At 50.9% G+C, this 56,781-nt stretch carries 58 protein-coding genes, 2 tRNA genes and 1 rRNA gene (1 of these 61 only partly in view); 42 read left to right on the forward strand and 19 right to left on the reverse strand.

Annotation, left to right across the window (positions count from 1 at the left end; translation table 11 throughout):
• A 16S ribosomal RNA gene (locus tag CWE21_RS05855) occupies nt 1-112 on the reverse strand; the annotation flags it as partial.
• Between the two features lie 461 nt (nt 113-573).
• Nucleotides 574-2,184: a S8 family serine peptidase gene (locus tag CWE21_RS13545; RefSeq protein ID WP_126833524.1), complete on the reverse strand. Its 1,611-nt coding sequence runs from the start codon at nt 2,182-2,184 to the stop codon at nt 574-576.
• A 211-nt stretch (nt 2,185-2,395) separates the two neighbouring features.
• Between CWE21_RS13545 and trmA the strand changes: the two genes are divergently transcribed.
• Nucleotides 2,396-3,499 carry a tRNA (uridine(54)-C5)-methyltransferase TrmA gene (gene trmA / locus CWE21_RS05865; protein WP_126833525.1) on the forward strand — a complete coding sequence of 368 codons (1,104 nt, stop codon included), beginning with the start codon at nt 2,396-2,398 and terminating at the stop codon, nt 3,497-3,499.
• Here the strand turns inward: trmA and CWE21_RS05870 are convergent.
• The 3 genes from CWE21_RS05870 to efp form a co-directional block, all read right to left on the reverse strand.
• Nucleotides 3,496-3,882, reverse strand: coding sequence for a MerC domain-containing protein (locus tag CWE21_RS05870; protein WP_126833526.1), 387 nt, complete (start codon nt 3,880-3,882; stop codon nt 3,496-3,498). The two genes, trmA and CWE21_RS05870, sit on opposite strands and share 4 nt — an antisense overlap.
• A gap of 76 nt (nt 3,883-3,958) precedes the next feature.
• Entirely contained in the window at nt 3,959-4,924 is a 966-nt protein-coding gene (gene epmA, locus CWE21_RS05875) for an EF-P lysine aminoacylase EpmA (protein ID WP_126833527.1), read from the reverse strand.
• 13 nt (nt 4,925-4,937) lie between these two features.
• Entirely contained in the window at nt 4,938-5,507 is a 570-nt protein-coding gene (gene efp / locus CWE21_RS05880; RefSeq protein ID WP_126833528.1) for an elongation factor P, read from the reverse strand.
• A gap of 137 nt (nt 5,508-5,644) precedes the next feature.
• Between efp and epmB the strand changes: the two genes are divergently transcribed.
• Nucleotides 5,645-6,658 carry an EF-P beta-lysylation protein EpmB gene (gene epmB, locus CWE21_RS05885; RefSeq protein WP_126833529.1) on the forward strand — a complete coding sequence of 338 codons (1,014 nt, stop codon included), beginning with the start codon at nt 5,645-5,647 and terminating at the stop codon, nt 6,656-6,658.
• Nucleotides 6,659-6,662: 4 nt separating this feature from the next.
• Here the strand turns inward: epmB and CWE21_RS05890 are convergent, their stop codons facing one another.
• From CWE21_RS05890 to CWE21_RS05900, 3 genes are all read right to left on the reverse strand, one after another.
• A complete protein-coding gene (locus tag CWE21_RS05890; RefSeq protein ID WP_126833530.1) occupies nt 6,663-7,181 on the reverse strand; it encodes a DUF3016 domain-containing protein in 519 nt (172 codons plus the stop codon).
• A gap of 117 nt (nt 7,182-7,298) precedes the next feature.
• The gene (gene groL, locus CWE21_RS05895) at nt 7,299-8,933 is read right to left on the reverse strand and encodes a chaperonin GroEL (RefSeq protein ID WP_126833531.1); all 1,635 of its coding nucleotides are present in this window, start codon (nt 8,931-8,933) and stop codon (nt 7,299-7,301) included.
• Between the two features lie 37 nt (nt 8,934-8,970).
• Nucleotides 8,971-9,264: a co-chaperone GroES gene (locus CWE21_RS05900; protein ID WP_126753206.1), complete on the reverse strand. Its 294-nt coding sequence runs from the start codon at nt 9,262-9,264 to the stop codon at nt 8,971-8,973.
• Nucleotides 9,265-9,408: 144 nt separating this feature from the next.
• Between CWE21_RS05900 and cutA the strand changes: the two genes are divergently transcribed.
• The 11 genes from cutA to purD all read left to right on the forward strand — a co-directional run bounded on the left by cutA (nt 9,409) and on the right by purD (nt 20,177).
• Complete coding sequence (gene cutA / locus CWE21_RS05905) at nt 9,409-9,729, forward strand: divalent-cation tolerance protein CutA (protein WP_126833532.1); 321 nt, start codon at nt 9,409-9,411, stop codon at nt 9,727-9,729.
• Nucleotides 9,729-11,519, forward strand: coding sequence for a protein-disulfide reductase DsbD (locus tag CWE21_RS05910; protein ID WP_126833533.1), 1,791 nt, complete (start codon nt 9,729-9,731; stop codon nt 11,517-11,519). The genes cutA and CWE21_RS05910 overlap by 1 nt, the downstream gene beginning before the upstream one ends.
• A gap of 143 nt (nt 11,520-11,662) precedes the next feature.
• Nucleotides 11,663-12,136 carry a type II 3-dehydroquinate dehydratase gene (aroQ, locus tag CWE21_RS05915; RefSeq protein ID WP_126833534.1) on the forward strand — a complete coding sequence of 158 codons (474 nt, stop codon included), beginning with the start codon at nt 11,663-11,665 and terminating at the stop codon, nt 12,134-12,136.
• 27 nt (nt 12,137-12,163) lie between these two features.
• Nucleotides 12,164-12,622, forward strand: coding sequence for an acetyl-CoA carboxylase biotin carboxyl carrier protein (gene accB / locus CWE21_RS05920; protein WP_126833535.1), 459 nt, complete (start codon nt 12,164-12,166; stop codon nt 12,620-12,622).
• A gap of 23 nt (nt 12,623-12,645) precedes the next feature.
• On the forward strand, nt 12,646-13,995 hold the full coding sequence (gene accC / locus CWE21_RS05925) for an acetyl-CoA carboxylase biotin carboxylase subunit (RefSeq protein ID WP_126833536.1): 1,350 nt from the start codon (nt 12,646-12,648) through the stop codon (nt 13,993-13,995).
• Between the two features lie 5 nt (nt 13,996-14,000).
• Nucleotides 14,001-14,882: a 50S ribosomal protein L11 methyltransferase gene (gene prmA / locus CWE21_RS05930; protein ID WP_126833537.1), complete on the forward strand. Its 882-nt coding sequence runs from the start codon at nt 14,001-14,003 to the stop codon at nt 14,880-14,882.
• A gap of 124 nt (nt 14,883-15,006) precedes the next feature.
• Entirely contained in the window at nt 15,007-15,972 is a 966-nt protein-coding gene (gene dusB / locus CWE21_RS05935; protein WP_126833538.1) for a tRNA dihydrouridine synthase DusB, read from the forward strand.
• Between the two features lie 19 nt (nt 15,973-15,991).
• On the forward strand, nt 15,992-16,285 hold the full coding sequence (fis, locus tag CWE21_RS05940) for a DNA-binding transcriptional regulator Fis (RefSeq protein ID WP_126773648.1): 294 nt from the start codon (nt 15,992-15,994) through the stop codon (nt 16,283-16,285).
• An 81-nt stretch (nt 16,286-16,366) separates the two neighbouring features.
• On the forward strand, nt 16,367-17,935 hold the full coding sequence (gene purH / locus CWE21_RS05945) for a bifunctional phosphoribosylaminoimidazolecarboxamide formyltransferase/IMP cyclohydrolase (RefSeq protein WP_198675075.1): 1,569 nt from the start codon (nt 16,367-16,369) through the stop codon (nt 17,933-17,935).
• Between the two features lie 124 nt (nt 17,936-18,059).
• The gene (locus tag CWE21_RS05950; RefSeq protein WP_241970239.1) at nt 18,060-18,863 is read left to right on the forward strand and encodes a class I SAM-dependent methyltransferase; all 804 of its coding nucleotides are present in this window, start codon (nt 18,060-18,062) and stop codon (nt 18,861-18,863) included.
• Nucleotides 18,864-18,887: 24 nt separating this feature from the next.
• Nucleotides 18,888-20,177, forward strand: coding sequence for a phosphoribosylamine--glycine ligase (gene purD / locus CWE21_RS05955; RefSeq protein ID WP_126833540.1), 1,290 nt, complete (start codon nt 18,888-18,890; stop codon nt 20,175-20,177).
• Nucleotides 20,178-20,235: 58 nt separating this feature from the next.
• On the opposite strand, the gene CWE21_RS05960 is transcribed toward purD, so the two are convergent.
• The 4 genes from CWE21_RS05960 to CWE21_RS05975 all read right to left on the reverse strand — a co-directional run bounded on the left by CWE21_RS05960 (nt 20,236) and on the right by CWE21_RS05975 (nt 26,422).
• Nucleotides 20,236-20,601, reverse strand: a complete 366-nt coding sequence (locus CWE21_RS05960; protein WP_126833541.1) for a MaoP family protein — start codon at nt 20,599-20,601, stop codon at nt 20,236-20,238.
• A gap of 109 nt (nt 20,602-20,710) precedes the next feature.
• Entirely contained in the window at nt 20,711-22,894 is a 2,184-nt protein-coding gene (locus CWE21_RS05965; RefSeq protein WP_126833542.1) for a TonB-dependent receptor domain-containing protein, read from the reverse strand.
• Nucleotides 22,894-24,981, reverse strand: coding sequence for a cytochrome D1 domain-containing protein (locus CWE21_RS05970; RefSeq protein WP_126833543.1), 2,088 nt, complete (start codon nt 24,979-24,981; stop codon nt 22,894-22,896). Before CWE21_RS05970 ends, CWE21_RS05965 begins: the two co-directional genes overlap by 1 nt.
• Before the next feature lie 157 nt (nt 24,982-25,138).
• Entirely contained in the window at nt 25,139-26,422 is a 1,284-nt protein-coding gene (locus CWE21_RS05975) for an acetyl-CoA hydrolase/transferase family protein (protein ID WP_126833544.1), read from the reverse strand.
• A gap of 57 nt (nt 26,423-26,479) precedes the next feature.
• Between CWE21_RS05975 and CWE21_RS05980 the strand changes: the two genes are divergently transcribed.
• From CWE21_RS05980 to CWE21_RS06095, 24 genes are all read left to right on the forward strand, one after another.
• A complete protein-coding gene (locus CWE21_RS05980) occupies nt 26,480-26,851 on the forward strand; it encodes a DUF423 domain-containing protein (protein ID WP_126833545.1) in 372 nt (123 codons plus the stop codon).
• A 21-nt stretch (nt 26,852-26,872) separates the two neighbouring features.
• Entirely contained in the window at nt 26,873-27,250 is a 378-nt protein-coding gene (locus CWE21_RS05985) for a hypothetical protein (protein ID WP_126833546.1), read from the forward strand.
• Nucleotides 27,251-27,268: 18 nt separating this feature from the next.
• Complete coding sequence (locus CWE21_RS05990) at nt 27,269-27,673, forward strand: hypothetical protein (RefSeq protein ID WP_126833547.1); 405 nt, start codon at nt 27,269-27,271, stop codon at nt 27,671-27,673.
• Complete coding sequence (locus CWE21_RS05995) at nt 27,674-28,330, forward strand: START domain-containing protein (RefSeq protein WP_126833548.1); 657 nt, start codon at nt 27,674-27,676, stop codon at nt 28,328-28,330.
• An 88-nt stretch (nt 28,331-28,418) separates the two neighbouring features.
• The gene (locus CWE21_RS06000; protein ID WP_126833549.1) at nt 28,419-29,087 is read left to right on the forward strand and encodes a beta-ketoacyl synthase chain length factor; all 669 of its coding nucleotides are present in this window, start codon (nt 28,419-28,421) and stop codon (nt 29,085-29,087) included.
• A gap of 82 nt (nt 29,088-29,169) precedes the next feature.
• Nucleotides 29,170-29,874, forward strand: a complete 705-nt coding sequence (locus CWE21_RS06005) for a lysophospholipid acyltransferase family protein (protein ID WP_241970230.1) — start codon at nt 29,170-29,172, stop codon at nt 29,872-29,874.
• A complete protein-coding gene (locus CWE21_RS06010; protein ID WP_126833551.1) occupies nt 29,855-30,121 on the forward strand; it encodes a phosphopantetheine-binding protein in 267 nt (88 codons plus the stop codon). The genes CWE21_RS06005 and CWE21_RS06010 overlap by 20 nt, the downstream gene beginning before the upstream one ends.
• An 8-nt stretch (nt 30,122-30,129) precedes the next feature.
• Nucleotides 30,130-30,384: an acyl carrier protein gene (locus tag CWE21_RS06015; protein ID WP_126833552.1), complete on the forward strand. Its 255-nt coding sequence runs from the start codon at nt 30,130-30,132 to the stop codon at nt 30,382-30,384.
• Nucleotides 30,384-30,935, forward strand: a complete 552-nt coding sequence (locus CWE21_RS06020; RefSeq protein WP_126833553.1) for a COG4648 family protein — start codon at nt 30,384-30,386, stop codon at nt 30,933-30,935. The genes CWE21_RS06015 and CWE21_RS06020 overlap by 1 nt, the downstream gene beginning before the upstream one ends.
• Entirely contained in the window at nt 30,910-32,232 is a 1,323-nt protein-coding gene (locus tag CWE21_RS06025; protein ID WP_126833554.1) for an AMP-binding protein, read from the forward strand. The genes CWE21_RS06020 and CWE21_RS06025 overlap by 26 nt, the downstream gene beginning before the upstream one ends.
• Nucleotides 32,229-32,594: a 3-hydroxyacyl-ACP dehydratase FabZ family protein gene (locus tag CWE21_RS06030; RefSeq protein WP_126833555.1), complete on the forward strand. Its 366-nt coding sequence runs from the start codon at nt 32,229-32,231 to the stop codon at nt 32,592-32,594. Before CWE21_RS06025 ends, CWE21_RS06030 begins: the two co-directional genes overlap by 4 nt.
• Before the next feature lie 2 nt (nt 32,595-32,596).
• Nucleotides 32,597-33,340, forward strand: a complete 744-nt coding sequence (locus CWE21_RS06035) for a glycosyltransferase family 2 protein (RefSeq protein WP_198675076.1) — start codon at nt 32,597-32,599, stop codon at nt 33,338-33,340.
• Nucleotides 33,337-34,311: an LpxL/LpxP family acyltransferase gene (locus CWE21_RS06040; protein ID WP_126833557.1), complete on the forward strand. Its 975-nt coding sequence runs from the start codon at nt 33,337-33,339 to the stop codon at nt 34,309-34,311. The genes CWE21_RS06035 and CWE21_RS06040 overlap by 4 nt, the downstream gene beginning before the upstream one ends.
• Complete coding sequence (locus tag CWE21_RS06045) at nt 34,301-35,842, forward strand: HAL/PAL/TAL family ammonia-lyase (RefSeq protein WP_126833558.1); 1,542 nt, start codon at nt 34,301-34,303, stop codon at nt 35,840-35,842. Before CWE21_RS06040 ends, CWE21_RS06045 begins: the two co-directional genes overlap by 11 nt.
• A 2-nt stretch (nt 35,843-35,844) precedes the next feature.
• A complete protein-coding gene (locus CWE21_RS06050) occupies nt 35,845-36,255 on the forward strand; it encodes an acyl-CoA thioesterase (RefSeq protein ID WP_126833559.1) in 411 nt (136 codons plus the stop codon).
• Nucleotides 36,256-36,275: 20 nt separating this feature from the next.
• On the forward strand, nt 36,276-36,827 hold the full coding sequence (locus tag CWE21_RS06055) for an outer membrane lipoprotein carrier protein LolA (protein ID WP_157982736.1): 552 nt from the start codon (nt 36,276-36,278) through the stop codon (nt 36,825-36,827).
• Nucleotides 36,811-39,093 carry an MMPL family transporter gene (locus CWE21_RS06060; RefSeq protein ID WP_126833561.1) on the forward strand — a complete coding sequence of 761 codons (2,283 nt, stop codon included), beginning with the start codon at nt 36,811-36,813 and terminating at the stop codon, nt 39,091-39,093. The genes CWE21_RS06055 and CWE21_RS06060 overlap by 17 nt, the downstream gene beginning before the upstream one ends.
• Before the next feature lie 14 nt (nt 39,094-39,107).
• Complete coding sequence (locus CWE21_RS06065) at nt 39,108-40,364, forward strand: NAD(P)/FAD-dependent oxidoreductase (RefSeq protein ID WP_126833562.1); 1,257 nt, start codon at nt 39,108-39,110, stop codon at nt 40,362-40,364.
• On the forward strand, nt 40,349-40,939 hold the full coding sequence (locus CWE21_RS06070) for a DUF3261 domain-containing protein (protein ID WP_126833563.1): 591 nt from the start codon (nt 40,349-40,351) through the stop codon (nt 40,937-40,939). Before CWE21_RS06065 ends, CWE21_RS06070 begins: the two co-directional genes overlap by 16 nt.
• Before the next feature lie 3 nt (nt 40,940-40,942).
• A complete protein-coding gene (locus tag CWE21_RS06075) occupies nt 40,943-42,154 on the forward strand; it encodes a beta-ketoacyl-ACP synthase (protein WP_126833564.1) in 1,212 nt (403 codons plus the stop codon).
• Nucleotides 42,151-42,609, forward strand: a complete 459-nt coding sequence (locus tag CWE21_RS06080; RefSeq protein ID WP_126833565.1) for a hotdog family protein — start codon at nt 42,151-42,153, stop codon at nt 42,607-42,609. Before CWE21_RS06075 ends, CWE21_RS06080 begins: the two co-directional genes overlap by 4 nt.
• On the forward strand, nt 42,602-43,330 hold the full coding sequence (locus tag CWE21_RS06085) for a 3-ketoacyl-ACP reductase FabG2 (protein WP_126833566.1): 729 nt from the start codon (nt 42,602-42,604) through the stop codon (nt 43,328-43,330). Before CWE21_RS06080 ends, CWE21_RS06085 begins: the two co-directional genes overlap by 8 nt.
• Nucleotides 43,330-44,559: a beta-ketoacyl-ACP synthase gene (locus tag CWE21_RS06090; RefSeq protein WP_126833567.1), complete on the forward strand. Its 1,230-nt coding sequence runs from the start codon at nt 43,330-43,332 to the stop codon at nt 44,557-44,559. The genes CWE21_RS06085 and CWE21_RS06090 overlap by 1 nt, the downstream gene beginning before the upstream one ends.
• Nucleotides 44,560-44,608: 49 nt before the next feature.
• Entirely contained in the window at nt 44,609-45,043 is a 435-nt protein-coding gene (locus CWE21_RS06095) for an excinuclease ABC subunit A (RefSeq protein ID WP_126833568.1), read from the forward strand.
• On the opposite strand, the gene CWE21_RS06100 is transcribed toward CWE21_RS06095, so the two are convergent.
• Entirely contained in the window at nt 45,023-45,667 is a 645-nt protein-coding gene (locus CWE21_RS06100) for a 4'-phosphopantetheinyl transferase family protein (RefSeq protein WP_126833569.1), read from the reverse strand. The two genes, CWE21_RS06095 and CWE21_RS06100, sit on opposite strands and share 21 nt — an antisense overlap.
• Nucleotides 45,668-45,774: 107 nt before the next feature.
• Between CWE21_RS06100 and CWE21_RS06105 the strand changes: the two genes are divergently transcribed.
• Together CWE21_RS06105 and dgcN are read left to right on the forward strand one after the other, a co-directional pair.
• A complete protein-coding gene (locus CWE21_RS06105) occupies nt 45,775-46,662 on the forward strand; it encodes a LysR family transcriptional regulator (protein WP_126833570.1) in 888 nt (295 codons plus the stop codon).
• A gap of 90 nt (nt 46,663-46,752) precedes the next feature.
• Nucleotides 46,753-47,760: an N-acetyltransferase DgcN gene (gene dgcN, locus CWE21_RS06110; RefSeq protein WP_126833571.1), complete on the forward strand. Its 1,008-nt coding sequence runs from the start codon at nt 46,753-46,755 to the stop codon at nt 47,758-47,760.
• A 4-nt stretch (nt 47,761-47,764) separates the two neighbouring features.
• Here dgcN and CWE21_RS06115 read toward each other — a convergent pair.
• From CWE21_RS06115 to orn, 3 genes are all read right to left on the reverse strand, one after another.
• Nucleotides 47,765-47,840: transfer RNA gene (locus CWE21_RS06115), tRNA-Gly, on the reverse strand.
• Between the two features lie 27 nt (nt 47,841-47,867).
• Nucleotides 47,868-47,943, reverse strand: a tRNA-Gly gene (locus CWE21_RS06120).
• A 91-nt stretch (nt 47,944-48,034) separates the two neighbouring features.
• On the reverse strand, nt 48,035-48,589 hold the full coding sequence (gene orn / locus CWE21_RS06125) for an oligoribonuclease (protein WP_126833572.1): 555 nt from the start codon (nt 48,587-48,589) through the stop codon (nt 48,035-48,037).
• A 135-nt stretch (nt 48,590-48,724) separates the two neighbouring features.
• Here orn and rsgA point away from each other — a divergent pair, with 135 nt between their 5' ends.
• Genes rsgA through CWE21_RS06140 form a run of 3 tightly spaced genes read left to right on the forward strand, consistent with a single transcriptional unit; the run spans nt 48,725 to nt 51,399 of the window.
• Nucleotides 48,725-49,804, forward strand: a complete 1,080-nt coding sequence (gene rsgA / locus CWE21_RS06130; RefSeq protein ID WP_126833573.1) for a small ribosomal subunit biogenesis GTPase RsgA — start codon at nt 48,725-48,727, stop codon at nt 49,802-49,804.
• Nucleotides 49,805-49,836: 32 nt separating this feature from the next.
• Nucleotides 49,837-50,667 (forward strand): archaetidylserine decarboxylase, encoded by an 831-nt coding sequence (asd, locus tag CWE21_RS06135; RefSeq protein ID WP_126833744.1) that lies wholly within the window; start codon nt 49,837-49,839, stop codon nt 50,665-50,667.
• Between the two features lie 3 nt (nt 50,668-50,670).
• Nucleotides 50,671-51,399: a glycerophosphodiester phosphodiesterase gene (locus tag CWE21_RS06140; RefSeq protein WP_126833574.1), complete on the forward strand. Its 729-nt coding sequence runs from the start codon at nt 50,671-50,673 to the stop codon at nt 51,397-51,399.
• Between the two features lie 4 nt (nt 51,400-51,403).
• On the opposite strand, the gene CWE21_RS06145 is transcribed toward CWE21_RS06140, so the two are convergent.
• The 3 genes from CWE21_RS06145 to hemE all read right to left on the reverse strand — a co-directional run.
• Nucleotides 51,404-54,514: an efflux RND transporter permease subunit gene (locus CWE21_RS06145; RefSeq protein ID WP_126833575.1), complete on the reverse strand. Its 3,111-nt coding sequence runs from the start codon at nt 54,512-54,514 to the stop codon at nt 51,404-51,406.
• A gap of 2 nt (nt 54,515-54,516) precedes the next feature.
• A complete protein-coding gene (locus CWE21_RS06150) occupies nt 54,517-55,566 on the reverse strand; it encodes an efflux RND transporter periplasmic adaptor subunit (RefSeq protein ID WP_241970231.1) in 1,050 nt (349 codons plus the stop codon).
• Nucleotides 55,567-55,759: 193 nt separating this feature from the next.
• Nucleotides 55,760-56,781: the 3' portion of a uroporphyrinogen decarboxylase gene (gene hemE / locus CWE21_RS06155; protein ID WP_126833577.1), read on the reverse strand. 43 nt of this gene lie beyond the right edge of the window; the window shows 1,022 of its 1,065 coding nt (coding positions 44-1,065); the start codon falls outside the window, past its right edge; it ends in the stop codon at nt 55,760-55,762.

Consider the following 56,781-nt stretch of genomic DNA (forward strand, 5'->3'; position numbering starts at 1 on the left):
CCGTCCGCCGCTCGTCAGCAAAGAAGCAAGCTTCTCTCTGTTACCGCTCGACTTGCATGTGTTAGGCCTGCCGCCAGCGTTCAATCTGAGCCATGATCAAACTCTTCAGTTTAAAAGTTTAATCGACTCATTGAATTTCATGACTTAAGCTTTATTTTGTTAAGCACTTCGTTCAATCAGTCAGGTGTATCCCATTCGTTAAACGAAAGGAGATACTTGTTGCATCCGAAGATGCTTCTCTGCCTGAATCCGGTAAGTGCCCACACAGTTTGCTTGGCTTGATATATTGTTAAAGAACGTTTCGCTTCGTTGAGCGAGGCCGCGTATTCTACATGGCCTTAGTTTTCTGTCAAGCCTTTCGGCATAATTTTTTCTGACTGAAAACTTATGCTTTTGGCGGCTTCGTTGCCTGCCTCAAGCGTGGAGCGCATTTTAGAGATTTAACTTAGAAGGTCAAGCGCCTTTTTGCAGTTTTTGCGTGTTTTTTTGCTGACTGCTGAAATACTGCACAAAGCGCATAAAAAAAGCTCGCGCGAGGCGAGCTTTTTAACAAAACAACCTATATTTCGGTGATTATTTCTTCGGGCCGCCTTTGCCGCCACCTTTACCACCGCCATTACCACCGGTGTCACCACCTGTATCGCCACCAGTATCACCACCGGCGCCAGCACAACCATTTGCAGTTATGTAATCAACTGCCGCTTTGGTTTGCACTAAACCGTGGCCATACGCATTATCGCGACCAGCTGCACCTAAGTCTTTAGCTGTTGCTTGCAATGCCGCTCGGATCTGGTCATTCGTACAACTGGTATGTTGCGACCATACTAACGCAGCCACACCGGCAACATGAGGTGTCGCCATTGAGGTACCATCGAAGAATGCCCAGTCACTATCGATCACGCTTACTGTAGCTGAGCTACCTAGTTGCGACATCAATGCTGCTCCATCAGTATCGGAAACACCTACTGCAGGGATTGATGCGGAATATTCTCCTAAAGTGCCCAATAAAGGACCTGGCTCATTGTTATATACAATCGCAGCAGCACCCCCGCCGGCTTCGCACGCCTGTACTTTTTCAGCAAATGAAATAGCACCGCGCTCGATTAAGCATACTGCACCACTTGCGCCAGCACATGCCGAGTCGCCAATACCACAATCGACAAGTCCCCCGGTGGCCTCAGCGCGAGCCGAGCCATCCATACCGTTAGCATCGTATCCGTTGCTACCAACAGTGACCGCTACCTTTTCACCTGTACCGCGCGGCACAGACGAAAGAACTGCAACACCTGGACCCGCGAGCTCTACTTGATCTGTTTGCTGAGAAAACGCGGCAATGGTCTCGGTGCTATCTACAGCAGCAACAGAAACAACAGAGTCATAAGAAGCTGGGTAAGAGTGGCGCGTATTACCGTCGTTACCTGCAGCAGCGATGCTCAAAACACCTGCACTATTCAGTTGTGCGAAGCCACGTTCTTCTGTGCGGTTTGCACGGCTACCGCCCAAGCTCATGTTGATCACTTGTGCGCCTTCAGCTGCACATTCATCAGCAGCTGCGATTAATGAAGAAGAGTACGACCAGCCACTTGCGCTGAATACTTTAACGATATGTAGGTTCACATTGCCGTTCGGCAATACGCCGACCACACCATCACCATTTGCTAATGCTGCGATGGTTCCCGCTACGTGAGTTCCGTGGCCGTTCTCGTCGGTATACCAATTACCAGAGCCGCTATTAAAGCGTCCGGTGACGCCGTTCGTCGGCAAATCTGGGTGACCTAAATCATAACCAGAATCAATAATACAAACTTTTACTGCACCGGCGCCAGCATCGCTGACGAGGTCGGCTTGCACTTGCGTAATACCATAAGGCGTGCCCGGTTCGTACTGTGAACTCAGGAGATAACGCTTGCTATCTTCTTCCACCAACACAATATTCGGGTTATTACGTAGACCATTAAGCGCTGCGCTTGGCACTGAAACGGCCATCGCGTCGAGCTTGCTTAACTCTACATGTTTATTACCACCGGCGCGCTGCACAGCTTTTTCCACGTGTGCTTGGCTACCTGGTTTAAACTGGATGATAACGCGTTCCTTATCGTTACCGGCATGAACTACCGCACTGCTTACGGCGAGCGCTAAAGCTGCAACGGCAAAGCCGCCACGCTTGGCAAAGTGCTTAGACATGTGTGTCACCTTATTATTGTTGTTTAACTACTTTGTTGTTCATCGCTCTTTATTGTTTTTTCATCGAGCGAAGAAACAATATGAAACACTTTAGGTGGTTAATCAATGTTCATATGCAAGGATTTTGTAAAGATGACGAATAAGCAACGCGCTGGACATTTACCGGCGAGTAATTACAATTCGCAGCTCATTTAAGAATCTCGAGGTCTTCATGACACATTTAGCAGTACAACCTGAACTCTACCAACAACAGCTCGATGAAAAAGCCGCCCGTTTAGGCGCAATGCTTGAGCCGTTTTGCCAAGAGCCGCTCAGTGTGTATGCCTCACCAGCCAAGTTTTATCGGATGCGTGCCGAATTTCGTGTCTGGCATGAGGGCGATGACCTCTACTACATCATGTTTGATCCCGAGACACGTGAAAAACTGCGTATGGATGATTTCCCAGCTGGCAGTCAATTGATCAACCAATTGATGCCAGCCCTACTGGACTCCATTCGGTCTCGCCCCACTCTGCGGCAAAAGCTATTTCAAGTTGAGTTCCTGACTACCACGAGTGGTCAAGCGCTGATCAGCTTAATCTACCATCGGCAGCTTGACGAAGCCTGGCAACAAGCGGCTGAGCAATTACGCGAAACGCTTAGCCAATTTGCTGAGATTCAACTCATCGGCCGCGCGCGAAAACAAAAACTTGTGCTCGAGCAAGATTGGGTGGTTGAACAACTCTCAATTGCTGGACGCGATTATCAGTTTCAGCAAATCGAAAATAGTTTTACGCAGCCAAACGCAGCGGTGAATATTCACATGGTGGAATGGGCATTAGCGGCGACGGCTGAAACCGATCATGATTTGCTCGAACTCTATTGCGGTAACGGCAACTTCAGCTTGCCACTTGCTCGTAACTTTAACCGTGTATTGGCGACAGAAATCAGCAAAACCAGTGTCGCTTCAGCACGTTTCAACAGTGAACTAAACGGTATTGATAATGTGACCGTCGTGCGCATGTCGGCTGAAGATTTCAGCGCAGTGATGCAAGGGGAAAAGGAATCACGTCGTGCGGCGGAAGCACAATTGGAGCGGTTCAACTGTCAGACGGTCTTAGTCGATCCGCCACGTGCAGGTCTTGATGATGACACTTTGGAATTAGTGCGGCAGTATCCACGAATTATTTATATTTCGTGCAACCCAGAAACCTTGGTGCAGAACCTTGAAAAACTGAAGACCACGCATCGGGTTGTGAAGCGGGCACTCTTTGATCAATTCCCTTACACCCATCATATGGAAGCGGGTGTGGTCTTAGAACGACGGACGGATTAAGAGGTCGCTTTCGCTACCAGCACATCAGCAGCACGGGTGAGCCGCAAGTTCACCCAGTGAGCCGCAACAATCAAGCTGGCACCCAATAGAATAATGGCTGGCTCGCCCATCTCACCAAGACTATCTTTGTGCCAGTAAATCACGCCACCAGCAAACAACAGCAATAATGGATAGAAGCGTAAATGTTTACGCATGCCAATCATCAAGGCAACAAAGCCAACGATAAGACTGATACTCAAAATAGTACGTTCTAAAAGCTCTTCACCGATAAATGACAAGCCAATCAGCGACAACATAGGCAAGATCACAGGCAACAACAAGCAGTGCAACGCACACAAAGTGGTTACCCAAATTCCTGTCTTGTCCAGAGAACGCTGTGTCATATGCCCAACTGCCTATCTTGAAAACTACAATCTCGAAGTTGTTATATTATAACATCACGATTGCGATCAGCAAGTGCTACGCTCGATCAATAGCAAAAGGAAGGACTTCGGAGATATGTTGCTTCTGCAGGGCAATCATTAAGAGGCGATCGAAACCTAATGCGATTCCCGAACAATTTGGCATGCCGTACTCGAGCGCCTCAAGTAAACGTTGATCGCCCGTACGAGGCGGCTTGCCGAGCGCACTTCTGCGCTCGTTATCAGCATGAAAACGTTGCGCTTGTTGTTGCGCATCGGTGAGCTCTTGATAACCGTTAGCTAGTTCGAGTCCCCCGTAGAAAACCTCAAATCTCAGAGCCACGCGTTCATCATTGCTATCAAGTTGGGCTAGTGCGGCTTGCGATGCTGGATAGTGGGTTATCGCCCAAGGTGTCTTTGGATCGAGTTGCGGCTCGATGACAAATGCCATCGCGCCATCGAGCAGAATATCTAGCTCACTTTCGGCTAACGCCCAATCACGCAATTCACTGTGCTCCGCAAGAGCTGACTGAAGCGACTCGAATGCATCACTTGCAAGGGGATCAACACCTAACAGTTTTCCGAATAGTTGCTGGTAGGTTACCTGCTGTAGCGGCGGAGCTTGCACTGTTTTCTGTAAAAGCGCGCCAACCTCAGCAATCAAGTCCTGCATCGCAAACCCAACACGGTACCATTCAAGCATGGTGAACTCAGGGTTGTGCCGCGCACTTTGCTCGTCAGCTCGGAATACCTTGCCCAGCTGGTAAATACAGCCACTGCCTGCTGCCAACAGACGCTTCATGGCATACTCAGGTGAGGTTTGTAGATAGTAAGTGGTGCCGAATAATTCTGTTGTTAGATTGTCGAGGTGGGGATCGGTGACACCGCATTGCCCAAGCAATGGGGTGTCGACCTCTAAGACATTTCGTGCAGCAAAAAACGCACGAATTTCAGCTAACAAAGCAGCACGCGTCTTGAGCGTATCGAGGCGGGCCGATGGCTGCCAATTCAAAAAGTGCTGCATTGTCTAGATTTGCTTACTTCTGTACCCGTGAAACGTATTCGCCGGTACGCGTATCAACTTTGATAACCTCGCCGATCTGTACGAACAACGGCACGCGCACCACTGCACCAGTGATCAGCGTAGCCGGTTTACCACCGGTGCCAGCTGTATCACCTTTCAGGCCAGGATCGGTTTCTGTGATCTCCAATTCAACGAAGTTAGGCGGTGTTACCGCAATCGGGTTGCCATTCCAAAGAGTCAAAGTACACACGTCCTGCTCAACTAACCATTTCGTCGCGTCACCAACAGCTTTTTCATCTGCTGCAATTTGCTCAAAAGTATCGTTGTTCATGAAGTGCCAAAATTCACCGTCGTTGTACAAGTAAGCTAAATCGACATCGATCACGTCAGCCCCTTCAACACTGTCACCGGACTTAAAGGTCTTCTCAACCACTTTGCCACTGATCAGTTTACGGATTTTAACGCGGTTAAAAGCCTGACCTTTACCCGGTTTAACCATCTCATTCTCAACAATGGCGCAAGGCTCGCCATCTTGCATAATTTTCAAACCAGCCTTGAATTCATTTGTACTGTAGTTCGCCATAGAGTCCTCATCATCAAACAGGTTTAGCGATTTCGGCGGCAATAATAAACGAAATACGGGAAATTTTCAGGTAAAAATGATTTTCAGGTAAACTAATGCGTTCTAAGTGAACCCTCAGCAACCGTTAGCGAGCAAGTGTGTCGAAAGCAGAAGTGATTTCCGTCCGCCCAGCGTGGCAACAAGAACTGGCCCAAGCGATTCGCAGCCCTATTGAACTTGGCGAGCGCCTTGGCCTACCCGAAAGTTGGGTGAATGCGCACAGCCGTGCGCGTGAGCTTTTCCCACTGATGGTTACACGTCACTTTGTCGGTCTCATGGAAAAAGGAAATATTGCTGACCCGCTGCTACGCCAAGTGATGCCCTCCAACGAGGAGTACCTTGAGCAGGAAGACTTTGTTACTGACCCTCTTGTTGAACAAGACAATACGACTCCCGGCCTACTGCATAAGTATCACTCGCGGGTGCTCGTTATCTTGCGCGGTGGCTGCGCTATTAACTGTCGCTACTGCTTTCGCCGACATTTCCCTTATTCCGAACACCACTTTGGGCGACAGCAGCGCAGCGAACTACTGGCTTATATTCAAGCAGACACGAATATTAATGAAGTGATCCTGAGTGGTGGTGATCCGTTACTGGCGACTGATACCCAGTTAAGTCAGCTATTAACTGAACTCGAATCGTTGCCGCAACTAAAACGTATACGGATCCACTCGCGGCTTCCGGTCGTACTGCCCGAACGCTTAACCCCAGCGCTTGCGAAGCGTCTCGGCGACAGCCGCTTACAAGCGATTTTGGTGTTGCACGCAAACCATCCGCGTGAAATCGCAGCAGAATTACAGCAAGCACTGGTTGCATGGGCGCAAGCGGGGGTGACGCTGTTCAACCAAAGCGTATTACTGCGTGGAGTCAACGATAACGCCCAAGTATTGGCCGCGTTAAGTGAAGAACTATTTGCCGCAAAGGTCTTGCCTTACTATCTACATCAGCTCGACAAAGTAAAAGGCGCCAGCCACTTTGCTGTGACTGACGCCGAGGCATTAACTATTGGTGAGCAGCTTCGAGCTCTATTGCCGGGCTTCTTAGTGCCGCGGCTGGTGCGCGAGGTAGCTGGTGAACCCAGCAAAACTCCGCTCGAGCTTACGCTGAAATAGGCTGTTAGTTCGATGACGCCTTAAATTGTTCATCAAACCAACGGTCCATCAGGCGCTTTTCATAAAAGAGTGTGTCTCGACCGCTGCGCAATGCAGTGCGCATAGTACCTGAACGTGAGCCGAGATCTTTCAGGCGCACGTCCGCATCTTCAGCGAGCACCCTGCCGCTTGCATCAGTGTATGTGAAAGCGAAACTCATCGCCGGATACGAAATTTCATCCAGCACTCGCATGTGGCTCGCAGCCGATGCTCCATAGGTTGGCTCGACACGGCCGGCGATATCTAAGTCGGTCATGGTCACTGTCAATTTATGATCTTCTGGCAGCTTCGCACCGAGCTCTTTCCAATGTGCAGTTAAACCATCCATGATTTGTTTCTCGAAACTGCTTTGAACAGCATTCACAGCTTCGATATCACGGTAACTTTCGACATCTTTCCATTCGACTTTAACTTCTGCAGCCAATGCGTTTGCGGAAAAAAGTGTTGCGGCGATTGCTGCGGTTAAAATAGTGATGTTTTTCATAGTCCACCTCCTTTGGTAGCTTTGTCTATAGGACGGTCTCACGCCAAAGAATGTGACATAGAAAAACGGCCACTTGCGAAAGTGGCCGTTCGTACTTCGACATTCAGTCGTGGGGGCTTACATCATGCCGCCCATACCACCCATGCCGCCCATGTCAGGGGCTGGTGCTTCTTCCTTTGGAAGTTCAGCAACCATAGCTTCAGTGGTAATCATGAGTGCTGCAACTGACGCGGCGAATTGCAATGCTGAACGCGTAACTTTGGTTGGATCCAAGATACCCATTTCAAGCATGTCACCGTAGGTATCGTTACCAGCGTTGTAGCCGTAGTTGCCTTCGCCGTTTTTCACGTTGTTAGCGACTACTGAGCCTTCAGCGCCAGCGTTGGTTGCGATTTGACGCAATGGAGCTTCCATTGCACGCAACGCAAGTTTGATACCGACGTTTTGTTCTTCGTTGTCGCCACGTAGTTCGCCAAGTTTGCTCGCTGCGCGAACCAAGGCAACGCCGCCACCAGGTACCACGCCTTCTTCAACGGCAGCACGAGTTGCGTGCAACGCATCTTCAACGCGCGCTTTCTTCTCTTTCATTTCAACTTCGGTTGCTGCGCCAACTTTGATGACCGCAACACCGCCGGCTAATTTAGCCAAACGTTCTTGCAGTTTTTCTTTGTCGTAATCAGAAGAAGTTTCTTCGATTTGCTGGCGAATTTGCGTTACGCGGCCTTCGATGGCGGCTTGGTCACCGTTACCATCCACAACAGTAGTGTTGTCTTTGTTGATCACAACGCGTTTCGCAGTACCTAAATCTTCCAGCTGAGCTTTTTCTAGCTCCATACCGATTTCTTCAGAAATCACGGTACCGCCGGTCAATACTGCGATATCTTGCAACATCGCTTTGCGACGGTCACCAAAGCCAGGAGCTTTGACCGCAGCCACTTTCACGATGCCGCGCATGTTGTTCACAACCAATGTTGCGAGGGCTTCGCCTTCAACGTCTTCTGCGATGATCAACAATGGCTTACCAGACTTCGCTACGCCTTCAAGAGTTGGCAACAGTTCGCGAATGTTTGAGATTTTCTTATCAACCAACAAGATGTATGGGCTGTCGAGTTCAACAGTACCGTTCTCTTGGTTGTTGATGAAGTAAGGAGACAGGTAACCACGGTCGAACTGCATACCTTCAACAACGTCGAGTTCGTCGTGCAAGGCTTGGCCTTCTTCCACAGTGATAACGCCTTCGTTCCCTACTTTTTCCATTGCCTTGGCGATGATTTCACCAATGGTGCTATCAGAGTTCGCAGAAATTGTACCTACTTGGGCGATAGCTTTGTTGTTATCGCACGGCTGAGAAATTTTCTTCAGCTCTTCAACAGCAGCGATAACAGCTTTGTCGATACCGCGCTTCAGGTCCATTGGGTTCATACCAGCGGCAACAGCTTTCAAGCCTTCGTTAACGATTGATTGCGCTAATACGGTCGCAGTCGTGGTGCCGTCACCAGCTTCGTCATTGGCTTTTGACGCAACTTCTTTCACCATTTGTGCGCCCATGTTCTCGAACTTATCTTCAAGTTCGATTTCTTTCGCTACTGAAACACCATCTTTGGTGATCACAGGTGCGCCAAATGATTTTTCCAAAACAACGTTACGGCCTTTCGGACCCAAGGTTACTTTTACTGCATCAGCCAGTACGTTCACGCCTTTGAGCATGCGCTGACGAGCATTGTTACCAAACTTTACTTCTTTAGCTGCCATGTTCGTATTCCTCTTTCGAATCTGTTTCTAGCTGAAATTAACCTTCAACGATCGCGAGAATGTCTGACTCGCTCATGATCAAGTATTCTTCACCATCGATTTTCTCGGTCTTAACGCCGTAGCCTTCGCTGAACAAGACCTTGTCGCCAACTTTGACGTCGAGTGCTTTGACTTCACCGTTGTCTAAGATACGGCCGTTACCGACTGCAACGACTTCGCCACGGGTCGACTTTTCTGCTGCCGATCCAGTTAGCACGATGCCGCCCGCAGATTTGGTTTCTGCTTCAGAACGCTTAATGATCACACGATCATGTAAAGGACGAAGTTTCATCTTTGATAACTCCTAAACCTAGTTGTGGTTGATAACTTACCCTTGTGATTCCGCACGAGGGCTGTTAAAAAATGTTGTGCCACAGTTATGGGGTGCAAAATCCTGAACTCAAGGCTTTTCGAAAAAAAAATTTAAGGACTCACCATGAGCGCTAGCTATCATTTAGTGTTTTGCAGCTGTCCCGATAAAAATACCGCAAAGGCCATTGCCGAAAAGGTTCTGCGTGCGCGCCTCGCTGCATGTGTTAACATTGGCGCACCTTCTACGTCGATGTATTGGTGGGACGATCACTTGCACAGCGACGAGGAAGTGATCCTGAATATTAAAACGACTACGCCACAACTCGAAGCGTTGTTTGAAATGGTGAAGGCAGCGCACCCTTATGATGTGGCTGAACTCATTGCTATGCCGATAGAGGCTGGTAGCGAAGCTTATTTGCAGTGGTTAACAGAGGTAACGTCTTAATGCAGTACCGCCAATGGCTTGTAGCGGCTTTTTTGACGCTTTTTTTAGTTGTTTTTCCAAACGCCTCAGTAGCGCAAGACTTTGACGTCAGTACTGACGACCCTTTCGCACAAAATCAATTTTTACCTGTTGAGCAAGCTTTTCAATTCGATTTTCGACAAACGGGCAAACAACTCGAGCTGACATTTTCGATCGCCGATGGTTATTACCTCTACCAACACCGCTTTCAGTTCGACCCCGCAATTCCGCTTGCCGAGCAACCACAGCTTCCGCCAGGTGAAGCACATTACGATGAGTTTTTTGGCGAGTCGATTATCTATCGCGATGAAGTAACGCTAAACCTCACCTTAGCTAATATCGCCGAGAGTAACTTTACTCTAGGCTATCAAGGCTGCGCCGATGCTGGCTTGTGTTATCCACCGAGTACAAAGCAAGTACCGCTAAGTGCGGTAACAGACTCCACTGCAACTGGCGTAAGTAGCGTTAATCCACAACCTAGCGTAGCGGTCGACTTTGAACAGGTGGCAGCCAATAGCCAGCAATTTACCGCCAACAGTCTTTTTAGTGACTTAACCGAGCAACCGCTGGTTTGGGTGCTGCTGATCTTCTTTGTTGCCGGTATTGGCTTAGCTTTTACGCCGTGCGTGTTGCCAATGTACCCGATCCTTTCGACGGTGATTATGGGGCCTAACAAGGCACTCAAAACAGCCCGTGCATTCACTTTATCCTTTGCCTACGTGCAGGGAATGGCGATTACCTACTCCGCGCTCGGCATTGTGGTTGCACTTGCTGGCTTGCGATATCAGGCCATGCTGCAACATCCGGTCGTGCTTATTGTACTTGCCGCTTTATTTGTTTTACTGGCTCTTAGCATGTTGGGCTTTTATAACCTGCAATTGCCCAGCAAATGGCAGAATTATTTAAATGAAGTCAGTCAACAACAACGCGGCGGCGCACATCGCAGTGTCTTTGTCATGGGGGTTTTGTCAGGGCTTATCGCTTCGCCGTGCACGACTGCCCCGCTCTCGGGTGTATTACTATTCATTGCCCAATCAGGCGATGTAGCGGTCGGCGCCAGTGTGCTTTATGCGCTGAGTTTGGGGATGGGGTTACCGCTTATTTTATTCGGCACGACCGGCGGCAAGTTACTGCCAAAAGCTGGCGCTTGGATGAATGTAGTGAAGCGCATCTTCGGAGTGGTATTGCTGGCTGTGGCGGTGCTCTTTGTTGAGCGTCTGCTGCCCGTGGCGATCGCAGACTGGCTCTGGGTTGTCTTTATTTCTCTAAGTGCGCTGTATCTGATTGTCACCTCATTACGCGATATTGATAGCGGTATGGCGATCGTCCTGAGTGGCGCATGGTTGGCGCTCGCCACTTGGCTCCTCTTCCTTTGGTGGCCGCAAGGCAGTCATGCGGAACTGCCATTCCAGCAGGTCAATTCGGTTGCCGAAATCGAAGCAGAGCTTGCGCAAGCAGAGTCTAACCAGCTAGTCATGCTCGATCTTTACGCTGACTGGTGCGTTGCGTGCAAAGAGTTTGAACGTTACACCTTCACCGACCCAGCCGTTCAGCAAGCACTAGCTGACGCGGTGGTATTACAAGCTGATGTCACGCAAAACAACGCGACAAACAATGCCATTTTGCAACACTATCAAGTGGTCGGTTTACCAACGATCTTGTTTTTCTATGATGGTGAGCTGGTAGCAAATGCCCGAGTTGCGGGTTTTCTTGATGCTGAAGGGTTTGTACAGCACCTAGAGGAACTTGAGGCAACACAAAATTTGCAGTGATCTTCGGTGATAAGACCAGTATTTTGCTGCGTTTCGGTCATTTTTAACTATAATGCCAAGTTACCAGTGTAATTTGCGATGCGATTGATAGAATTTCATACATATTGCAACTTACTCATAACTTCGCAACAAATAGCAGCAAAATGACCGAAAATAATCATCATAACTACAGAATCTTGTTGTTGAATGGTCCCAACCTCAACATGTTGGGGCAACGCGAACCTGAGATGTACGGTTCAGCGACACTCGCCCATATTGAAAGCGAGCTCCGTCACAAGGCGGAAGGTCTTGGCGTGACGCTCGACTGTCGTCAGTCAAATGCTGAGTATGAACTCATCGACTGGGTGCAAGAGGCGGCTTCAAGTAAAGTCGACTTCATCATCATTAACCCTGCCGCCTATACCCACACCAGTATTGCGCTGCGGGATGCGTTTGCTGCGGTTGCGATTCCTTTTATTGAAGTGCATTTGTCCAATATTCACGCGCGCGAAGCTTTTCGCCGCCATTCCTATTTAGCCGAATTAGCCGTTGGGGTGATTTGTGGTTGTGGTGCCAAAGGGTATGAACTTGCCCTGCAGGCCGCAGTCTCAAATTTACAGCAACGCGATAACACCTAACTATTATCTACGGGGTCATATCAGATCATGGATATTCGTAAAATTAAAAAATTGATCGAACTGGTCGAAGAATCAGGCATCGCTGAACTTGAAATCACCGAAGGTGAAGAGTCGGTTCGCATTCATCGGGGTGGTAGCCAGCAAATGGCGGCACCGATGCACTATCAACCAGCGCCAATGCATGCTCCTGCAGCGCCTGCGCCTGCACCAGCAGCCGCTGTACCAACGGAAGCAGCAGAGCCTGAAATCACTGGCCATGTTGTACGCTCACCTATGGTAGGTACCTTCTACGCGGCACCAGCACCTGGCGCGAGCGATTTTGTTACCGTTGGTCAGCAAGTCAAAGCTGGCGAGACGCTATGTATTGTCGAAGCGATGAAGATGATGAACCAAATCGAAGCCGACAAAGGTGGCGTGGTCAAACAGATCCTTGTTGAAAACGGTGAGCCTGTCGAATTCGACCAGCCGTTATTCGTGATCGAGTAAACACCACAATTCAGGACATCATCATGTTAGATAAGGTTGTCATTGCAAACCGAGGCGAAATTGCGTTGCGCGTGCTACGCGCATGCAAAGAACTCGGTATCAAGACGGTTGCGGTGCACTCTACGGTTGACCGTAACCTCAAACACGTTTTGTTGGCAGATGAGTCGATTTGTATCGGTAATGCGCCTGCCAACGAGAGCTACTTAAATATTCCTCGCATCATCAGCGCTGCGGAAATCACTGACGCTGCAGCAATTCACCCAGGCTACGGCTTCTTAGCCGAAAACGCTGACTTCGCTGAGCAAGTGGAAAATTCAGGCTTTATTTTCGTTGGCCCAACTGCCGACGTCATCCGCTTAATGGGCGATAAAGTATCGGCTATCGAAGCAATGAAAAAAGCCGGTGTTCCGTGTGTGCCAGGCTCAGGTGGTCCACTCGGTGACGACGAAGAGAAAAACTTAAAGATTGCGAAACGTATTGGCTATCCAGTGATCGTCAAAGCCGCAGGCGGCGGTGGCGGTCGTGGTATGCGCGTGGTGCGTAAAGAAGAAGAACTCATCCGTGCCATTAGCACCACCCAAGCAGAAGCCGGTGCAGCATTTGGTAACTCCATGGTTTACATGGAAAAGTTTCTTGAAAACCCGCGTCATATTGAGATCCAAGTTTTGGCTGACGGACAAGGTAACGCTGTCTACTTAGGCGAACGTGATTGCTCAATGCAGCGTCGTCACCAGAAGGTTGTGGAAGAAGCACCAGCGCCAGGTATTACTGCTGAAATGCGTAAATATATCGGTGAGCGCTGCGCCAAAGCCTGCTTGGAAATTGGTTACCGCGGTGCCGGTACTTTCGAATTCCTTTATGAAAACGGCGAGTTCTATTTCATCGAAATGAATACCCGTATTCAGGTGGAGCACCCAGTCACTGAAATGGTGACAGGAATCGATCTTATCAAAGAACAATTGCGCATTGCTGCCGGTCGTCCACTGTCGTTCTCTCAAGAAGATGTGGTGATTCGTGGGCACGCAGTTGAGTGCCGTATCAACGCCGAAGACCCGAATACGTTCGTGCCTTCGCCGGGCCTTATCAGCCGTTTCCATCCACCGGGTGGCTTAGGCGTGCGTTGGGACTCGCATGTTTACGCGGACTATAAAGTACCGCCAAACTACGACTCAATGATTGGTAAGCTGATTACCTACGGTGAAAACCGTGATGTTGCCATTGCGCGCATGCGTAACGCGCTCAGCGAGCTGATTATCGAAGGTATTAAAACCAACGTACCGCTGCAAAAAGACATTATGGCTGACGAGAACTTCCAACATGGTGGCACCAACATCCACTATCTTGAGAAGAAACTTGGCATGGGTGGTCACTAACACCTATGCCATGGATTCAGCTTACGGTATCTGCGCCTGAGCAACATGCGCCGCTAGTTGGCGACATGTTGCAAGGCAACGGTGCAATGGCGGTGACCTACCGCGACGCACAAGACAACCCCATCTTTGAGCCGCCCTTAGGCGAAGTTCTCTATTGGCAGGAAACTCTAGTCACGGGGCTTTTCCCAGCAGAAACCGATCTCAAACCGGTACTTGCCAACCTCAAGAAGTCTAAGTATTTCAAAGACGGTTTAAATTATAAAACCGACCCGTTGGAAGACAAAGACTGGGAACGCGAGTGGATGGATAACTTCCATCCTATTCAGTTTGGTAAGCGTCTTTGGGTATGTCCAAGCTGGCGTGATATTCCGGACCCTGCTGCAGTGAATATCCTGCTCGACCCAGGCATGGCTTTTGGTACGGGTACCCATCCAACCACCGCACTCTGTCTGCAATGGCTGGATAGCCAGGACCTCACCGGCAAAACCGTTGTCGACTTTGGTTGTGGCTCGGGGATTCTTGCGATTGCGGCACTGCTATTGGGTGCTGAGCGCGCCATCGGTATCGACATCGATCGGCAGGCGCTAATTGCCAGCCGCGAAAATGCCGAACGCAATGGTGTTGCCGAGCGATTGGAAGTCTACTTACCTAGTGAACAACCGACCATGGCGGCCGATATCGTTTTAGCAAATGTATTAGCGGGCCCATTACAAGAATTGGGGGGTGTCATTAAAGGATATGTTGGGCCGCACGGCGATCTCGTCATGTCGGGTATCCTCGAGCGTCAAATTGAAGCCGTCGAAAGCGCCTATAACACCGAGTTCACGTTTGACCCTGCAACTATCCAGGACGACTGGGTGATGCTCCACGCGACGCGTAAACAGTAGCTTGTCATCAAATTGTCAAGAGTAAAAAGTGCAAAAAAGGCTGCTTTTGTACAAAATACAGCCTTTTCTTTCTCCGCTAAATTCCCTAAAATTTCCGACCCTTGAGTTGAACAGTTTTTAACCGATGCGGATCGGACCTTATCTCCTCGACAATCCAGTGATCTTAGCGCCCATGGCGGGTGTCACTGATCTGCCCTTTCGCCAGCTCTGCAATGAGCTTGGTGCCGGCATGACTGTCTCTGAGATGTTGTCGAGTAATCCGCGCGTGTGGCAAACCCAGAAGTCGCAAATGCGGATGGGCCATGCCGACGAGCCCGGTATCAAAGCTGTACAAATTGCTGGATGTGAACCTGAGTTAATGGCGCAAGCGGCGCAGCACAATGTGGCTAACGGCGCACAAATCATTGACATCAATATGGGTTGCCCAGCAAAGAAGGTGAATAAAAAGATGGCGGGCTCAGCCTTGCTGCAATATCCCGATTTAGTGCAAGACATCTTGCATGCAGTCGTGACGGCAGTTGATGTACCTGTCACCTTGAAAATACGTACAGGCTGGGATCCCGAAAACCGCAATGGCGTAGCGATTGCTAAGCTTGCCGAGCAGGCTGGCATTCAATCCTTAGCGGTTCACGGGCGAACGCGTGCCTGTATGTACAAAGGAGAAGCGGAATACGACACGATTCGTGCGATAAAGCAGGCGGTGTCCATTCCAGTTGTCGCTAACGGTGACATCAGAACTCCAGCTAAGGCCCAAGAAGTCTTAGCCTATACTGGCGCCGATGCCATAATGATTGGCCGCGGCGCTCAAGGGAATCCTTGGCTGTTTCGCGAAATTGCGCATTATTTGGCAACCGGCGAGCAGTTGGCAAAACCGAACATGAATGAAGTAACAGATGTGGTGATGCGGCATGTCCATCGGCTGCATGAACACTACGGAGACTTCACCGGTGTCCGGATTGCCCGAAAACATGTGGGTTGGTACTTGCAAGAGCAACAACCTGCGGCAGAATTTCGCCGCCACTTTGTGACTATTGAGGATGCTGCAGAGCAACTTGATGCACTGGCGACGTTTTTTAACTCAGTAAACTAAGAAGAGATAGAGCGCACCTATGTTTGATCAAAACGCAAATCGTGACCAAGTTTCACCATTCACGACGATTGGTAATAACGCCCAGCCAAAACCGCTGCGCGATTCAGTGAAGCAAGCATTAAACTCATTCCTTAAGCAACTTGATGGCCAAGATCCAGAAGAGTTGTACGAATTAGTGCTCGCTGAAGTCGAAGCGCCGCTATTGGAAGAGGTCATGACTTATACGCGCGGTAATCAAACCCGTGCAGCGACCATGCTCGGCATCAACCGCGGCACGTTGCGCAAAAAATTGAAAAAGTACGGCATGAACTAATTGCCCCCTGAAAAAGAGCGCCTTGTGTGCTCTTTTTTGTTTTAAGAACAATAGTTTATTGAATTTTTTACGGTGACCATCATGGATTTTCGACCTATTCAACGTGCGCTGCTAAGTGTATCGGACAAGACTGGCATTATTGAGTTTGCACAGGCCCTGCAACAACGTGGTGTGCAACTACTCTCAACTGGCGGCACAGCCAAGCTGCTACGTGACAACAATATCGCAGTGACGGATGTGTCCGAGCACACAGGCCAAGCAGAAATCATGAATGGCCGCGTGAAAACCTTACACCCGAAAATTCACGGTGGCATTCTGGCACGTCGTGGTACCGACGATGCGGTTATGGCCGAACAAGACATCGCACCGATTGATATGGTGGTGGTAAACCTCTACCCATTTGCGAAAACCGTTGCCGATCCAAACTGTTCACATGCTGACGCGGTGGAGAACATCGATATTGGTGGACCAACCATGGTGCGTGCGGCTGCCAAGAATCATCAAGACGTTGCCATCGTTGTGAACGCGCTCGATTACGATCGAGTGATCGCTGAAATGGATGCGAATAACAACAGTCTTACTTTCGATACGCGTTTCGACCTCGCCATTCGTGCGTTTGAACATACCGCTCAATATGACGGCATGATTGCGAATTACTTTGGTGCACGTCTGCCACAGCAAGAAAGTAAATTCCCGCGCACGTTCAATACACAGTTCGAGAAAAAGCAAGATTTACGCTATGGCGAAAACAGTCATCAGCAAGCAGCTTTTTACGTTGAAGCTGAGCCGCACGAGGCTTCAGTGGCAACTGCCCAGCAGTTGCAGGGTAAAGCACTGTCTTTTAATAATATCGCCGATACTGACGCTGCTCTCGAGTGCGTTAAATCCTTCGCCGAGCCTGCCTGTGTTATCGTCAAGCACGCCAACCCTTGTGGCGTAGCTGTGGGTGAATCTATTTTAAGCGCCTATGACCGCGCATTTAAAACCGACCCGACCTCGGCGTTTGGTGGCATCATCGCTTTCAACCGTGAACTCGACGAAGCCACGGCAAAAGCCATTATCGACCGCCAATTTGTGGAAGTTATTATTGCGCCGAGTGTGAGCGCAGAAGCACAACAGGTGGTCGCAGCTAAAGCTAACGTGCGCTTGTTGTCATGTGGTCAGTGGCCGGAGCAACGCGCTGCAAGCTATGACTACAAACGTGTTAACGGCGGTCTGCTAGTGCAAGACGCTGACCTAGGTGAAATCACTGAGCAAGACCTTAAAGTGGTAAGTAAGGCGCAGCCAACCGCTGAGCAACTGAAGGACCTTCTGTTCTGCTGGAAGGTAGCCAAGTTCGTCAAGTCGAATGCAATCGTTTATGCCAAAGATGGCATGACCATTGGTGTGGGTGCTGGCCAAATGAGCCGCGTTTACAGCGCCAAAATCGCCGGTATCAAAGCAGCCGACGAGAACCTTGAAGTCGCTGGCAGCGTGATGGCGTCAGATGCCTTCTTCCCGTTCCGCGACGGTATTGACGCAGCGGCAGCTGCAGGTATCAAAGCAATCATTCAGCCGGGTGGTTCGATTCGCGACGACGAAATCATTGCCGCAGCAGATGAACATGGAATTGCCATGGTCTTCACCGGCATGCGCCATTTCCGTCATTAATAACATTGCCGTTCTGCCTTTCGGCGGCTAGGATTAAACAACCCCTATCCGTCGATAGCAGCAACTAAAGGAAGTAACCATGAAAAACTTCTTAGCAATGATTACCTTAGCAGCTAGTGTGAGTATGCTAGTCGGCTGTTCTGAGAGTCCGGAAGCCACGAGTTCAAGTAGCATGAGCCTTGAGCAAGCGGTGAATAATAATCCAGCGCGCTCAGCTGACAACCTGAGCCGCGACCGCCACCGTCATCCTATCGAAACACTGACCTTTTTCGAGGTTGAACCGGATATGACAGTGGTTGAGATCTGGCCAGGTGGCGGTTGGTATACCGAGATTCTTGCACCTTACTTAAAAGAAAATGGCAAGCTCTACGCTGCGCACTTCCCACAATCTGAAACGCGCGAGTATTACGTTAATTCACGCAAAGCGTTTATTGAGCGAGTGGCAAAAGATCCTGCTTTCAGCGCCATCGAAGTAACCGAATTTGCGCCCACCGAAGACAGTGCTATTGCACCAGCGGGAACAGCGGATCGCGTACTAACCTTCCGTAACTTGCATAACTGGTACATGAACGCGGGCGAAGCAGGTGTCGAAGCAGCCTTTGCCACCTTTTATAAAGCCTTGAAGCCAGGCGGTATTTTAGGGGTGGTTGATCACCGTTTACCAGAGAACCGCCCTAACACGCATATGGATAGCTCAGGTTACATGAAACAAAGCTTAGCGGTTAAGGCTGCTGAGGCCGCCGGTTTTGAATTAGTCAAGGCCAGCGACATTAATGCGAACCCTGATGATACCGCTGACCATCCGCGTGGCGTATGGACATTACCACCAACGCTCGGTCTCGGCGAACAAGACCGTGAACGCTATCAAGGCATTGGTGAGAGTGACCGTTTTACCTTGAAATTTAGAAAACCAGAATCTTCCTCATAAGCGAAACAAGAGAGTCGATACGACATGAATGTACTTGTGATTGGCGGCGGTGGCCGTGAACATGCGTTGGCATGGAAAGCGGCACAATCGCCGCAGGTCGAAACCGTCTTTGTTGCACCGGGTAATGCCGGCACTGCGACTGAATTAAAGCTCGAAAATGTGGCTATCGCCGCAGATGATATTCAAGGCCTGCTGAAGTTTGCGCAGGACAATGCGGTCGGGCTGACCATAGTTGGGCCTGAAGCGCCATTGGTTGCCGGTGTTGTTGATGCCTTCAATGCCGCGGGGCTCAATATTTTTGGTCCCACTCAAGGCGCCGCGCAACTTGAGGGCTCGAAAGCATTTAGCAAAGATTTTCTCGCGCGCCACAACATTCCAACCGCTGCCTACGGTATTTTTACCGAGGTTGATGCGGCGAAAGACTATGTACGCGAACAAGGCACACCGATTGTCATTAAAGCTGACGGCCTTGCGGCTGGAAAAGGCGTGATCATCGCCGAGACGGAAGCACAAGCGTTCGCCGCCATTGACGATATGCTCGCCGGAAATCGGTTCGGTGACGCCGGTAGCCGCGTCGTGATCGAGGAGTTTTTAGTTGGCGAAGAAGCAAGCTTTATCGTTATGGTTGACGGCAAAACAGCCTTAGCCTTTGCCAGCAGCCAAGATCACAAAGCGCGTGATAACGGCGATAAAGGTCCTAACACTGGTGGGATGGGAGCGTATTCACCTGCTCCCGTAGTTACGCCTGACGTCCACAACTGGGTGATGGAGCATGTCATTGAACCCACGGTCGAAGGTATGGCAAGTGAAGGTCACCCCTACACTGGGTTCCTGTACGCAGGTTTGATGATTGCGCCCGACGGCACCGCAAAAGTGCTCGAGTACAACTGTCGTTTTGGTGACCCAGAAACTCAACCGATCATGATGCGCTTGCAATCGGACTTGGTTGAACTCTGTTTAGCTGCTTGCGCCGGTAATTTGGCCGAACAAGTCATCGACTTCGATCCACGTGCGACTGTGGGTGTGGTGATGGCCGCGGGTGGTTACCCAGAAAGCTACGCTAAGGGTAAAGTTATTAGCGGTTTACAGGATGCAGACACCAGTGACACCAAAGTTTTCCATGCCGGTACGCAACGCCTCGAAAATGGCGATATTGTGACCGCGGGCGGCCGGGTATTGTGTGTCACGGCAATCGCCGACTCGGTCAGCTTAGCTCAGCAGAAAGCTTATGCAGGGGTAAGTAAAATTAGCTGGGAAGATGTGTACTATCGTACCGATATCGCACATCGAGCGATCGCTCGCGAGCAAAATTAAACGAGCAAAAGAAAGCTAAGCCGCGCTACGACCTTGGGTTGAGCGCGGCTTTTTTTGATTAGTCTTCAACTACCAAGTCGTCGTCATCGCCGCCGGAAATTTCAAACGCCTCATCAGTGTAGCGACTACGGCCGTACATGCTGCCAACTTTCGGACGGTTGATACGCGCTTGATACTTCGACCAAGCTTTTTCTACGGTCGTCTCAGCAGCTTTCTCACCGCGAGCAACAGCAAGAAGCGACTGCTCTTCAGCCGACATAGGTTCAACCTCAACGTTCATCAGCGCCGCAATCAAACTCCCGTGCTGGCTCAACAGCTCAGCTTCGCGAATAGAAAAATCGCCTGAACGGGCAAACCCGTAAGGATAATTTTTGAAGTCGTTAAACGGCTTCTTGGTGATGAAATCACGGTTGATCGTTGCCATTGTATGCCTTCCTCCAGACCAACAACTACAGGGAAAATCGTTCGCCTCTTGCGACACTGACGATATAGAGGCGAACAGCACACTTGTCAATATTTTTTTTCAGTTTTTACTAAAAACGTACGTCCAATGTGAGCCGAAGATGACGCCCTGATTGCGACAGCAGTGGCACGACCGGATCAGAGGCGAGATAGCCATTGACTTGAGCTGGCTGCCAGTAGGTTTTATCCGTCAGGTTAAAGAGACCGGCTCCTAGTTGTAGATCTGGGCTAAGATACCATTGTATTAACCAATCGAATGTCGCGTAACCTGGTGCGGCAAAAAGCGCCTCTTCATCGGCATTAAAAAGTTGCTTTTGCCCTCGCTGCGCACGCATTACCCAACGGCTTTCCCAGTTCATGCTTGGCGGCGCATAGCTCACTGCGGCAAGCATCGATGGCGGGCTCACAGAAGCCACAGGTTCGCCGCTATTTTTATCTTCACTACGCAGGTACTGAAGCCACAATTCACTTGACCAACGCGCTGTCCAGTCGCGCTCCCAGCTTGCCTCGAGTCCCTCTACCACTACTTTGTCGCGATTAATCGACTGAAAAATTAGCAACCCGCGTTGCGGATCAAACCCCAATGCAGCGCGACTTTCGATGAAGTCACTATAACGGTTATGAAATGCAGTTAGACTTGCCCGAGCCTGGTGTGAGCGCCAGCGTAGTCCCGTTTCAAAGGTGTAACCACGCTCCGGCTTTAAATCAGGGTTCGCAATCGCCAACACACGGAACTGCGGGTAATACAAACCTACATTGACATCGGCAAATGGCGGTGCCCGATAGCCGCGTGCGTATTGCGCAAACCATTCGGCGTTGTCAGTTAACGGCCATAGCAGGCCTAACTTCGGTAGCCAAGCGTCATGGGTTAAGTCGGTCACATCGCTATTCGGATAGCGTTCAGCAAACAAACTATCTTGTTGTGTTCGCAATGCATAACGTTCATAGCGTAGGCCTGGACTTAGGCTTGGGCCATCACGCCAGAGCCGCATTTCGTCATGTAAATAGAGACCAACCTCGTCAATCTGACTCCGCGGAAAGTCTCGCAGGGGAAACGTCTCACCGAGTAGGACATTGGTTGCGGTTTGTTGGATCTGATTCCATTGCCATGCATCGCGCTCATCCCATACCTCTGCACGACTGAATTCAAAACCGTAACCTAAGCGATGCCGCATATCGCCCACTGCAAATTCGGTTTCAAGGTCGGCGGCTAGGCCATAACTGTCATAATCATAGCGAAAACCACGGAAGATACTGAGCGGTTCGGCGAGTACGCCGCGTTCTTCAAAAGAGTTTTGCTGGGTTTGTGCTTCTTGCACATACAAACGCCACTCACCGCGCTCAGAAAGCCAATTAGGTTCACTGCGGAAACGCAAAATGGCACGCCATTCATAGCGCTCATCGTCACCGGATAGCGCCGTAGTGCTGGCCTGTCGACCACTACCTAAGCTGTGCAACACTTCGGTTTCACGACGTTCACGCAGGGCATCAAAGCTTAACTGCCAGGTCCCCTTATCAGTGTAGGTCTGCCACTTTAACAAGGCCCCAGTTTGGCGTATGCGCTGTGGATCATGGGTCGTCGCCGCGGCAGCATCGAGTTCCTCACGGTATTGGGCGGCACCGGCAATCAGCACACTGTGATCACCGCCACTCCAAGCTGTAGCAACGCGGCCATAGCCACGTTGCGCATCCGTCGACGCACCAAGGCGCACCCGTGTACCTCGGTTTGCGCCATACAGAACATCATCGGCGCTCAGCGTTTCGATGGCGACAACGCCGCCAAGCGCATCACTACCGTATAGAGTTGAAGCGGGACCACGCAGTATTTCCACGCGATTGGCTAAACCGAGGTCAAGTAAACCACGCCCAGTGTCAGAAAAACTACCTACGGCAAAACGGTCTGCGAGCGCTACTTGGTCGACGACAATGGCGGTGCGGTTACCGCCAATACCACGAATACGAAAACCGCTGTGACCAAAGCGAGAACTAGTGTCATCAAGCTCTACTCCCATTTCGTAACGAAAGAGATCGTTCGCATTTAAGACTAAGTCACGCGCCAGTTCATCAGCGCTAATGACGCTAACCGTGCCAGCCACTTCGCTTAGTTCGCGCGGCTGACGGTGGGCAACAATGGTAATTACTTCGTCAGCAACTACCTTTTCCTGGGTGTCGTCCTGTTGTGCGGTGGCAGAACCTGCCACCGCAAACAGTGCTGCACCACAGGCAATCCCTAGCCTGAACTGCAGTCCTACCATTAATACACCTCGTTGCGAGTGTTATAGTTATTGAACTTGCCAGTCGGCGTAACGATTTTCTCGCCTTTAATGACATGTTTCAGTTTGCGTGTTTTGTCATCGACAATCACAATCGCAGACTCTTCTTCCATACCACTCCAGACTGAGAACCAAACTTCGTCACCCGCCATGTTGTATTCAGGCTGCACGATACGTTTTGGACCTGGACCTAAGTCTGCCCACTCAGCGATAGGTAATATTTCATAACCTTTACTGAAATCGCGCGTATCGAACACTGCTACTGACTGCGCAATATCACTTGATGGGTTCAACGGGGTATCTACCCACAGATTATTTGACTTCGGATGGGTCTTGATGAATAACGAGCCACCGCCTTGTCCCTCGAGGATACGTACAACTTTAAAGGCCTGATCAGGGTAATTTTCTGGGTCTGTGCCGATCAAAGTAATGTTGGCATTACCCAGAGCACTGGTCGCCCAGACCGGACCAAATTCAGGATCAACAAAGTTGGCACCGCGCCCCGGATGCGGAATACGCTCGACCGGTACGAGTGCTTCGAGTTCACGTTCCAACGCATCAACCACAGCAATGGTGTCATTCTCATTCGCAGCAGTCATGAAATAGCGTCCAGAACGGTCCCAACCGCCATCATGCAAGAATGGCGCAGCATCGATGGTTGTCACCTGCAAGTTATCGATATCGGCATAATTGACCAATTTGATTTGACCGGTTTCTTTAACGTTGACGATAAATTCAGGATGCTTGTGTGAACCCACAATCGCAGCAACCCGTGGTTCTGGGTGATACTCTTGTGTGTCCACTGTCATGCCACGCGTTGAAACGATCTTGTGGGGTTCCAAGGTTTGACCGTCCATCAACACGTAGTGAGGTGGCCAGTACGCGCCAGCGATAGCAATCTTATCTTCGTAACCTTTATAACGCGAGTTCTCCACAGACCGTGCTTCTAGACCAATTTTGATTTCTGCAACCACTTGCGGTGGGAACATGAAAAGGTCTATCAAATCAATTTTGCCGTCTCGCCCAATCGTGGTGAAGTAGCGACCTGAGCTCGAAGCACGGGAAATGTGCACAGCGTAGCCAGTTTCCACATAGTTGAGCACCTTCTTGCTAGCGCCATCGATGATTGCAACTTGACCTGCATCACGCAGTGTGACTGCGAACATATTATCGACATCGTAGTCATGTTGCGGCTCGGTAGGGCGATCTTCCGGTGCCACATGCACGACCCAGCTGTCTTTCATTTCTGGCATGCCCCACTCTGGTGGTGTTGGCGGCTCATGTTGAATAAAGTGAGCCATCAGCTCAATTTCTTCTTCAGTGAGTTCGCCCGAGGTTCCCCAGTTTGGCATTCCGCCTGGTGAGCCGTAATTAATCAGCGCTTTCAGATAATCCGTGCCTTTCTCTTGCGTGATGTCCGGTGTCAACGGCAGACCTGTAGCACCTTTACGTAAAACACCATGACAGCCAGCACAGCGTTGGAAGTAAATTTCCTGCGCTAGCGCGAACTCCTCCTCAGTCATACTCGGCGCTCCAGGTGTCACCACCTGTTTGCCGCCTTTCACCGCCGAAGGTGCACCTTTATACTTCACTTCAGCAACGGTCGCATCGGCATGAGGCTTGCCCGCGGCGCGGTCTTTTAGACCTAGTTCGACGCGCACGTCTTCGACGTCATCATCATCGACCTTGGCGCCAGAGTTACCCCAACTGGAAAGCACATAATTGGTGATCGCCGCAATGGTGTCATCGTCTAGATGTTGCATTGGCGGCATCATCGCGTTGTATTTCTGGCCATTCACCTCTAGCGGTCCAGACTTACCTTGCAAGATAGTCTGCACTACATAATTAGGTTGGCCGTCTACATTCGGGTTCTCCGCAAGTGGAGGGAATGCACCCGGCAGACCTTTGCCGTTTGGCTGGTGGCAGGCTTGGCAATTCTTCGCATAGGCCGCCTGACCATCTTCATCAGCAAAGGCTGGTGCTATGGAAAATGCGAGCGCTGTGATACCGCTTAGCAACGCTAACGAAGCAACGTTGAGTTGCGTATTTACGAGCTTCTTTTTAAGCATGGGAGTCCTCCTTGATGGACCATTGATTCAGATACTTCTGAATGTGATTGTAAGCCTAGTACAAAGAGGAGAATTGATCGATATCAACGAATGGAGGCTGTACCTCTGCTCGTCAGAGGTACAGCGGGACTACTCCTATGTGAGTAGTTACAGACAGTTAGATGTGTACTTGCAATCCCCAGTCGTTGCGTGCTTCGCGCGCCAGTTGCTCGCGGAATTGCGGCGCAGCGATAAGAATCAGCGCCGTTGCACGCTCAGTAAGGCTCTTTGCACGCAGGTTCGCGACGCCATATTCCGTCACCACATAGTGCACATGCGCACGTGTCGTCACCACCCCTGCGCCAGGCGCTAACAGCGACGTGATCCGAGAAACTTTGCCGCCACAAGCTGTCGCCGGTAATGCAATCACAGAGCGGCCACCTTCAGACAAACTTGCGCCGCGCACAAAGTCCATTTGTCCGCCGACGCCGGAATAGACTTTGGTGCCAATCGAGTCGGCACACACTTGGCCCGTCACATCGACCTGCAAAGCGCTATTAATCGCCATCACTTGCTTATTCTGGCGGATCACCGAAGTATCGTTGGTGTACTCCACGTCCAAGAAGGCACACTGTGGATTATCATCGACGAAGTCATAGAGCTGCTGACTGCCCATGGCAAAGGTCGTCACGATACGCCCGCGATGCTTGCGCTTGCGGGAATTATTAATGACGCCACTCGCGACCAGCGGTAACACGCCATCCGAAAACATCTCGGTATGAATACCAAGATCTTTGTGGTGACCAAGACATGCAAGCGTGGCGTCTGGAATAGCGCCGATTCCCATCTGTAAACAATCACCGTCATCAATGAGCTCAGCCACACGTTCGCCGATACGCGTGGTGATCTTACTTTGCGCTGGGCGCTCATGAATCGGCATCGGCGCCGCTTCTTCAAAATAGCGGTCGATCTGGCTGACATGAATAAACGAATCACCATGCGTGCGCGGCATCATCGGATTGACCCACGCGATCACCTTTTTGGCAACCTGCAGCGCTGCCCGCGTTGCTTCGACACTGATCCCTAAACTACAGTTACCATGCCCATCGGGCGCAGACACCTGTATCAATACAGCATCAAGTGGCTGTTCGCCGGAACGAAATAGTTTGGGAATTTCCGACAAGAAAATAGGAACATAATCGGCAAGCCCTTCGTTGACGGCACTACGAGTCGACTTACCAACAAAAAACGCACGCTGGCGTAAATGTCCCTGCAGCGCTGGATCAGACAACACTTCGCTATGTTCGGTATGCAATTGCAGTAAAGTCATATTGCGGCGTTGCAACGCCACTTCAGCGAGTCGTTGCAATAGTTTATAGGGCGTTGCTGCCATCGACTGACACCAAATGACGTCATCATCGGATAAAATTTCTAGCGCTTGTTCAGCGTTTGCAACACGCATTTCGACTCCTTTTGCGATAAAGTAGGTGGCATTCAATTAATAAAGCTTAGGCATACAATGAAACTATTCGCAATGTTAGGTGCAATCAATATGGCACTTGGGGTAATTCTCGGTGCATTTGGGGCACACGCATTAAAAGCGCGGCTCTCACCTGAAATGCTAACTGTATTTCAGACCGGCGTGCAGTATCACATCTATCACGCACTTGGCTTGTTTATGGTCGCCGCACTCCTGATCCCCTACCCTAATGCCGGCGGCTTACGCACCGGTGGCTGGATTTTATTCGCAGGTATTCTACTCTTTTCCGGCAGCTTGTATTTGATGGCATTAACCGGTATTCGCTGGTTCGGTCCGATCACCCCCATCGGTGGCGCCTGCTTCATTATCGGTTGGATTTGGATATTTTGGGCGGTGTTACGCGAACTCTAGTCTGCACAGAGGAACCAAACAGTGTTTGCTTCACTTTTTTTAGTCTTTGCCCTCGCCGATACAGAGGCCGCTCTACCTGAATGCGCGTCATCTTTATCAGTGGCGACGCAAACCTGTTACCACCCAACACCGACACCCTGGAATAGCGCCAAACGGTTTATCTTTGAACTCAACCGCGCTACGACCGCCGAGATTAAGTGGCATTTACCCAGTATCGAGCGGTTAGCCCAGCTACCGCTACCCTGCGAAACGAATGCGCAAGATACTCAGCAATGGTGGATGAGCTCGAGTTTTTTGCAACATGGTGACGAAATCCTCGTTGGCGCTTATCATTGTGGTAGCGGTGCGACAGAATTTGTGCCCGTCAACCAAGCATTGAAGTTGTTGCTTATACGCTAACCTAAAAAGGAACTTTGTATGAACTTCTCTATCGTGAAATGTATCGCTGTGTGCGCTCTAGGACTGACTTTAATGGGCTGCTCAACTAGCGCCCCTATTAACGATGTGCAAGCCGCAACCATCAATCACCAACTCAGCCATGAACAAGTTCGCATGGCGATCATTGAGGCAGGTGCGCAACGTGGATGGGCGATGAGTGACTATAGCGACGATGAGTTACATGCGGAACTGTATGTGCGTCAACATTACGCTAAAGTTCGCATTCCTTATTCGACCGAAGGCTTTTCTATCTATTACGTTGCCTCTGACAACCTCGACTTGAGCCGTGACGGCAAGCGCATTCACCGCAATTACAACCGCTGGGTAAATAATCTTCGGCATGATATTCAAATGAACATTCAAGTGAAGGCGTTGCAGCCCTAAATGCACCACGTCGCGCGCGGGATCTGTGTCCTAGCCTGTGGATTCGGGTATCTGTTTAGCGGTGATGCCCAAGCGCAGCAACATAGTGATTGGCAACAAGCCGTTGCCAATCCGCATTATCAAATCGATTACCGCGAACGCGCCAACGGTATCCTTGAGCTCCGTGCCAACACGGTCGTGGACGCGAGGCTCGGAAGCTTTCTGCATTTACTCGAAGATGTTGATCGCATCTCAACGTGGTTAGCGCGAGCAGAAAAAGCCACCGTCATTGCCCAACCTGATGCCCATACGCATGTCGTGCATACGGTGTTTTCCGGGTTTTTCTTGGTCGCGCGGCGTGACATGGTCACCCGTAGCGTCTGGCAGCAAGACCCCATAAGTCACATCGTAACTATCAAGGTAGAGAATGCTAACGACGACTATAAGGTACCCCCACATGGCGTTCGTATGACGGCTCTTGCTGCTGAGTGGCAACTCCAGCCTAATGAGGACGGCAGCATCACCATCCTTTATCAAGGCTATGCTGACCCTGCTGGCGCTCTGCTAAAGGCTGTGGCGCGCAGCGCAGCCTTGGAAGCATTGAAAAAAACGCTTGCTCGCTTGCCCGCCGCGTTAGAAAATTATCAACGCCCTTATCCAGGCATTGCCGAACCCTAAGAGCAAGTGTTAGTTTTTTGAAAACAACTGCGGCTTTGTGTATTATCCCGCTTCTTTTTTTGCGCACTCAATCAGTCGAAATCTGCCCATGCAACTATTCACCAAGGCCAGTGCCTTAGCGTTACAAGACGATGTCGTTGAGAACGATCCGCTACGAGCATTGCCGGCAGGAACGCGGCGGCGTTTGAGCCCCTATGCGAAGTTGCTCGTTCGTGTGGTTTACCAACTGCTCGATGCGCATCCACAGATTCAAACAGCACCTATCGTATTGGCCACGCAACACGGCGACTTACACCGTACCGTTCGACTCTTACATGACCTTGCGACTGAACAACCGCTGTCACCCACGCAGTTCAGCTTATCGGTGAACAATGCCGCTTTAGGCCAACTCAGCATCTTGCTTGAGAACACCGCGGCGATGACAACTGTTGCTGCTGGCGCCGATTCTTTTGCCATGGGGTGGTTAGAGGCTGGCCTGCAGTTGCAGCAGGCATCTGAAGTTTTGTTTATCTACGTTGATGAGCCGCCGCCCGAGCCCTATACCGAACATGCCGAATTACCTGAACAGGCTGTTGCTATGGCGGTATTGCTGAGTGCAAATCAGGGCCACACTGTTACCTTTGAGCGGGCCCCATCGTCTTCACCAACGGGACTGCTAGAGCCCCTTTTGCAACTGCATGAACTCATTGCTGAGCGCCGCAGCGGCAAGGTTCAAGTCCAAGGTGAACAAGCGCTCTGGAGTTGGCATGTTGGCTAAGGTACTACAATTTTGCAATCACACATGGCGGCGCTTCGCCACAGGGCTGTGTTTTGCGGTGTTTGGTTTAGGTGGTCTGGTAATGTCACTCACCGCTCTCCCATTATTAAAACTGCGGGCCTACGGCGAACCGGAAAAACAACAGCAAATGGCAAAGGCCATGGTGCAACGCACTTTTCGCTTTTTCATTGGCTTTATGCGCTTTACTGGGGTATTCAACTTTGCTTTTCCAGCTCGTGAACAATTGCAACACTGTCGCGGACAAGTGATCATTGCGAACCATCCATGCTTGATTGACATTGTCGCGTTAATTTCATTTGTGCCGAATGCCGACTGTGTGGTGAAAGCCCATCTTTGGCGTAATCCTTTTATGCGAGGTGTGATAAAATCGTCGGGTTATATTAGTAATGGTGACCCCGAGGGCTTGATCATCGATTGTGAACGCTCCCTCGCCCAAGGCAATAATTTAATTATTTTCCCGGAGGGAACGCGGACGGAGCCGGGTAAGCCTTTTCGCTTTCAGCGCGGCCCAGCGAATTTAGCACTGCGGACGCAAAATGACATGATGGCTCTACGTATCTGCTGCGACCCTGTCACCCTAATAAAGAATGAGCCTTGGTACTGTGCACCGCCAAAGAAACCAACATTGACCATTGAGTTTCTGCGCGCTGTACCGACCACCAGCTATCAAACAGAACAACCGAGCATCGCCGCGCGCCAACTTACACGGGATCTCGAAGCTTATTACAACAAGGTACTCGAAAGTAATGGAAAATATAAAACTTGAGCTGAAGACGTTAATTATCGAAGCACTCGATTTGGAAGATGTTCGCGTGACCGATATTGACGATAGTGCACCGCTGTTTAGCGATGAAGACAATGGCCTCGATCTTGACTCCATCGATGCACTGGAACTTGGGCTCGCCATCAAAAAGAAGTTCGATGTCAAACTTGATGCCAACTCCGCAGACACCAAGAAGCATTTTTATAGTGTAAATACGTTGGCTGAGTTTATTGCCAGTCAAAAGGGATAAGAACGACCATGCAAACCAGAGAAGACGTTTATCAAACGCTTGAACAGATCCTCATGGAGGACTTTGAGATCGATGCTGAAGAGATTAAGTTAGACGCCAATCTATACCAAGATCTCGATCTCGACAGCATCGATGCAGTAGACCTCGTGGTGAAGTTACGTGAGATCACCGGAAAGAAGATCAGTCCAGATGCATTTAAAGCGGTTCGCACCGTCGAAGATGTTGTAGATGAGGTTCTGAAACTCATTCAAGAACCAGCCTAATGATGCGTGTTTTGCGTGTCCTGTCATTACTCTGCCTAGCGACCTATCCCTTATGGGTCGCAGGCTTGGTGCATGCAGGTCAAAGCCAACATTTATGGTGGGTACTGTGTTTGTTTGTGCTACCGCAATTGTGGCTTGCTGACTGGCGACAACCGCGCAGTTATGTGGTCGTTTTTGCCACCTTGGCGGTGCTGATTGTGGCTTGGATTGCCAGTCCGCAAGAAGCCGCACTGTTTTATCCAGTTTGGATGAACCTTGGCTTTTTTGTCCTCTTTGCTAGCTCACTTTGGCAAAAGCCTGCAATCATCACGCGAATCGCGCAGGCAATGGAGGGCGAGCTCCCACCGAGCGGTGTGCGTTATACCGAAAATGTCACCAAAATATGGACGGTATTTTTTCTGATTAATGGCAGCATCGCATGGTGGACCGCTACCCAAGCAAGCTTGAGCATTTGGACTTGGTACAACGGCGTCATTGCTTATGTACTGATGGCTTCTCTCTTCACTATCGAGCTAGGTATTCGCTATGTGGTTAAAAAGCGACACCACTAATTGGTTTTTAGTGCTGCCCCAAAGCGCACCTTGGCAAGAGTTCCAGGCTGATGTTGATGCTGCGCGACACTGGCTACAGTCGCAAGCGGCACAGCGCTGGCTGTTGTTTGAACCTGATAGTTATCGTTGCGCCGTTTGGTTGTTTGCTTTACTTGCAGAAGACCGTCAAGCCGTGATGCCACAGAACCAGCAACAAGAGACGTTACGCTTGGTCGCTGAGGAGATTGAAGCGGCGTTACCGGCGCAAATTCCTGAACGCTCGAGTGAACAAGACGTTCGCCCACTGAGAGGTCCGCTGACGACCCCTCTCACGCTTTTTACATCTGGCTCGAGTGGCACACCACAAGCTATTCAAAAATCTGCACGCCAACTCTTTAACGAAGTGCAAACACTTGAGGCGACCTTCGGCGAACGCGTCGGCGATGCTGCGGTGGTCACCACCATTTCTCACCAGCACATCTATGGGCTGTTGTTCACCCTGCTCTGGCCCATATGTTCAGGTCGTTGTTTAGTTCCTCAGCGAATCGAGTACCTGGAGCAATGGCAGCTTTATCACCAGCAAGCAGATAATTATTTATTGGTAAGTAGCCCTGCGCACCTCGACCGCTTTACTGAGCTGGAACACCTGCGCGAAGGTAGCGGTGATTTGCGCGCTGTTTTCTCCTCAGGAGGCCCACTCGCCGCCGCTGTACCTCAGCGTTTTCGAAATGCAGGTTTTCTCGCACCCATCGAGGTATACGGGAGCACCGAAACCGGCGGTATTGGCTGGCGTCAACGTAACCAAGGTGAACAAGCATTTCAACGCTTTGCAGGTATTAAGCTGACGGTCGATAGCGATAACCTATTACAAGTGCAATCGCCGCACTTACCCGGTGAACAGGTTTACACTACCGCCGACAAAGTCGAGTTACTCGATGCGAATGAGTTTAAGGTTTTAGGCCGCGCCGATCGCATTGTGAAGATTGCCGAAAACCGGGTTTCACTCGCGGAATTAGAACATTTTTGTGAAACGCTGCCCTGGGTACGCCAAGCAAAATGTGTGCTGCTCCATCAGCCACGCAGCGCGCTCGGTTTGGTCGTGGTGTTAACGACATACGGCCAACAGCTCCTTGCCAGCGAAGGTCGCCTGTCGCTCCGTCGGCGTCTAAGAGAACACCTGCAACAACGCTTCGATAAAGTCGTGTTACCGCGCAAATTCCGTTATGTTGAAGCAATACCTTGCAATAGCAGCGGCAAAACAACCTATGCCATGTTGCAAGCACTGTTTAACACTACCGATGCAGAAGGCGATGTATGACAGTTCATTACCCTGAGTTTACGCAACTCTCCGAGAGCATTGATGAAAGCGGTCGTCGCCATTTACGTGCGCAGTTTGCAGTCACGCCTGACTGCCTGTATCTGCAGGGGCACTTCCCTGAGGCACCGCTGCTCCCCGGCGTAACCCAGCTCGACTGGGCCATTCAATTGGCCGCTGACCACTGGCAAACGCCACGCACGGTTCGCACCATCGAAGTTTTAAAGTTTAATGACATGATTTTACCCAAAGCTGAGGTCACGCTTACTTTAGAGTGGAAACGCGATGATTGCGTCGTGTTTCGTTATCAACATAACGACAAAGCGTACTCCTCTGGGCGCTTAATTTTTAATTCCGCGGCCTAATTATGCGTGCTTGTTTTATTATTCCAATCTACAACCATCATGAAACTATTGCCGCGACAGTCGCGGCGCTCATGCCCTATCAGCTACCGATTTTTATCGTTGATGATGGCTCTGATAGCGCAACGAAACAAGTTCTCGCCGAATTAGTTGCGCGCACGCCTTTTTTGCAACTGCACACATTAGCTGAAAATACCGGTAAAGGTGGTGCGGTGATGGCCGGGCTGGCGCAGGCCCATGCCGCCGGAATGACCCACGGCTTGCAGATTGACGCTGATGGCCAACACGACACGCGGGACATACCTGAATTCTGGCAGCAAGCAGAACGGTATCCAGAGGCACTTATTAGCGGCGCCCCGCAATACGATGCATCAATGCCAATGTCGCGCAAAATCGGGCGCAAGATCACCCATTTCTGGGTACACATTGAAACACTTTCTCTGCGTGTCAAAGATACCATGTGCGGCTTTCGCGTCTATCCGCTTGAGACGACTTTGGCAACGATAGCCGAGCACCGTCCGGGGACTCGAATGGATTTTGATATTGAGATCATGGTGCGCATGTATTGGCGCGGAACCCCAATTCGCTTTATCCCCACACAAGTTATTTACCCCGAGGGCGGTCGTTCACACTTTCAGGCGTTTGCTGATAATTGGCTTATTTCCAAAATGCATACACGCTTATTCTTTGGTATGTTGCGGCGCGCACCTCTACTTATCTGGCGTCGCCTGCGTGGGAGTTCAGTATGAAGCATTGGGCGGCAACTGAAGAACGCGGCAGTTACCTCGGTATTCTGATTGTCCTGCGTGCCTATAAGTATGGCGGGCATGTACTGATGCGCTTAGTGCTCGCACCGGTCATTTTCTACTTTTTCCTAACCGGCGGGAATGCTCGACGTGCATCATTGGACTATTTACGCCGACTCCACAACTTTAGTGGCGACGCTTCGCCGTTTGCTAGCGTACCGACTTGGCGTGACAGTTTGCGCCATTTTTGGCAATTCGGCTTAGCTTCATTAGAAAAAACCGATGCTTGGATTGGCCGCATTCGTAAACAGCATGTGCAAAACTGCGGCAATACTCATTTCCGTGATCTGGAGCAGCGGCCCGAGGGCGGGGTGTTGATTGGCAGTCACCTAGGTAATTTAGAAGTTGCCCGCGCAATTGCCAGCAGTAGCTATAGTAAACGCATGAATGTGCTGGTCTTTACCGAGCATGCGCAAGCCTTTAACCGCGCGCTACGCGAGTTAAATCCCAATGTCACGGTGGATGTAATTCAGGTAACCAATATCGATATGGGACTGGCCATTATGTTGCGCGAGCGCGTCGACCAAGGGGAATTTGTTGTCATTGTCGGCGACCGCACCTCGGTCACCGACCCGAGCCAAAGCGTTCACCATCATTTCCTCGGTAAACCTGCGCAATTTGCCATTGGCCCTTGGGTTTTGGCGAGTATTCTGGAGTGTCCGGTGTACTTTTTGTTCTGTCTACGCAATAGCACTGGCGCAGGCTATGATTTGCACTTAGATTTCGTCACTGCGCAACTGCAGTTACCGCGGCGCAGCCGCCAGCAACATATTGATGCTATTTTATCTCAGTACATCGCCAAGCTAGAGACGTTGTGTCGACACTACCCGTATCAGTGGTTTAATTTTTTCGACTTTTGGCAACAGCAGGAAACCGCAGCAACAACAGAAGGATCAGTAGGTAATGCCGATTGAAAATGTTCAGTTTGGTGGTAAACGCACGACCATCAACGATATTGTCCGCTTAAGTAAAGGTGAGGCACAAGCCCAGCTCAGCGAAGATCCAAGCTTGCGCGAGCGCATCGCAGCTGGCACTCGTTTTCTCGATACCCTACTGCGTGAAGATGGCGTTATTTATGGCGTGACAACCGGTTACGGCGATAGCTGCACGGTGACGGTTCCAACCGAACTGGCGCACGAGCTGCCTATTCATTTAACGCGATTTCATGGCTGTGGCTTAGGTCGGCATTTCGACGCCAGCAGTGTACGCGCAATCTTAGCGACGCGACTTTGCTCTCTCGCCCAAGGCTACTCAGGGGTAAGCTGGGAACTCCTAGAGCGGTTGGTGGTGATGCTTAACGAAGGCGTGCTCCCACTCATCCCCGAAGAAGGAAGTGTCGGCGCGAGTGGCGATCTCACTCCGTTATCCTATGTCGCTGGAGCGCTTATTGGCGAACGCGATGTGCACTTTAACGGCACCACAATGAATAGCAAAGAAGCCTTCGCTAAACTTGACCTACTGCCGCTGCAGTTACGCCCCAAAGAAGGCTTGGCCATCATGAATGGTACTGCGGTGATGACCGCGCTTGCATGCCAAGCATGGCATCGTGCCGACTACTTAAGCCGTTTGTCCGCCCGGGTGACGGCACTTGCAAGTATTGCGCTTGATGGCAACAGTAACCATTTTGACGAACTGCTGTTTGCGGTAAAACCGCATCGCGGTCAGCAAGATGTCGCACGCTGGATCCAGCAAGATATTAATCATGTTGAACATCCGCGTAACTCGGATCGACTGCAGGACCGCTATTCTATTCGCTGCGCTCCGCACATTATCGGCGTTTTACGTGATGCGCTACCTTGGTTTGCTGAAACCATCGAAAATGAACTCAACAGCGCCAATGACAACCCCATAATTGATGGTATTGGCGAACACGTACTCCATGGCGGGCATTTCTACGGTGGGCACATCGCGATGGTAATGGACAGCATGAAAACCGCCGTTGCCAATCTGGCTGATTTACATGATCGCCAAATGGCGCTGCTCATGGACACTAAAATGAATAATGGCCTGCCGGCGAATTTGTCGGCGGCAAGCGGTCCGCGCGCCAGTATTAACCACGGTTTCAAAGCTGTGCAAATCGGCTGCTCGGCATGGACCGCCGAAGCCCTTAAGCTGACTATGCCAGCAAGTGTCTTTTCCCGCTCTACCGAGTGCCATAATCAAGACAAAGTAAGCATGGGCACTATTGCCGCACGCGATTGTCTACGTGTCTTAGAGCTGACTGAGCAAGTACTCGTTGCGACACTCCTAGCAGCCTATCAAGGGGTGCAGTTGCGCCGCCAAGCGACGCCTGAGCTTCGTCAACCAGCTGCCGTGGTAGAAGCTATGTTAGCCGATATAGCTAATGACTTCGCCTTGGTCGACGAAGATCGCCCGTTGGAAGCTGAGTTACGTTACTGGCTGGAGCAAACAAGACAGCAACGCTGGGAACTCTACAAGGATTAAGCATGTTTGAAGCGCGTTTAAAGATTAACGTCCCGTTTTTTGATGTCGACGCCATGCACGTGGTTTGGCATGGCCATTATGTGAAGTACATGGAAATGGCCCGCAGCGAATTGCTGCGCCAATTTGATTATGACTACCCCACCATGAAAGCCAACGGCCATATTTGGCCCATCGTCGATTTGCGCGTCAAATATGTGGCGTCTGCGCGTTACGGCCAAGATATAGAAGTCCTCGCAAAACTTACCGAGTGGGAACACCGCTTACGCATTGATTACGTGATTCGTTGTTGCGACACACAAAAAGTGCTGACGAAAGCGACCAGTATCCAAGTAGCAGTGGCGATCGACACAGAAGAGATGTTGTTTGAGTCACCGGATATCTTGTTCGAGAAATTGGGAGTAACGCGCTCATGATGGCGTCACAGGCGCTAAGGATGTTGCTTTCTCTCTTACTGAGCGCTGTTTTGCTCGGCTCTGAAGCACGCACGGAAGAACCCCAATTAGCGCCCGAGGTAGTTGAATTTCTCCAACAGCAACAACAGCCTCTACCGTTCGTTGTAGAGTTCGAGCAAAAGCGTACCATTCAAGGTTTACCACGACCGTTGCTGAGCTCTGGTCAATTGACCATTGCCGCCGACGAAGTGATTTGGCATACCCAACAACCCCTTGATCAGAAGCTCGTCATCAACGCAACGGGGATCCACAGCGATGAACAACCGAAGCTGCGTGGTAGCGAAGTTATCGCCGAATTGTTACTCGCTGTGCTGCAAGGCGACGCTAATGCTATTGCGCGCAACTTCGCCACGGAGCTACAAGAGGAATGCTTGGTTTTGACCCCAAAACTACAGCAGCTTCAGCAATTTGTCGCCAGCATTGAAAGTTGTGGCGTGGCGGCCATCGAAACCATTCGCTTAGTCGAGCAACAAGGGAATCAAAGCGTGATTAGCTTCCAACCAAAGGCTGCAGTCGGTGTTGAGGCTCAATAGGCTTACCGCGTGGTTGCTTATCGGCCTTCTTAGTTTGGTCGCAGCAGCTTTATTATGGTTACGTCTGCCATCCGTCATGTGGCAAAGCAGCTTGGTCGATACTTTACCGCAAGAAGCAGACCCAGCTCACCAAGTTTATGTTGCGCAGCAGCAGCCTAATGAGCAACGCTTTATGCTAATGTTCACTGTTGGCAAGGAAGATGCTGAATTATTTTCAACGGCATTGCGCCAGCAGCTCGCGCAACTTAGTCAAGGTGAACCAGAGATTCTTCCACTTGGGCAAACTGGTGGTGAGGACTTCCTGCAAACGTATACCGCCACTGCGGGACAGTGGGCCACGTCAGGGGACTTGCAGCTCTTACAGAATCAGCCACAGCAATTGATTGCGCAAGCCCAGCAGCGTCTGCAGCAGCCAATCCCGCTATGGATGGACATTCGCCAAGATCCCCTGTTATTGAGTCAACGCTTCGTTGAGGCGCTACCCGACCCACTGCCAGGTTTCGAACATCAAGCACCACTTTATGTTCGCAGCTCAGCGACGCAAACAACGTTTTTAGTCGCCTTGACCAGTTCAGCCGACACTCTTAGTCAAGCTAATGCACGCGCTATCGTTGCACGGGTTGACGCTATGCTTGCTTCGCTTGACGAAACAGAGCTACCGCATCAGGTGACCCGCAGCGGCCTAGTCTTTCATACCGACGCGGCCGCGAGTCAAGCTAAGCTCGAAATCACTTGGTTTGGTGGCCTATCGTTAATGTTCGTACTCATCTTACTTGCCCTCGTATTTCGTTCATTTCAGCACTTGGTCTATAGCATGTTGGTGTTGGGCGTCTCCACTCTCGTTGGCGTAACCGCTGTAGTTTGGTTTTTCAGCGCGCCGCATGTGTTGACCATGGTCTTCGCTACAACCCTGATTGGGCTTTGTATTGATTATGTTTTTCATGCCAGCATCGGTGCCAGTCATGGCAGCAACAACTGGCGACACGTCGTGCCAGCCTTGCTGCTCGGTGCCGGGACAACCATTGTTGGCTTCTTGCTCCTAACGCTTCTGTCACTGCCATTACTACAACAACTTGGTATATTTATGGCAGCCGCTTTGGTGACAGTTGCTGGACTCGTTTTGCTTATTCCACAGTTGGGAATAAACAAAGCGCCAACGGCTTCTTGGCAACGCCTACACTTTGCAGCCGCAGAATTCTTCCAGCGCTTTTCACCACGATTCCGAGCAAGCTTTCTATTGCTTCTAGCTGTTGCTAGCGCTGTTGCTGTATGGCAGAACTACCGCAGTGATGACTCGGTGCGCTTACTGGCAACATCAACCCCTGAGTTGCTGGCACAGGAACAACACATGCGTGCGCAGACACAAGCGTTTTACGACGCTGACGTGATTTTGCTGCAAGCGCCGACAGCAAGTGAACTTCAGCAGCGCTATGCAGCGGTACACGAACACCTCGCGCAATGGCAGCAACAAGGTTGGCTGAGTGGCTGGCAAAGCTGGTACGACTACGTCCCCACTCCACAGCAACGCCAGCAAACAATGGCTACATTGCAGAAGCTATGGCTAACAAAGGCAGGGGAAACCTACCTTGCCTGGCTCGGTATCGATGCCCCCGAAGCCCTTCAACGCGAGACTTCAGCCCTGCCTCGGCATCCACTGCAGCAAGACTTTATTTATCTCGCAGCGACTGCAGACTCACCTGCTGTTGGCGTGATTCGACTGCGAGGTATTACACAGCATGAAAAACTTACCGAAGCGCTAGCAACTTTCAGCGGGGCTGAACTATACAATCCGTTGACCCAAGCCAGCGACGCTTTGGGCCATTACCGAAATCAACTTATGTGGTGGATGGCCGGATTACTATTATTACTATTTGCGATTTTGTCTTGGCGCTTGCCGCAAGCAAACTGGCAGCGACGTTGCCTTATGAGCCTTCAAGTCAACGCGGTGATTGTAACAGCACTTAGTAGTGCCTTAGCGATTGCCGCATTGTGGCAACCGCTAAATGCTTTTCACCTGGTCGGTGCCATGTTAGTGATCGTGCTCGGTATTGATTATGGCATCTTCTGTGCGAGCCGAATTCAACGGGGGCACGCCTTGCAAGCCATTAGTATTTCGGCGTTAACGACCATGTTTGCGTTTGGTGCACTTAGCTTTAGTCAAACTGCTGCCATCGCAGCATTCGGTACCACCGTTTTGATTGGCGTAGCGGTTACGGCTGTACTCGTACCATTGCTGCCGACTGCAAATTCAACTCACTCTGTGTAAAGGGAATTCGTCGCGTGTCTCAAGTTCAACCCCATTACGACGTGATCATAATTGGCGCTGGCCCCTCAGGTGCCGCGGCTGCGTCGCTTCTCGCGCAAGCAAATAAAAATGTCTTAGTACTCGAAAGACAACATTTTCCACGCTTTTCGATCGGCGAAAGCCTGTTACCTCAGTGCATGATGTACTTAGAAGAAGCAGGTTTGCGCGAAGTAGTTGAGGCGAATGCTCAAGAGCTCGGTTTTCAGTTTAAAGACGGTGCCGCATTTTATCGGGACGGTGAACATACTTTGTTTGATTTTACCGCTAAGTCATCAAATGGCCCAGGCACGACCTACCAAGTGAAGCGCGAAAAATTTGATCAATTACTGATTGAACAAGCCCGTAACTACGGTGCAGAGGTGCGCCATGGCATGCAAGTGGAGCAAGTGACGCTCGCCAACGACGGCGGCCCGACGAGTCTTAGCGTTCGCAACCTCGAAGATGACAGCGAACAGCAGTTGAGTTGCGATTTCTTGCTTGATGCGAGCGGATTTGGCCGCGTGCTACCGCGACTTCTCGATCTTGAGTACCCATCGGATTTTCCGGTTCGCCAGGCAGCCTTTTGTCATGTCAAAACCGACCTTGCGCACCCCAAGTTTGATCGCAATAAAATTCTTATCACGGTGCATCCCACCAACCCTGAAATATGGTTTTGGTTGATCCCCTTTGCCGATGGCACGGCCAGCTTGGGCGTGGTCGGCAGCGAGCGCTTCTTCACTGACGATAATGGTGCTGCGGCGGCGCTGTGGAACAAAGTCAATGATGAGCCCTACTTGCTTGCGGTGTTGGGCGACTATCAAGTGATTCGCGATGAGCAATTGATCACTGGCTATTCGGCGAACGTCAAACAACTTCACGGTGATGGCTTTGCCCTCCTTGGCAACGCTGGTGAGTTTCTCGACCCAGTCTTTTCCTCCGGTGTCACGATTGCACTGAAGTCTGCAGTGATGGCGGTACCGCTCGTTTTGCGTGAGTTACAGGGCGAGACAGTCGATTGGCAAAATGAATACAGTGTCCCCTTACGTAAGGGCATCGATACCTTCCGAACCTACGTTAAAGGCTGGTACGATTGCTCATTCCAAGACGTGATTTTTTACCCCCACCAACAAGAGACGATTAAGCAAATGATTTGCTCAATTTTAGCAGGCTATGCGTGGGACTTAACCAACCCGTTTGTGCGAGAAAGTGAACGGCGTTTGCGAGTAGTGACAGAATTATGCCAAGAATCTTAATAGCGCTTGCCACACTTATGTTCCTCGTCGGCTGCCAAGCAACGCCGTCGCGTGATCCCCTGTGGACGCCCGTCAGCGACGCTGCCGGCTTCACTCTCGCGACCAGCTGGCCAGGCCCCGCACAGCAAGAGCTGGTATGGATCGAATGGTCGCACCCAGAGCAAGGCCAGCACAGCTTGCAAGTAAGCAGTGCGCGCAGTGCGAAAGGCCTCACCATGGTCGGCTTAAGCCCATTAGGCCAAGAACTATGGCGCGCGGCACTCGATGCTTCGGGACGCTTCAGTTCTACAGGTGTTGCCCCCTTCGATGAGCCACGCTTGGTCAAGCAAATGCTGGCAACCATGCAGTTAGTGAATTGGCCCATTGCGGATCTGCAGCCGCGACTCCATGGCGCAAAACTGCTAGCGACCGAACAAGGGCGAATGATACACAGCGCCAGCCAAGAGCTTTTGTGGGAGTTAACACAGCAGGGGAATACCCTAGTGGTTGAACACCACGCCTTCAACTACCGCATTGAGCTACGTCAACTGCAATTGGAAATGCTAGAATTCCCCACGCAGCAAGGGGGGCAATAATTCATGTATTTAAACCAACTCGGCGTTGTTTGCGCACTCGGCACGACCACCACAGAAGTTTGGCAAAACGCCGTAGCTGGAAGTCAGCAGGGTATGCAGACCAGCGACCTGCGTTTAGTTGACGCAAGTCCCCTTATCGTTGGGCAAGTGGCTGATGAGGCTTTGCCGACGTTAGCTGAGCAGGCTGCGCTTTTTCAAACCCGTAACAATCGCCTTGCGGCCGCCGCACTAGCCAACATACGCAGTGATATTGAGCGCTGTAAAGCCCGTTTTGGCGCCGATCGTATTGGTGTCATTGTCGGTACCAGCACTTCGGGCATTGCGGAGGGTGAGCAAGCATTAAAGCATTACACGCAGCACCATGCTCTACCGGCTAGCTTCAATTATCGGATGCAAGAAATGACAGCGCCCGCGGATTTCATCGCCGCATATTGCGACGTCAGCGGGCCTCGTTACAGTATTTCCATTGCCTGCTCGTCGAGCGCCCGAGCTCTGATGAGCGCCCGCGAATTACTCCAAAGTAACCTTGTTGATGCAGTAATTGTCGGCGGTGTCGACTCTCTTTGCCGTCTGACTCTTAATGGCTTCCGCGCACTCGAATCGACTTCATCAGGTTTATGCCAACCCTTTAGCAAGCAACGCGATGGGATCAATATTGGCGAAGGCGCAGCATTCTTCGTAGCAACTCGTGAAGCGCTTGAACCACAGCAACCGCAAGTTTATTTGAGCGGTGCCGGGCATGCGTCTGATGCGCATCACATGACAGCTCCAGAACCGCATGGCCGCGGCGCACAGTTAGCTATCTCGGCGGCGCTTAAAGAAGCCAAGCTCAGCCCTGAGGCGATTGACTATATCAATTTACATGGCACCGGGACGCCACTGAACGATGCAATGGAAGCCTATGCCTTAACCGAGCTTGGCCTGCAGCATAGTCTCGCTAGTTCAACCAAACCTATGACTGGGCACACGCTTGGCGCAGCCGGCGCCCTCGAAGCGGCGCTCTGTTGGCTCACCTTACAAGCAGCAGATGGACAACTCCCGCGTCATTGCTATGCGGGCGACTACGATGCCGACATTGCCCCACTTTCACTGGTGACTGCAGAGCGGGGTCTCAGCCACCGCGCCAAGCATTGTTTGAGCAACTCGTTTGCCTTTGGCGGTAACAACGTGGCGCTCGTTTTAAGTCGTAACGAGGCAGGAGCAAATCAGTCATGACATTATTGACAGACCTAATAAAACATCGCCCGCCTATGCTCTTAATTGACCGCTATATTAGCGGTGATAGTGGCACGGCTTCAGCACACTGCGAAGTAACGGTCACCAACGATAACCTTTATTACCGTGAGGAGCTTGGCGGACTTCCTGCTCATGTGGGTATCGAACTCATGGCACAAACGATTGCCGCCGCTGCAGGGTATCGCAATCGTGGTGCTGGCGAAGACATCAAGATTGGTTTCTTGTTAGGATCACGCAAGTATCGATGCTCAGTTGACTGCTTCGCGCTCGGAGAAACCTACGCTATTCATGTTGCCGAAATCCATGCCGAAAGCTCAGGTTTGAGCGTTTTCGAATGTGAAATAAGGCACCTAGATACGCCGATTGCGAGCGCCAAAATCAATGTTTTCCAGCCGCCTGATGAGGCCGCTTTTATAGAGGATACCTATGCGTAAACGTGTACTTGTAACCGGTTCTAGCAAAGGAATAGGTAAAGCTATCGCGCTAAAATTAGCGCAGCAAGGGTTCGATCTTGCGATCCATTGCCGCAGCGATCGCAGCGCTGCCGAGCAGGTCTGCAAAGAAATCCAAGCACTCGGCCAAGAGGCCAGTTTAGTACAATTTGATGTGGCGGATCGCGAGGCTTGCCGGAACGCGATTGAAGCAGACATTGAGACGCATGGTGCGTACTACGGTGCGGTCTGCAATGCTGGTATTACCCGCGATGGTGCGTTTCCGGCACTCACAGACGACGACTGGGATAGTGTTATTCATACCAACCTCGATGGCTTTTATAACGTGCTACTGCCCCTAACGATGCCAATGATTCGTCTGCGCCAAGGCGGCCGCATTGTTACCATTGCTTCAGTATCAGGGATTGCTGGTAATCGCGGACAAGTGAACTATAGTGCCTCAAAAGCAGGTCTGATTGGTGCCACCAAAGCGCTCGCTTTAGAGCTTGCGAAACGCAAGATAACCGTCAACTGTGTGGCCCCCGGACTCATTGAAACCGAGATGACCGACCACTTAGAGCATCAAGAGCATATTCTCTCGATGATTCCGATGCAGCGGGCGGGTAAACCGGAAGAAGTGGCAGGTCTAGTTGGGTACTTGTTTGAGGATTCGGCGGCGTACATTACGCGCCAAGTTTTTTCAGTTAATGGTGGACTAGTCTAATGAAACGGGTCGTTGTGACAGGGATGGGGTGTATTACCGCTTTTGGTGATAACTGGCAAGATTTCCGTAAGCGCTTATTAAACGGCGAAAATGCCGTCGTTCGTATGCCCGAGTGGGACGCCTTCGATGGCTTGAACACTCGACTTGCAGCGCCAATTCAACCGCCATTCCAAAGGCCGAAGCATTACTCACGCAAAGATGTCCGTTCGATGAGCACCGTTAGTATCATGGCCACCCGCGCTAGCGAGCTGGCACTCGAAAACGCCGGTCTGCTCGACGAGCCAAGTATCAAAGACGGTCGCTGCGGTGTTGCCTACGGTTCATCAACCGGCTCAACAGACGAAATGATCGTGTTTGGTAATATGTTAGCCAACAAGGATATGTCTGGCGTTAACGCCACTACCTACATCAAGAGTATGGGGCACACCACGGCAGTAAACGTCGGCGTATTTTTCGGCTTAAAAGGCCGTATGTACACCACCAGCTCAGCCTGCACCTCTGCTTCTCAAGCCATCGGTTATGCTTATGAAGCGATTAAATATGGCCAGCAGCAGATGATGGTGGCCGGTGGTGCCGAAGCACTCTGTCCGTCAGAAGCCGTGGTATTCGATACGCTTTACGCAACCAGCACTCGCAATGACGACCCGAAGCTCACGCCCCGCCCATTTGACCGCGACCGCGACGGCTTGGTCATTGGCGAGGGCGCCGGTACCTTTATACTTGAAGAACTCGAGCATGCAAAAGCCCGTGGCGCAACCATCTACGCAGAGCTTGTGGGGTTCGGTACCAATACCGATGGCGCCCATGTTACGCAACCCACGGCAGCAACCATGGAAGTCGCTATCCGGCATGCCCTCAAGGATGCCCAGCTTGAGCCAAAGACCATCGGTTATGTCAACGCGCACGGCACTGCCACTGACCGCGGTGATATCGCCGAGTCGCAAGCGACCTCTGCCGTGTTTGGTGCAACTATGCCAATTAGTTCATTGAAGAGTTACCTTGGTCATACGCTAGGCGCTTGCGGCGCAATCGAAGCATGGGCAAGTATCGAAATGATGCGTGAGGGATGGTTTGCGCCAACCGTAAACCTGAACAACATCGACGCAGAGTGTGGTGAGCTTGACTATATTGTCGGCACGACTAAAAAATTGGATACTGACTATATTATGAGCAATAATTTTGCCTTTGGCGGTATCAACACCTCGCTTGTTTTTAAGCGTTGGGATTAATTCAAGACAGCATGTCTTTTTGGAACTAAAAAAATTAAAAGGAATTCATATGAAGCTCAAGCTCGTTTTTGCACTGCTTATAACTATTGTATTTATCCAACCGGCGCAGGCTCGCGAAGATATTCTAACTTTGCCGTTGGATGAATTACTTGCTTCTGAAGACGCTAAAAAAGCGCTATTGGACGTGCCAATTTTCTTCGCTGGGCAGCCTCACCCGGCAGTAAAATCAAGTAAAGAGGTTACCACCAGCCGCAAAACTAACGCCTTCAATAAGAGCGACGAAGAAGCGTGTCGTTGGGTGATGTTATCAGCGCTGAAAGTATTGCAAGATGCCGCACAAAAAGGTGGTTATGACGCTGTAGCGAACATCAAATCTAATTACGACCACAATGAATTCGCCAGTAGCACCGAGTATCAATGCGGTGCAGGTACGTTTATTGCAGGCGCCGCACTCAAAGCTGACTTAGTTCGTTTCGAGGACTAGCTCTGACGCTAATGTTTGTGTTGCAGTGGTGGTCACTCGCCACCACTGTGCTGCCGTTGGCGATACGCTGTAACAACACAACATGTGTTGCTGTTCAGTATGAAACAAACCACTTTCTGCATAGCTTCCAAAAGCTTCGCGTAGCGTCGCTAATAGCTTTCCCTGTTGTGCCTTTGTCACTGCTTCAGCCAACGTCCAACGCTGATAAAACGTCTTTAAATCTTCAACCTTAACATGCTGCATAAAGCCGTCACTGAACTCGTTGACGAGCTCCGCTTGGCGTTTGCGGGGCTGCATCAGTTCAATATCAACCCCCAAAGCTTCAACATCACCGAACGCAACCATGACCGCATCGGTTTTGTGACTAATCGAGCAGGCAACCTCTACGTTCGCAATAGTTAGACACGGAGCCCCATTACTCTGGCGACTGATTACCACCGCATCCGGCGCTACATCATTCACTCGGCAAACTAACCACCGCAAGAGCCCACGGCCGACTTGGTACTGCACTTGCCGAGCTTGACTGGTATAGCTTTGCGCCTGTGTGCGCTCAGCGGCCGTTAACCACTGCGTCAACGTCTTGGCAAGCTGTTCTATGACAAATCCATGGGCGATATAAAGCAAAGTTATCCTCGTCGGTTTAGTACTTGTCGCAATGGCAATGGAGTGCAAGAATAGAGCTTATCTAAGGTCATCGTCTGCACTGTAGTGTTTACCCATTAAGGTTACCGATGCGTTTACGTCACATCGAAGTTTTCCATGCCATTTATACCACGGGCTCGGTCACTCAAGCAGCCCAAATCTTGCATATTTCGCAGCCAGCGGTATCGAAAAGCCTCGCCCACGCGGAGCAGCAACTCGGCTTTGCACTCTTTACCCGCGATAAAAATAAACTCATTCCTACGGCCGAGGCGCAGGCGTTGTTCCCAGAAATTGAGCACCTGTATCGGCAACTGCACAGCGTTAAAACCTTAGCCGACAACCTACAACGCCATGACGAAGGGATGATCGATGTTGCGATTACTCCAGCACTTGGTTTTGATGTAATTCCGCAAGCGATCGCGCGTTTCAATGACCGTTACCCCAACGTTGGTTTTCGCGTGCAAACGATTCACAACGATGAGGCGATGCAGGCCTTGGTTGAGCGCCAATGCGAATTCGCGCTGTTATTCGCAGCGCCAAATTATCCTGGCGTGGTCGCGCATGATATTGCAGAAACCTCAATCGTGTTGGTCTACCCACGCGCCCTGCTCGCGCACCAACCCGGTACCGTGGCACTTGCTGAAATTGCGCAGCATCCGTTGATTGGGATCGGTGATAGTGGGCCCGTGGGTCAGTTACTTTGGCAACAACTACAGGGTCTTGGCATTCACCCGCAAAGTCAGGTACAAGTAGACACCTACTACGTCGCTGCGCGACTCGTGGCGAAAGGGCTTGGTGTATGCCCACTCGATGACCTAACCGCGCAGGGCAATCCAGATCCGGCGCTCGGCGTGGCACGAATAGAGCCAACGTTAGAGGTGCCTGTGCGTGCCCTACATCTTACCAGCCGACCGCTCAGCAAGCTTTCCCAACAATTCTTGCAGGTCGTGCGCGCGTGCATCGCTGAAAAGGCATAACTAAAGGTTATACCTATACGACAAGCTTTCATTCGTCAAACTAGGCTATTTCATTAATCTAGTCAGCAAGCTATTTGACTGGAGCGCAGCATGTTAGAACTCAAAACCCCTTACTTACTTTTCATCGGTCACGCCACTGATCCGCTCAGCATTAAGATGGCCAAAAGTGCGGCGGATTGGAGTCCAGAAAAGTGCCTTGGCGAGGTTCGTTCACCAGGTTGCACCGTGAGCACCGGTCTACCTGCCATGACCATTGCCGAAGGGATTGCTGCGGGGGCAAAGAGTTTAGTTCTTGGTTTTGCTAATAGTGGCGGTCATCTCGACGACCAATGGCTACCGATGATTCACGAAGCCATCGAGGCAGGCCTTGATATTATCAGTGGCTTACATGACCGCTTGAATGCTTATGAAGAGCTGGTCGCCGCAGCGCAGCGTAAAAACGTGCGCCTGCTTGATATTCGCCACCCAACGAAGCGCCTGAAAACTGGCAAAGGCTACCGCCGTGACGGTAAGCGTCTACTGACCGTCGGTACTGACTGCTCAGTCGGTAAGATGTATACCAGCCTGAGCCTTACCCGTGAGATGCAGCAACGCGGCATGTCTGTCACTTTCCGGGCAACTGGACAAAGCGGTATTCTGGTTGCCGGCGAAGGCATCGCAGTGGATTGTGTCGTGGCTGATTTCATTGCTGGTGCCATTGAAGAACTTGCGCCTGCCAATGCAGCAGAGCACTGGGATATTATCGAAGGTCAGGGGTCACTCTTTCATCCCGCCTTTGCCGGTGTCAGTCTAGGCTTACTGCACGGTGCGCAAGCTGATGCATTGGTGGTCTGCCACGCTTTAGGCCGCACTAGCATGCGCGCCATTGATAATCGTCCGTTGCCGTCTTTAGCCGAAACCATTGCCTTAAACGAACAAATGGCACGCGTAACCAACCCTAATGCCAAGGTCGTTGGTATTGCGGTAAATACGTCAGCAGTGAGTGACGAAGAAGCGAAAACCTACTGTCGAAAAGTTGAAAGTGAATTCGGTCTACCCTGCGTAGATCCAATCCGCCACGGCGTAGCGAGCATTGTTGATAAGCTTGAGGGATTCTAAAATTTGGAGCGGGAAACGAGATTCGAACTCGCGACCCCAACCTTGGCAAGGTTGTGCTCTACCAGCTGAGCTATTCCCGCATATAGGATGGTGCTTGAAGTGAAGTTTGGAGCGGGAAACGAGATTCGAACTCGCGACCCCAACCTTGGCAAGGTTGTGCTCTACCAGCTGAGCTATTCCCGCGTCACTTCAGGTTAGTCGCAATAGCTATGCAATTGCGATAACGGAGGCGAATTTTACTGAATTCAGCAGGCTTTGCAACCGCTTTTTCAGCTTATTGCGACTGAATGTCGAAAAAGTGTGCACGATAGTGCTCTAATTCGTCGATTGACTCACGAATATCGGCAAGGGCTGTATGACTTCCTTGCTTTTTAACACCTGCTGCGACTTCAGGGGCCCAGTATTTGGCGAGTTGTTTGACGGTACTTACATCAAGGTTACGGTAGTGAAAGAACGCCTCGAGTTTTGGCATGTAACGGGCCAAAAAACGCCGGTCTTGGCAAATGCTGTTACCACACATCGGTGAACTACCTGGTGTACACCATTGCTGCAGGAAGTCTAAGGTGATTTGCTCGGCCGCAGCACTGTCATAGCGGCTTTGTTGGACCCGCTCGACCAAGCCAGACGCGGTGTGGGTGCGGGTATTCCAGTCGTCCATTTTGGCCAGCGTGTCATTACTCTGATGCACGGCGATCACTGGGCCTTCCGCAAGCACGCGCAGTTGCTGATCGGTAACAATGGTAGCGATTTCGATGATGACATCTTCTTCAGGAACGAGTCCTGTCATTTCGAGGTCAATCCAAATTAAACGGTCTGCTGTTGCGGCCATGAACTTTCCTAATAACGAAGAAATACGGCACCTATTGTGCGAAAGAATACGATTTTACACAACAGTTCAGGCGTTATCGGCAAGAATATTGTATGATCACGACATGTTATAAGTCGCAAGCAAGACAGGAGCCTTGTGGGAAAACACCGGAAATTAAATAAAGGCCAACTGCGACGCATGCGCGCCAATCAGCAAAAGCGTCTGCAACAAGTTGAGCTCACCCAGGAGCTCGATGATGCCAGCTTAGGCACTGCCGAGCCAGGCGTCATTGTCAGCCGTTTTGGTCAACACGCCATTGTTGCCGCTGAAGGCAATGCTGAGCAATTCCGTTGCCATATTCGCCGTAGTATTGAGAGTTTAGTCTGTGGTGATGAAGTCGTATGGCGGCGCTTTAGCGCTCAAGCTGGTAGCCAGGCCGAGACAGGTGAGCAGGGTGTCATCGAAGCGGTGCAAGAGCGCAAGTCATTGCTAAGTCGCCCCGATTATTACGATGGTCTTAAGCCCGTTGCGGCCAATATTGACCAGATTTTTATTATTTCGAGTGTACTGCCAGCATTCTCGTCACAGATCATCGACCGCTATTTAGTCGCCTGCGAAGACATCGATATCACCCCAATCATTGTTCTCAATAAAGCTGATTTGTTGCCAGAACAAACCACAGAACTGCAAGCTGAGATCGAGCAAGCATTGCAAATGTATGAAGCGATTGGTTATCAAGTAGTCCGCGTTAGCGCCAAAACTCAAGGTGGCCTCGATACCATTCAGACACTTTTGCAAGATCGAGTGTCAATCGTGGTAGGCCAATCGGGCGTTGGCAAATCGTCCTTAGTGAATGCATTATTGCCTGAAATCGACGCCGATGTAGGAGCTATCTCCACTAACTCGGGGTTGGGTCAGCACACCACGACTGTGGCGACGCGCTATGCCTTGCCCCAAGGGGGATTTCTGATTGACTCCCCCGGTATTCGCGAGTTCGCTTTGTGGCACCTTGACGAGAGTCGCGTTGCTTGGTGTTTTATCGACTTCCGTCCGTTTTTAGGGCGCTGCAAATTTCGCGATTGTAAACACCAGCCGCAAGATCCCGGTTGTGCATTGCAAGAAGCAGCGGAAACAGGTGAATTACACCCGCTTCGGTTGTACAATTTCCACAAGATTATCGAATCGATGGCAAGTACCAAGCCATCACGAGCAATACCACGAGGTAGTAAAAAGTGAGTTGGGACGACGTAAAAATTAAAGCGCAATACATGACGCCAAAGCATGCGTTATCGCGCTTAGTAGGTAAGCTAGCTGCCGCGCGTGCTGGTTGGTTTACACAACTCTTTATCCGCTGGTTTATTCGCACCTATAAAATTGATATGAGCGAAGCCGTGCATGAGAGTCCAAAAGCCTACAAGACCTTTAATGACTTTTTTACTCGTCATCTAAAGCCCGAGCTGCGCCCATTGAAAGCGACAGCGGAGCAGTTTGCTCAGCCCGTTGATGGTGCTGTAAGCCAACTCGGTGCGATTGAAGATGGCCGCATTTTTCAGGCGAAAGGGCACGACTATAGCCTGACTGAATTGCTCGGTGGCGACCCTCGTGACGCCCATGCTTTTAAAAACGGTAAATTCGCCACCATTTATTTAGCGCCAAAGGATTATCACCGTATTCACATGCCTTGTGACGGCGTGTTGCGCAAAATGGTCTATGTGCCAGGTGACTTGTTCTCAGTCAACCCACTAACTGCGGCAAATGTGCCGAATCTGTTCGCTCGTAACGAACGAGTGGTCGCTATTTTTGACGGCGAGTTCGGTAAGTTCGCAATGGTTTTAGTGGGCGCGACCATTGTTGCTAGCATCGGCACGGTGTGGGCCGGTACGGTCACTCCGCCAACCGGAAAGCATGTACACAGTTGGGAATACCCTGCCAGTGGCGACCAAGCGATTCGGTTAAGCAAAGGCGAAGAAATGGGTCACTTCAAGCTCGGTTCGACCGTGGTATTAACTTTCCCTGAAGATGTCATTGACTTCGCTGATGACCTCGAGGCAGGCAGTGTCACGCGCATGGGCGACATCCTTGGCGAGCGCGACGACTAAGCTATGTTAGTCCTCGCGCACCGCGGAGCTAGCTTTGAGGCGCCAGAGAATACCCTGACCGCCTTTGGCCGCGCTCTTGATGCCGGTGCTGACGGTATCGAGTTAGACGTTTATCCGTTACAAGACGAATGGATTGTCTTTCATGACCGTTATTTGGCACGTCTCACAGCGCACCCAGGTCGTTTACAAGACTTAACCCTTGAGCAAGTGCGCAAACTGAAGGTCTTCGGCCAACAGCCCGTTCCTACCCTGACCGAGGCACTCGAATTTATCGCTGGACGTTGTCTGGTGAATATCGAACTTAAGGGCGCCGATATTAAGCGAGGCTTAACTCGGCACTTACGCCATGCGGTGCAATACAGCAACTTCCAAGCAGAGCAACTGGTCGTTTCAAGCTTCAATCACCACTGGCTTCGCCAACTCAAAGAAGATCATCCAGAGCAACGTATTGGCGCACTCACCACATCTTGCCCACTGGATTACGCTGCCTTTGCCTCACAATTGCACGCGTGGTCGGTGCATATTGACGTCGACTTTGTCACCGCAGAGTTTGTCGCAGACGCCCACGACCGTGGCTTGCAGGTGTTTGTCTTCACCGTAGATGAGCCCGAAGATATGCGCGATCTACATGCACTCGGCGTTGACGGCATCTTTACCAATCATCCACTCGCAGCGCGTAATGTTATCGCAGGCTTGCCCATGCAAGCCGGCGAAACATGGCATATTGATTAAAGCACTAGCCGTTTATCTCACCTTTATGGTGTGGATAGCGCTGCTCAAGCTCGGTTAATTCGTGGGTTAACGCCATTGGCGAAGTCGTCTTGCGCGCCAACACCGAATACAGCGCAGGAATGACAAAGATGGTCAAGAAAGCCGATAAAGCGACACCACAGAAGATCACCGTACCAATGACCATACGGCTCTCGGCTCCTGGACCACTGCCTAGAATAAGCGGCACGGCACTCATCAACGTGGTAAACGCAGTCATAACAATCGGCCGCAGGCGTTGTTGCGATGCACGTACTACGGCTTCATCGAAACCATAACCCGCATCACGCAGCTGGTTGGCGAATTCGACAATCAAGATACCGTTCTTCGCCGCCAAGCCGATGAGCATAACAATACCAATCTGGCTATAGATATTAAGCGTCAGATCGGTGAAGTAAAGGCCCACGGCAGCGCCAAGAATCGCTACTGGCACCATCAGCATAATCACCAAGGGGTGAATAAAGCTTTCAAACTGTGCAGCTAATACAAGGTAAGCAACGACCAAGGCAAGAACAAATACAAAAATGACCGAGCTGCCGCTTTCTTGATAAAGTTGCGATTCACCTTTGTAGTCAATCGATACATCGTCAGGTAATTTCTCCTGCACAATGTTTTCAAGATACGCCAGCGCATCCCCTAGGGAATAACCCTCAGCTAAGTTGGCTTCAATGGTAATACTGCGCATACGGTTGTAGCGATTCAGTTCGCCAGAGGTGGCCCGCTCTTCTACCGTCACTAAGTTTGATAGCGGGATCAGCTGCCCTGTCGCATCCGAACGAACGTATATTTGATCGATCGCTGACGGATCACGGTAGTCTGAGCGCTCGCCTTCGAGAATTACGTCATACTCTTCGCCACGGTCGAGATAAGTGGTCACCCGTCGCTCGCCTAGCATGGTCTCCAATGTGCGCCCAATGTCACCCACTGAGACCCCTAGGTCAGCCGCTCTGGTTTGATCAATTTTAATCAGCAACTGCGGTAGTGTTTGTTTAAAATCACTGTCCAGTTCGAGTAAGTTTGGATTTTTCGCCGCCTCTTCAATCACGATGTCACGGTAAGCAGCCAGTTGCTCGTAGGTATTGCCCTGCAAAACGAACTGCACTGGGCGACCATTGCCGCCAGAGATGCCGCTACGCATAAAGGCAAAACCGCGAACACCTGCGACCTGATTGAGCTTTTGGCTGACGTCATCCATCAACTCGAAAGTGCTCCAGTCACGCTCTTCAAATGGGACCGCACCAACAATCGCAATACCGGCCGAATTGCCCCAACCCGGTGAGCGGACCAACAAGCGGTCGATTTTTCCTTCGTCCAAGTAGGGTAATAATAGCGCTTCAATCTCACGCATATGTTCGGCGTTGGACTCAAAGCTAGCACCCTCCGCACTGCGCACCATCACGAAGAAGGTACCGCGGTCTTCCGGTGGAACAAACTCTTGCGGAACGAGCTTCAACATGTTGTAGGAAACGACACTCGCAAACACCACCAGCACAATCGCTAACCACGGATAAGCCAAAGTGCGATTAAGCACGCGCGCATAACCGCTCTCAACCCAATTGAAGAAGCCATCTACGGCCTTACCGAAGCGACTCGTGCGCTCGCGGCGACGCAGGATTTTTGAGCTCAACATTGGCGATAAGGTCAGTGCTGCAATACTTGAACAAAGCACCGCTGCCGCGATAGCTAAGGCGAATTCGGTAAACAGCTGGCCGATGTTTCCTTCTAAGAATGCAAGCGGTACGAACACTGAAATCAAAACTAAGGTGGTCGCTACAACGGCAAAGCCGACTTCTCGCGCACCTCGATAGGCAGCGAGCAATGGTGGCTCACCGGACTCTACGCGCCGATAGATGTTCTCCAACACAACAATAGAGTCGTCCACCACCAAACCAATCGCTAACACCAGCGCAAGTAGTGTTAACAGGTTCACCGAGAAGCCCATGGCAAAGAGCGCAATATACGAGGCGATAATAGCTACTGGAACCGTCAGCGCTGGTATCAGCGTGGCACGAACATTACCTAAGAACAGGTAAATCACCACCACCACTAGGCCCATCGCAATACCAAGGGTGTTATAAACCTCGTCGATGGAGCCTTTAATGAAAATCGAGGAATCGTAGCTGGGGACCATCACCATCGACTCCGGTAGGGTCTTGGCAATGTTATCGATTTCACGACGGACGTTTTCGACAACTTCGAGTGTATTGGCTTTGGATTGTTTAATCACGCCAATACCGATCATGTTGATGCCATTGCCGCGGAACTCGGTTTTATCATCCTCCGAGCCCATCTCAATCCGCGCAACCTCACCAAGTCGCACTAATTGGCCACTATCACCGCGCGTGATCGTCAGTAGGTTAAACTGTTCTGGCGTCAAATAGGTTCGTGCGACACGCACACTAAACTCGCGGTCAACCGACTCGACCTCGCCGGCCGGCAGCTCGACGTTCTCCGCGCGCAAACGACTTTCAATGTCGCTGACGGTAATGCCTCGCGCTGCCATCGCCTCGCGGTCTAACCAAATACGCATTGCATAACGACGTTCACCACCTAAGTTCACGCGCGCAACACCGTCCACCACTGACAAGCGTTCAACGATATAGCGGTCGGCATAGTCGGTAAGCTCAAGAATACTTAGGTTTTCACTGCGAAGGTTGTACCAAACAACCGTTGATTCGTCAGAATTGGCTTTGGATACTTCTGGCGGGTCGACTTGTTCTGGAAGGTTATCCACCACTCGCGACACACGGTCGCGGACATCGTTCGCCGCCGCATCTACGTCGCGATTCAGGGTAAATTCGATGGTGATCCGCGAGCGTCCATTGCGACTGCTCGAACTGATATTTTTAATCCCTTCGATGCCGCTGATACGGTCTTCGATCAGCTGCGTAATTTGCGTTTCAACGATTTCTGCTGACGCGCCCGGGTAACTCGTATCAATAGAGACCACCGGCGGATCGATGTCTGGATACTCACGCAACGGCAGCATGGTAAAACAGACGATACCAAACACAATAAGGAGGATATTAACGACCGTGGCAAAAACCGGGCGCTTGACTGAAACATCAGAGAGTAACATCGTTAGTCCTCCTTGATGGTGACAGCGATTCCATCGCGCATGCGAACTAAGCCGTCAGAGACAACGCGTTCACCCGGTTCAATTCCGGAAATCACCTCAACGATGCCAGGCTTACGGCGGCCAATCGTGATTTGGCGTTCCTTGGCAATATTATCGTCGCCAACGACATAAACAAAATGCCGAGTATCGAGCGGAACAACGGCGCGTTCAGGCAATTGCAGCACCGAATCAACACTGCGCAAGAGTTGCACGCGCAACAACATACCAGGGCGCAGAAGGCCTTCGTTGTTGGGAACCTCGGCGCGCACCATGATGGAGCGGGTAAGCGGATCCACACGTGAATCGATACTGCGAATCGTACCAGTGAAGTCGCGGTCTGGATAAGCGCCGCTGCGCGCGGTTACTTGCTGACCTACCGCAAGACTTGCAAAAAATAGCTCTGGGACACTGAAATCAAGTTTAATCGGCGTAATATCGTCAAGCGTAGTAATTTGTTGGCCTGGGCTAACCAACGAGCCGACACTTATTTGGCGAATACCTAGACGGCCATCAAAAGGCGCAGAGATTTGCTTCTGTGCCAGTTGTGCTTCCGCCACCTCGAGCTGCGCCACGATTTCTTTTACGATCACGTCTTGAGTTTCAACTTGCTGTGCTGATGCCGCGTTTTGCTTCCGCAGATCCTGTAAGCGTTGGTACTGACGATTGGCTTCCGCTAAGCGAAACTTCAGTTCTTGCACGCGCGCCAACTCTTCACGCGCATCTAGCTCGACTAATAGGTCTCCCGCTTGCACGGTTTGACCATCATTAAAATGCACGGCAATCACTTTATCTTGGGTTTGTGCAGTAATAACCACAGACTCATTGGCCTGCGCGGTGCCTAACGCTTCGATAATATCGCGAAAGGGTTGCACCGCGGCTTCGGTCACCTTGACCGGAACGGCCTGTTGCTGTCGCTGTTCTTCAACCTTAGGTTCGTGAATAAAGCTGAAATAAGCCGCAGCTGCGACCAATAAAAGAACCACCAATGAAATGGGATTAAAAAGTTTTGCCACCGCCAACAACTCCTCGAGGTGCGAATGCTTCAGGAAAAAGCGCTCTTTGCTGCTAGCTGTTTGCTGTTGGTTTAAAACAAATAGCGAACAGCAAATAGCAAACAACGCTCTTTGTAGAGTATGGCGTTATTGTAACGTGCAGATCATCGGCGGCAGCTCCGCTTACCGCCGAATACCAGAGGTCTATCGCAAATCAGCGATGATAGGCAGGGCTAAGCTTATGTACTGCTTCAATAAATGCAGCGGCATGGTCTGGATCGACTTCCGGATGGATACCGTGACCGAGGTTGAACACATGGCCGTGTCCTTGCCCATAACTGGCCAAAATGGTTGCTACCTCTTCTTCGATGCGTGCAGGAGATGCATACAACATACTTGGGTCCATATTGCCCTGCAGTGCAACTTTATCCTGCACCAATGCACGCGCTGTACCCAAGTCGGTCGTCCAATCGACACCGAGAGCATCGGCACCCGTTGCCGCCATCTCAGGTAACCAAGCACCGCCGTTTTTGGTAAACAGGGTGACTGGCACGCGGCGACCGTCCGCCTCTCGCGTTAAGCCTTGAACAATTTGCTGCATGTAACGCAACGAGAATTCGCGATAGTCTCGAGGACTCAGCACGCCACCCCAGGTATCAAAAATCATCACCGCTTGTGCACCTGCCGCGATTTGCGCGTTCAGGTAACTGGTGACCGACTGGGCCAACTTATCGAGTAACATATGCATGGCTTGTGGTTCAGCGAACATCAACTTTTTGACTTGGCTGAAGTTCTTAGTACTGCCACCTTCCACCATGTAGGTTGCTAAGGTCCACGGGCTCCCAGAAAAGCCAATAAGCGGTACTTTTCCATTAAGTTCACGACGAATCGTGCGCACCGCATTCATCACATAACCAAGCTCTTGCTCAGGATCTGGCACGCCGAGTTTACTAATCGCCGCTAAGTCACGCACAGGGCGTTCAAACTTAGGGCCCTCGCCAGCTTCAAAGTACAAACCTAAGCCCATGGCATCGGGGATGGTTAAGATATCTGAAAACAGAATCGCAGCGTCCAACGGAAAACGACGGAGCGGCTGGAGGGTTACCTCGCAGGCCAGTTCCGCATTCTTACAAAGTGCCATGAAGTCGCCCGCTTGCTTCCGTACTTCACGATACTCTGGTAAATAGCGACCTGCTTGACGCATCATCCAAATAGGCGTGCGTTCAGTTGGCTCAC

Source organism: Pseudidiomarina aquimaris, from assembly GCF_003987395.1.
Lineage (GTDB): Bacteria > Pseudomonadota > Gammaproteobacteria > Enterobacterales > Alteromonadaceae > Pseudidiomarina > Pseudidiomarina aquimaris.

Coding starts and splice junctions, on each gene's coding strand:
- CWE21_RS13545 (WP_126833524.1), bottom strand. CDS start 2,184: ATGTCTAAGCACTTTGCCAAGCGTGGCGGCTTTGCCGTTGCAGCTTTA.
- trmA (WP_126833525.1), top strand. CDS start 2,396: ATGACACATTTAGCAGTACAACCTGAACTCTACCAACAACAGCTCGAT.
- CWE21_RS05870 (WP_126833526.1), bottom strand. CDS start 3,882: ATGACACAGCGTTCTCTGGACAAGACAGGAATTTGGGTAACCACTTTG.
- epmA (WP_126833527.1), bottom strand. CDS start 4,924: ATGCAGCACTTTTTGAATTGGCAGCCATCGGCCCGCCTCGATACGCTC.
- efp (WP_126833528.1), bottom strand. CDS start 5,507: ATGGCGAACTACAGTACAAATGAATTCAAGGCTGGTTTGAAAATTATG.
- CWE21_RS05890 (WP_126833530.1), bottom strand. CDS start 7,181: ATGAAAAACATCACTATTTTAACCGCAGCAATCGCCGCAACACTTTTT.
- groL (WP_126833531.1), bottom strand. CDS start 8,933: ATGGCAGCTAAAGAAGTAAAGTTTGGTAACAATGCTCGTCAGCGCATG.
- CWE21_RS05900 (WP_126753206.1), bottom strand. CDS start 9,264: ATGAAACTTCGTCCTTTACATGATCGTGTGATCATTAAGCGTTCTGAA.
- cutA (WP_126833532.1), top strand. CDS start 9,409: ATGAGCGCTAGCTATCATTTAGTGTTTTGCAGCTGTCCCGATAAAAAT.
- CWE21_RS05910 (WP_126833533.1), top strand. CDS start 9,729: ATGCAGTACCGCCAATGGCTTGTAGCGGCTTTTTTGACGCTTTTTTTA.
- aroQ (WP_126833534.1), top strand. CDS start 11,663: ATGACCGAAAATAATCATCATAACTACAGAATCTTGTTGTTGAATGGT.
- accB (WP_126833535.1), top strand. CDS start 12,164: ATGGATATTCGTAAAATTAAAAAATTGATCGAACTGGTCGAAGAATCA.
- accC (WP_126833536.1), top strand. CDS start 12,646: ATGTTAGATAAGGTTGTCATTGCAAACCGAGGCGAAATTGCGTTGCGC.
- prmA (WP_126833537.1), top strand. CDS start 14,001: ATGCCATGGATTCAGCTTACGGTATCTGCGCCTGAGCAACATGCGCCG.
- dusB (WP_126833538.1), top strand. CDS start 15,007: ATGCGGATCGGACCTTATCTCCTCGACAATCCAGTGATCTTAGCGCCC.
- fis (WP_126773648.1), top strand. CDS start 15,992: ATGTTTGATCAAAACGCAAATCGTGACCAAGTTTCACCATTCACGACG.
- purH (WP_198675075.1), top strand. CDS start 16,367: ATGGATTTTCGACCTATTCAACGTGCGCTGCTAAGTGTATCGGACAAG.
- CWE21_RS05950 (WP_241970239.1), top strand. CDS start 18,060: ATGCTAGTCGGCTGTTCTGAGAGTCCGGAAGCCACGAGTTCAAGTAGC.
- purD (WP_126833540.1), top strand. CDS start 18,888: ATGAATGTACTTGTGATTGGCGGCGGTGGCCGTGAACATGCGTTGGCA.
- CWE21_RS05960 (WP_126833541.1), bottom strand. CDS start 20,601: ATGGCAACGATCAACCGTGATTTCATCACCAAGAAGCCGTTTAACGAC.
- CWE21_RS05965 (WP_126833542.1), bottom strand. CDS start 22,894: ATGGTAGGACTGCAGTTCAGGCTAGGGATTGCCTGTGGTGCAGCACTG.
- CWE21_RS05970 (WP_126833543.1), bottom strand. CDS start 24,981: ATGCTTAAAAAGAAGCTCGTAAATACGCAACTCAACGTTGCTTCGTTA.
- CWE21_RS05975 (WP_126833544.1), bottom strand. CDS start 26,422: ATGCGTGTTGCAAACGCTGAACAAGCGCTAGAAATTTTATCCGATGAT.
- CWE21_RS05980 (WP_126833545.1), top strand. CDS start 26,480: ATGAAACTATTCGCAATGTTAGGTGCAATCAATATGGCACTTGGGGTA.
- CWE21_RS05990 (WP_126833547.1), top strand. CDS start 27,269: ATGAACTTCTCTATCGTGAAATGTATCGCTGTGTGCGCTCTAGGACTG.
- CWE21_RS05995 (WP_126833548.1), top strand. CDS start 27,674: ATGCACCACGTCGCGCGCGGGATCTGTGTCCTAGCCTGTGGATTCGGG.
- CWE21_RS06000 (WP_126833549.1), top strand. CDS start 28,419: ATGCAACTATTCACCAAGGCCAGTGCCTTAGCGTTACAAGACGATGTC.
- CWE21_RS06005 (WP_241970230.1), top strand. CDS start 29,170: ATGTCACTCACCGCTCTCCCATTATTAAAACTGCGGGCCTACGGCGAA.
- CWE21_RS06010 (WP_126833551.1), top strand. CDS start 29,855: ATGGAAAATATAAAACTTGAGCTGAAGACGTTAATTATCGAAGCACTC.
- CWE21_RS06015 (WP_126833552.1), top strand. CDS start 30,130: ATGCAAACCAGAGAAGACGTTTATCAAACGCTTGAACAGATCCTCATG.
- CWE21_RS06020 (WP_126833553.1), top strand. CDS start 30,384: ATGATGCGTGTTTTGCGTGTCCTGTCATTACTCTGCCTAGCGACCTAT.
- CWE21_RS06025 (WP_126833554.1), top strand. CDS start 30,910: ATGTGGTTAAAAAGCGACACCACTAATTGGTTTTTAGTGCTGCCCCAA.
- CWE21_RS06030 (WP_126833555.1), top strand. CDS start 32,229: ATGACAGTTCATTACCCTGAGTTTACGCAACTCTCCGAGAGCATTGAT.
- CWE21_RS06035 (WP_198675076.1), top strand. CDS start 32,597: ATGCGTGCTTGTTTTATTATTCCAATCTACAACCATCATGAAACTATT.
- CWE21_RS06040 (WP_126833557.1), top strand. CDS start 33,337: ATGAAGCATTGGGCGGCAACTGAAGAACGCGGCAGTTACCTCGGTATT.
- CWE21_RS06045 (WP_126833558.1), top strand. CDS start 34,301: ATGCCGATTGAAAATGTTCAGTTTGGTGGTAAACGCACGACCATCAAC.
- CWE21_RS06050 (WP_126833559.1), top strand. CDS start 35,845: ATGTTTGAAGCGCGTTTAAAGATTAACGTCCCGTTTTTTGATGTCGAC.
- CWE21_RS06055 (WP_157982736.1), top strand. CDS start 36,276: ATGTTGCTTTCTCTCTTACTGAGCGCTGTTTTGCTCGGCTCTGAAGCA.
- CWE21_RS06070 (WP_126833563.1), top strand. CDS start 40,349: ATGCCAAGAATCTTAATAGCGCTTGCCACACTTATGTTCCTCGTCGGC.
- CWE21_RS06075 (WP_126833564.1), top strand. CDS start 40,943: ATGTATTTAAACCAACTCGGCGTTGTTTGCGCACTCGGCACGACCACC.
- CWE21_RS06080 (WP_126833565.1), top strand. CDS start 42,151: ATGACATTATTGACAGACCTAATAAAACATCGCCCGCCTATGCTCTTA.
- CWE21_RS06085 (WP_126833566.1), top strand. CDS start 42,602: ATGCGTAAACGTGTACTTGTAACCGGTTCTAGCAAAGGAATAGGTAAA.
- CWE21_RS06090 (WP_126833567.1), top strand. CDS start 43,330: ATGAAACGGGTCGTTGTGACAGGGATGGGGTGTATTACCGCTTTTGGT.
- CWE21_RS06095 (WP_126833568.1), top strand. CDS start 44,609: ATGAAGCTCAAGCTCGTTTTTGCACTGCTTATAACTATTGTATTTATC.
- CWE21_RS06105 (WP_126833570.1), top strand. CDS start 45,775: ATGCGTTTACGTCACATCGAAGTTTTCCATGCCATTTATACCACGGGC.
- dgcN (WP_126833571.1), top strand. CDS start 46,753: ATGTTAGAACTCAAAACCCCTTACTTACTTTTCATCGGTCACGCCACT.
- orn (WP_126833572.1), bottom strand. CDS start 48,589: ATGGCCGCAACAGCAGACCGTTTAATTTGGATTGACCTCGAAATGACA.
- asd (WP_126833744.1), top strand. CDS start 49,837: ATGACGCCAAAGCATGCGTTATCGCGCTTAGTAGGTAAGCTAGCTGCC.
- CWE21_RS06140 (WP_126833574.1), top strand. CDS start 50,671: ATGTTAGTCCTCGCGCACCGCGGAGCTAGCTTTGAGGCGCCAGAGAAT.
- CWE21_RS06145 (WP_126833575.1), bottom strand. CDS start 54,514: ATGTTACTCTCTGATGTTTCAGTCAAGCGCCCGGTTTTTGCCACGGTC.